General features: G+C 65.0%; 46 protein-coding genes (2 of these 46 running past the window's edge). 24 read left to right on the forward strand and 22 right to left on the reverse strand.

Annotated elements, in window-relative coordinates:
* Positions 1-1,837: the 5' portion of a monovalent cation:proton antiporter-2 (CPA2) family protein gene (locus tag GHT07_RS06390; RefSeq protein WP_153584227.1), read on the reverse strand. 149 nt of this gene lie to the left of the window's left edge; the window shows 1,837 of its 1,986 coding nt (coding positions 1-1,837); it begins with the start codon at positions 1,835-1,837; its stop codon lies beyond the left edge, outside the window.
* Between the two features lie 48 nt (positions 1,838-1,885).
* Between GHT07_RS06390 and GHT07_RS06395 the strand changes: the two genes are divergently transcribed.
* The 4 genes from GHT07_RS06395 to GHT07_RS06410 are packed head-to-tail and all read left to right on the forward strand — an operon-like array spanning position 1,886 to position 4,840.
* Entirely contained in the window at positions 1,886-2,884 is a 999-nt protein-coding gene (locus GHT07_RS06395) for a KpsF/GutQ family sugar-phosphate isomerase (RefSeq protein WP_153584228.1), read from the forward strand.
* Entirely contained in the window at positions 2,884-3,423 is a 540-nt protein-coding gene (locus tag GHT07_RS06400) for a KdsC family phosphatase (RefSeq protein ID WP_153584229.1), read from the forward strand. The genes GHT07_RS06395 and GHT07_RS06400 overlap by 1 nt, the downstream gene beginning before the upstream one ends.
* Positions 3,420-4,061 carry an LPS export ABC transporter periplasmic protein LptC gene (gene lptC / locus GHT07_RS06405; RefSeq protein ID WP_228488205.1) on the forward strand — a complete coding sequence of 214 codons (642 nt, stop codon included), beginning with the start codon at positions 3,420-3,422 and terminating at the stop codon, positions 4,059-4,061. Before GHT07_RS06400 ends, lptC begins: the two co-directional genes overlap by 4 nt.
* Positions 4,062-4,066: 5 nt before the next feature.
* Positions 4,067-4,840 (forward strand): SDR family oxidoreductase, encoded by a 774-nt coding sequence (locus tag GHT07_RS06410; RefSeq protein ID WP_153584318.1) that lies wholly within the window; start codon positions 4,067-4,069, stop codon positions 4,838-4,840.
* A gap of 43 nt (positions 4,841-4,883) precedes the next feature.
* Here the strand turns inward: GHT07_RS06410 and GHT07_RS06415 are convergent, their stop codons facing one another.
* The 4 genes from GHT07_RS06415 to GHT07_RS06430 all read right to left on the reverse strand — a co-directional run bounded on the left by GHT07_RS06415 (position 4,884) and on the right by GHT07_RS06430 (position 6,999).
* On the reverse strand, positions 4,884-5,402 hold the full coding sequence (locus tag GHT07_RS06415; RefSeq protein WP_153584230.1) for an RNA recognition motif domain-containing protein: 519 nt from the start codon (positions 5,400-5,402) through the stop codon (positions 4,884-4,886).
* Between the two features lie 265 nt (positions 5,403-5,667).
* The gene (locus tag GHT07_RS06420; protein WP_153584231.1) at positions 5,668-6,069 is read right to left on the reverse strand and encodes an RNA recognition motif domain-containing protein; all 402 of its coding nucleotides are present in this window, start codon (positions 6,067-6,069) and stop codon (positions 5,668-5,670) included.
* 169 nt (positions 6,070-6,238) lie between these two features.
* Entirely contained in the window at positions 6,239-6,436 is a 198-nt protein-coding gene (locus tag GHT07_RS06425) for a zf-HC2 domain-containing protein (RefSeq protein WP_153584232.1), read from the reverse strand.
* Positions 6,433-6,999, reverse strand: a complete 567-nt coding sequence (locus tag GHT07_RS06430; protein ID WP_153584233.1) for a sigma-70 family RNA polymerase sigma factor — start codon at positions 6,997-6,999, stop codon at positions 6,433-6,435. The genes GHT07_RS06425 and GHT07_RS06430 overlap by 4 nt, the downstream gene beginning before the upstream one ends.
* A 176-nt stretch (positions 7,000-7,175) precedes the next feature.
* Between GHT07_RS06430 and metX the strand changes: the two genes are divergently transcribed.
* The 6 genes from metX to GHT07_RS06460 are packed head-to-tail and all read left to right on the forward strand — an operon-like array spanning position 7,176 to position 12,713.
* Positions 7,176-8,306, forward strand: a complete 1,131-nt coding sequence (gene metX, locus GHT07_RS06435) for a homoserine O-succinyltransferase MetX (RefSeq protein WP_153584234.1) — start codon at positions 7,176-7,178, stop codon at positions 8,304-8,306.
* The gene (gene metW / locus GHT07_RS06440) at positions 8,303-8,887 is read left to right on the forward strand and encodes a methionine biosynthesis protein MetW (RefSeq protein WP_153584235.1); all 585 of its coding nucleotides are present in this window, start codon (positions 8,303-8,305) and stop codon (positions 8,885-8,887) included. The genes metX and metW overlap by 4 nt, the downstream gene beginning before the upstream one ends.
* Before the next feature lie 3 nt (positions 8,888-8,890).
* Positions 8,891-10,234: a chromate efflux transporter gene (chrA, locus tag GHT07_RS06445; RefSeq protein WP_153584236.1), complete on the forward strand. Its 1,344-nt coding sequence runs from the start codon at positions 8,891-8,893 to the stop codon at positions 10,232-10,234.
* A 39-nt stretch (positions 10,235-10,273) separates the two neighbouring features.
* Complete coding sequence (gene denD, locus GHT07_RS06450; RefSeq protein WP_194792854.1) at positions 10,274-11,290, forward strand: D-erythronate dehydrogenase; 1,017 nt, start codon at positions 10,274-10,276, stop codon at positions 11,288-11,290.
* A 4-nt stretch (positions 11,291-11,294) separates the two neighbouring features.
* The gene (otnI, locus tag GHT07_RS06455) at positions 11,295-12,104 is read left to right on the forward strand and encodes a 2-oxo-tetronate isomerase (RefSeq protein WP_153584238.1); all 810 of its coding nucleotides are present in this window, start codon (positions 11,295-11,297) and stop codon (positions 12,102-12,104) included.
* Positions 12,105-12,116: 12 nt separating this feature from the next.
* Entirely contained in the window at positions 12,117-12,713 is a 597-nt protein-coding gene (locus GHT07_RS06460) for an IMPACT family protein (RefSeq protein WP_323740821.1), read from the forward strand.
* On the opposite strand, the gene GHT07_RS06465 is transcribed toward GHT07_RS06460, so the two are convergent.
* A complete protein-coding gene (locus GHT07_RS06465) occupies positions 12,706-13,455 on the reverse strand; it encodes a DUF72 domain-containing protein (RefSeq protein ID WP_153584239.1) in 750 nt (249 codons plus the stop codon). The genes GHT07_RS06460 and GHT07_RS06465 overlap by 8 nt on opposite strands.
* Before the next feature lie 123 nt (positions 13,456-13,578).
* Between GHT07_RS06465 and GHT07_RS06470 the strand changes: the two genes are divergently transcribed.
* Positions 13,579-15,051, forward strand: coding sequence for a M20 family metallopeptidase (locus tag GHT07_RS06470; protein WP_153584240.1), 1,473 nt, complete (start codon positions 13,579-13,581; stop codon positions 15,049-15,051).
* A 134-nt stretch (positions 15,052-15,185) separates the two neighbouring features.
* The gene (locus GHT07_RS06475) at positions 15,186-16,040 is read left to right on the forward strand and encodes an alpha/beta hydrolase (RefSeq protein WP_153584241.1); all 855 of its coding nucleotides are present in this window, start codon (positions 15,186-15,188) and stop codon (positions 16,038-16,040) included.
* Here GHT07_RS06475 and GHT07_RS06480 read toward each other — a convergent pair.
* The 3 genes from GHT07_RS06480 to GHT07_RS06490 are packed head-to-tail and all read right to left on the reverse strand — an operon-like array spanning position 16,012 to position 19,006.
* A complete protein-coding gene (locus GHT07_RS06480; RefSeq protein WP_153584242.1) occupies positions 16,012-17,181 on the reverse strand; it encodes an MFS transporter in 1,170 nt (389 codons plus the stop codon). The genes GHT07_RS06475 and GHT07_RS06480 overlap by 29 nt on opposite strands.
* Positions 17,178-17,897 (reverse strand): 16S rRNA (uracil(1498)-N(3))-methyltransferase, encoded by a 720-nt coding sequence (locus GHT07_RS06485; protein ID WP_153584243.1) that lies wholly within the window; start codon positions 17,895-17,897, stop codon positions 17,178-17,180. The genes GHT07_RS06480 and GHT07_RS06485 overlap by 4 nt, the downstream gene beginning before the upstream one ends.
* 8 nt (positions 17,898-17,905) lie before the next feature.
* Positions 17,906-19,006 (reverse strand): aminoglycoside phosphotransferase family protein, encoded by a 1,101-nt coding sequence (locus GHT07_RS06490; RefSeq protein ID WP_153584244.1) that lies wholly within the window; start codon positions 19,004-19,006, stop codon positions 17,906-17,908.
* 145 nt (positions 19,007-19,151) lie between these two features.
* Here GHT07_RS06490 and GHT07_RS06495 point away from each other — a divergent pair, with 145 nt between their 5' ends.
* The 3 genes from GHT07_RS06495 to rsmA are packed head-to-tail and all read left to right on the forward strand — an operon-like array spanning position 19,152 to position 23,625.
* Positions 19,152-21,455 (forward strand): LPS-assembly protein LptD, encoded by a 2,304-nt coding sequence (locus tag GHT07_RS06495; RefSeq protein ID WP_153584320.1) that lies wholly within the window; start codon positions 19,152-19,154, stop codon positions 21,453-21,455.
* Between the two features lie 8 nt (positions 21,456-21,463).
* Positions 21,464-22,837 carry a peptidylprolyl isomerase gene (locus GHT07_RS06500; RefSeq protein ID WP_153584245.1) on the forward strand — a complete coding sequence of 458 codons (1,374 nt, stop codon included), beginning with the start codon at positions 21,464-21,466 and terminating at the stop codon, positions 22,835-22,837.
* A complete protein-coding gene (gene rsmA, locus GHT07_RS06505) occupies positions 22,834-23,625 on the forward strand; it encodes a 16S rRNA (adenine(1518)-N(6)/adenine(1519)-N(6))-dimethyltransferase RsmA (RefSeq protein ID WP_323740822.1) in 792 nt (263 codons plus the stop codon). The genes GHT07_RS06500 and rsmA overlap by 4 nt, the downstream gene beginning before the upstream one ends.
* A 286-nt stretch (positions 23,626-23,911) precedes the next feature.
* Here the strand turns inward: rsmA and GHT07_RS06510 are convergent, their stop codons facing one another.
* The 5 genes from GHT07_RS06510 to GHT07_RS06530 all read right to left on the reverse strand — a co-directional run bounded on the left by GHT07_RS06510 (position 23,912) and on the right by GHT07_RS06530 (position 30,436).
* Entirely contained in the window at positions 23,912-24,340 is a 429-nt protein-coding gene (locus tag GHT07_RS06510; protein ID WP_153584246.1) for a barstar family protein, read from the reverse strand.
* 47 nt (positions 24,341-24,387) lie between these two features.
* A complete protein-coding gene (locus tag GHT07_RS06515) occupies positions 24,388-24,789 on the reverse strand; it encodes a ribonuclease domain-containing protein (protein ID WP_153584247.1) in 402 nt (133 codons plus the stop codon).
* A gap of 208 nt (positions 24,790-24,997) precedes the next feature.
* A complete protein-coding gene (locus tag GHT07_RS06520; protein WP_153584248.1) occupies positions 24,998-27,310 on the reverse strand; it encodes an NADP-dependent malic enzyme in 2,313 nt (770 codons plus the stop codon).
* Between the two features lie 104 nt (positions 27,311-27,414).
* Positions 27,415-29,991, reverse strand: a complete 2,577-nt coding sequence (locus GHT07_RS06525) for a tetratricopeptide repeat protein (RefSeq protein WP_153584249.1) — start codon at positions 29,989-29,991, stop codon at positions 27,415-27,417.
* A 7-nt stretch (positions 29,992-29,998) separates the two neighbouring features.
* A complete protein-coding gene (locus GHT07_RS06530; RefSeq protein ID WP_194792856.1) occupies positions 29,999-30,436 on the reverse strand; it encodes a hypothetical protein in 438 nt (145 codons plus the stop codon).
* Between GHT07_RS06530 and GHT07_RS06535 the strand changes: the two genes are divergently transcribed.
* Genes GHT07_RS06535 through GHT07_RS06555 form a run of 5 tightly spaced genes read left to right on the forward strand, consistent with a single transcriptional unit; the run spans position 30,435 to position 36,372 of the window.
* Positions 30,435-31,472, forward strand: a complete 1,038-nt coding sequence (locus tag GHT07_RS06535) for an SPFH domain-containing protein (protein WP_153584251.1) — start codon at positions 30,435-30,437, stop codon at positions 31,470-31,472. The genes GHT07_RS06530 and GHT07_RS06535 overlap by 2 nt on opposite strands.
* Positions 31,473-31,481: 9 nt before the next feature.
* Complete coding sequence (locus GHT07_RS06540) at positions 31,482-32,984, forward strand: DUF4178 domain-containing protein (RefSeq protein ID WP_323740823.1); 1,503 nt, start codon at positions 31,482-31,484, stop codon at positions 32,982-32,984.
* Positions 32,985-33,021: 37 nt separating this feature from the next.
* On the forward strand, positions 33,022-33,240 hold the full coding sequence (locus GHT07_RS06545) for a DUF350 domain-containing protein (RefSeq protein WP_153584252.1): 219 nt from the start codon (positions 33,022-33,024) through the stop codon (positions 33,238-33,240).
* Positions 33,241-33,253: 13 nt separating this feature from the next.
* Positions 33,254-34,795 (forward strand): polyamine aminopropyltransferase, encoded by a 1,542-nt coding sequence (locus GHT07_RS06550; RefSeq protein WP_153584253.1) that lies wholly within the window; start codon positions 33,254-33,256, stop codon positions 34,793-34,795.
* 17 nt (positions 34,796-34,812) lie between these two features.
* A complete protein-coding gene (locus GHT07_RS06555; protein ID WP_323740826.1) occupies positions 34,813-36,372 on the forward strand; it encodes an FAD-dependent oxidoreductase in 1,560 nt (519 codons plus the stop codon).
* Positions 36,373-36,382: 10 nt separating this feature from the next.
* Here GHT07_RS06555 and GHT07_RS06560 read toward each other — a convergent pair whose 3' ends face one another.
* The 4 genes from GHT07_RS06560 to speD all read right to left on the reverse strand — a co-directional run bounded on the left by GHT07_RS06560 (position 36,383) and on the right by speD (position 45,802).
* Entirely contained in the window at positions 36,383-43,072 is a 6,690-nt protein-coding gene (locus tag GHT07_RS06560) for a two-partner secretion domain-containing protein (RefSeq protein WP_194792857.1), read from the reverse strand.
* A gap of 243 nt (positions 43,073-43,315) precedes the next feature.
* Entirely contained in the window at positions 43,316-44,704 is a 1,389-nt protein-coding gene (locus GHT07_RS06565) for an aminopeptidase P N-terminal domain-containing protein (RefSeq protein WP_153584255.1), read from the reverse strand.
* A 10-nt stretch (positions 44,705-44,714) separates the two neighbouring features.
* Positions 44,715-45,425, reverse strand: a complete 711-nt coding sequence (gene murU / locus GHT07_RS06570) for an N-acetylmuramate alpha-1-phosphate uridylyltransferase MurU (protein WP_153584256.1) — start codon at positions 45,423-45,425, stop codon at positions 44,715-44,717.
* Complete coding sequence (gene speD, locus GHT07_RS06575) at positions 45,422-45,802, reverse strand: adenosylmethionine decarboxylase (protein WP_153584322.1); 381 nt, start codon at positions 45,800-45,802, stop codon at positions 45,422-45,424. Before speD ends, murU begins: the two co-directional genes overlap by 4 nt.
* Positions 45,803-45,881: 79 nt before the next feature.
* Here speD and tkt point away from each other — a divergent pair, with 79 nt between their 5' ends.
* From tkt to gap, 3 genes are read left to right on the forward strand one after another with little or no spacing between them, the layout of a single operon-like run.
* The gene (gene tkt, locus GHT07_RS06580; RefSeq protein WP_228488206.1) at positions 45,882-47,981 is read left to right on the forward strand and encodes a transketolase; all 2,100 of its coding nucleotides are present in this window, start codon (positions 45,882-45,884) and stop codon (positions 47,979-47,981) included.
* Entirely contained in the window at positions 47,978-48,958 is a 981-nt protein-coding gene (locus GHT07_RS06585) for a hypothetical protein (protein ID WP_153584257.1), read from the forward strand. Before tkt ends, GHT07_RS06585 begins: the two co-directional genes overlap by 4 nt.
* Positions 48,959-48,984: 26 nt before the next feature.
* Positions 48,985-49,986 (forward strand): type I glyceraldehyde-3-phosphate dehydrogenase, encoded by a 1,002-nt coding sequence (gene gap, locus GHT07_RS06590; protein WP_153584258.1) that lies wholly within the window; start codon positions 48,985-48,987, stop codon positions 49,984-49,986.
* Positions 49,987-50,071: 85 nt separating this feature from the next.
* Here gap and GHT07_RS06595 read toward each other — a convergent pair whose 3' ends face one another.
* The 4 genes from GHT07_RS06595 to GHT07_RS06610 form a co-directional block, all read right to left on the reverse strand.
* Entirely contained in the window at positions 50,072-51,073 is a 1,002-nt protein-coding gene (locus GHT07_RS06595) for a hypothetical protein (RefSeq protein ID WP_153584259.1), read from the reverse strand.
* A gap of 14 nt (positions 51,074-51,087) precedes the next feature.
* Entirely contained in the window at positions 51,088-51,573 is a 486-nt protein-coding gene (locus GHT07_RS06600) for a hypothetical protein (protein ID WP_153584260.1), read from the reverse strand.
* A complete protein-coding gene (locus GHT07_RS06605; RefSeq protein ID WP_153584261.1) occupies positions 51,570-52,160 on the reverse strand; it encodes an RNA polymerase sigma factor in 591 nt (196 codons plus the stop codon). The genes GHT07_RS06600 and GHT07_RS06605 overlap by 4 nt, the downstream gene beginning before the upstream one ends.
* A gap of 85 nt (positions 52,161-52,245) precedes the next feature.
* Entirely contained in the window at positions 52,246-53,289 is a 1,044-nt protein-coding gene (locus GHT07_RS06610; protein WP_153584262.1) for a pirin family protein, read from the reverse strand.
* Positions 53,290-53,496: 207 nt separating this feature from the next.
* Here GHT07_RS06610 and GHT07_RS06615 point away from each other — a divergent pair, with 207 nt between their 5' ends.
* Positions 53,497-57,671, forward strand: partial view of an AAA family ATPase gene (locus tag GHT07_RS06615; protein ID WP_194792858.1) — the 5' portion only. Its footprint extends 1,084 nt past the window's final position; the window shows 4,175 of its 5,259 coding nt (coding positions 1-4,175); it begins with the start codon at positions 53,497-53,499; its stop codon lies beyond the right edge, outside the window.

Raw genomic sequence — 57,671 nt, forward strand, 5'->3', positions numbered from 1 at the left:
TGGCGTGCAGGGCGAAGTGGCTGATCGCGTGGCCCAGCGACCCGGCGCCGAGCGGCAGCGTCACCGTGGCCAGGCGCTCGGTGTCCCGCTCGTCAACCGAGTCATCGTCGGCGCCGTGGAAGTATCCGCGCAAGAGGCTGTAACGCTCGTCGCGCTGGTCTTGCACGATGCGGATCACGCGGCGCATCGGCACGCCCACCAGGGCGAGGGCATGGCTTGCCAGCATGAGCGAGCCCTCCAGCGCCTCTGGCACCACTTCGGTAGCGCCGGCAGCCTGGAGTTTCTCCAGGTCGCGGTCGTCCTGGGTGCGCACGATCACCGGCACCTGCGGCGCATGAGATCGCGTGTTGGCCAGCACTTTCATGGCACCCGGAATGTCGAGGTAAGTCACGACAACGGCGCTCGCACGCGCCATACCGGCGGCCATCAGCGCCTGCAGCCGGGCGGCGTCGCCGAACACCACCGAGTCGCCTGCAGCTGCAGCCTGGCGCACCCGATCGGGGTCGAGATCGAGTGCCATGTAAGGAATGCCCTCTCGCTCAAGCACGCGCGCCAGATTCTGGCCGCAGCGCCCGTAGCCGCAGATGATCACGTGCTTGTTCGAGTTGATCGACTTGCGCGCAATCGTCGTCATCTGCAGCGACTGCTGCAGCCACTCGCTGGCGACCAGCTTCATCACGATGCGGTTGGAATACATGATGATGAAAGGCGTCGCCAGCATGGACAGCACCATGCTCGCCAGGATCGGGTTGAGCAGCGTGGGTGGCACCAGGCTGTTTTGCTGCGCCAGCGTCAGCAGCACGAAGCCGAACTCACCCGCCTGCGCCAGGTAGAGGCCCGTGCGCAGTGAGACACCCGTTGACGCGCCGAGCGCGCGCGCCAGGCCAGTGACCAGCACCAGTTTGAAGAACACAGGCACTGTGGTGAGGAACAGCACAAGCGCCCAGTTTTGTGCCACCAGGCGCCAGTCGAGCAGCATGCCGATGGTGATGAAGAACAGACCCAGCAAGACATCATGGAAAGGGCGGATGTCGGTTTCGACCTGATGCTTGTATTCCGTCTCGGAGATCAGCATGCCCGCAATGAAGGCTCCCAGCGCAAGTGACAGGCCCGCCAGCTCGGTGAGCCACGCCAGGCCCAGCGTCACCATCAACAGGTTCAGCACGAAGAGCTCCTGGCTCTTGCGGCGCGCGACCAGCGTCAGCCACCACCGCATCACGCGCTGGCCGCCAACGAGCAGCACCGTGATCAGGGCGACCGCCTTGACACTCGCGATGGCCAGTGCGGTGAACAGCAAATCAGGCGACGAGCCCAGCGCGGGCACAAGCACCAGCAGTGGCACCACCGCCAAGTCCTGAAACAGCAAGACGCCCATCACACGTTTGCCGTGCTCGGTCTCCAGCTCCAGACGCTCGGACAACAGCTTGACCACGATGGCTGTGCTGCTCATGGCGAGCGCACCTGACAGCGCCACGGCGATGCGCCAGTCGATCTGCCACACCGACGGCGCGATCGAAGCGAGAACCAGCGAGCCGAGCGTGATCAGGATGATCGTCAGCGCTACCTGGAACAAGCCGAGCCCGAACACGTGCTTTCGCATCGCGCGCAACTTCGACAGGTTGAATTCCAGCCCGATCACGAACATCAGGAACACAACGCCGAATTCACCCAGGTGAGTCAGGGCCTCAGGGTGGTCGCCCAGGGCCAGCGCGTTCGGCCCGACGATGACGCCCACCACGAGGTAGCCCAGCATCGGAGGCAGGCGCAGCGTGCGGCACGCAACCACGCCAAGCACGGCGGCGACCAGATAGAGCAGCGTCAGCTCGAGCGAGGACATTCCTGCATGCTACCAAGCGGGCGCTGCGCGCCTCGATAGAATCCGCGAATGAATCCTTCCGCAGCCGAGGGCGCGTTCGATCCGCAACGGGCGCTGCAGCTCGCCCTGGAGACCTTTGACATCGAGGCTGCTGCGGTGCTGGGCCTGAAGCAGCGCATCAACGCGTCGTTTCCCAAAGCCGTGGAGCTCATGCTCCATGTGCGCGGCCGCGTGGTCGTGATGGGCATGGGCAAGAGCGGGCATGTGGGCCGCAAGATTGCCGCAACGCTCGCCTCGACGGGCACACCTGCGATGTTCGTCCATCCGGCCGAGGCCAGCCATGGCGACCTCGGGATGATCAAGCCGATCGATCTCGTGCTTGCCGTTTCGAACAGCGGAGAGGTCGATGAAGTCACCACACTGCTGCCCGTGATCAAGCGCATGGGCACGCCGATCGTTGCCATGACGGGCAATGCTGCATCCACACTGGCGCGTCACGCCGACGTCGTGCTTGATAGCAGCGTCGAGAAAGAAGCCTGCCCCCTGCAACTTGCACCGACAGCCAGCACGACGGCGCAGCTCGCACTCGGCGACGCCCTGGCAGTGGCGCTGCTGGACGCGCGTGGCTTTCGCACGGAAGACTTCGCCCGCTCGCACCCGGGTGGCGCGCTCGGGCGAAAATTGCTCACCCACCTGTCGGATGTCATGCGCACCGGCGACGCCGTTCCCAGCGTCGCGCACGACGCAACGTTCACGGCGCTGATGCGCGAGATGAGCGCAAAAGGGCTGGGCGCGGCGGCTGTGGTCGATGCGCAGAACCAGGTGCTTGGCATCTTCACCGACGGCGACCTGCGCCGGTTGATCGAGCAGGGGCTCGACCTTCGAGCCATGAGCGCACGCGAGGTGATGCACCCGAACCCCCGCACCATCCGGCACGACGCACTGGCAGTCGAGGCAGCAGAGCTGATGGAGCTGAACCGGATCACGAGCGTGCTGGTCGTGGACGCACAAGGGCGCCTTTGTGGCGCCGTGAACAGCAACGACTTGATGCGGGCCAAGGTGATCTGATGCCTGCGCTGCACTTCGAACCTGAGCTCTTGCTGCGCGCACAAGGCGTTCGCGTGGCGTTCTTCGATGTCGATGGCGTCTTGACCGACGGTGGCCTCTATATGTCCGAACAGGGCGAGACGCTCAAGCGATTCAACATCCTCGACGGATTGGGCTTGAAGCTGCTGCAGCGCGCCGGAATCACCCCGGCAGTCATTACGGGGCGCGACTCGCCGCCGTTGCGCGCACGCCTGGCGGCGCTCGGGGTGACTCACGTGCACTACGGCACGGAAGATAAGGCGCCAGCTGCACTCAAGACGCTGCATGAGCTGGGCCTGGACTGGACGCAAGCGGCCGCCATGGGTGACGACTGGCCCGACCTGCCCGTGTTGTCGCGCTGTGCCTTCGCCGGCGCCCCTGCCAATGCACATGCGGAAGTGAAGGCGATCGCCCACTACGTCACCACCGCGCGCGGCGGCGAAGGCGCGGCGCGTGAGTTCTCGGACGTGTTGCTGGTCGCTTCTGGCCGCTATGCAGACTTGCTGGAAAGCTACGCTTGAGCACACTGGCAGCGCGCATCCCGACGTGGCGCATCGTGCGGTCCGGCTGGGAACGCGCGTCTGTTTACCTGCCGATCATCCTCATGGGAGTCATGGCGCTGGGTACTTACTGGCTTGCCCGAAGCACGCCGACAGCGGGCCCACTGCAAGCGCAAAAGGCAGCGCGGCACGAGCCGGATTCGATCATGCGCGGCTTCTCCGTGAAGACCTTCGATGCCCAGGGGCGCCTGAAGAGCGAAGTGTTCGGCAAGGAGGCGCGGCACTACCCCGACACCGACACGTTCGAGATCGACGAGCCACGAGTGCGCTCGTTCAACCAGCGCGATGAGCTCACCGTGGCGACGGCCAAGTCAGGCATCAGCAACGCCGACGGCTCCGAGGTGCAACTCATCGGCAATGCCATCGTCACGCGTGACGCCACCGTCGACAAGGAGGGCCGTGGTCGCCCTCGCCTGGTGTTTCGCGGCGAATTCCTGCACGTGTTCGTCGAGACAGAGCATGTGAGGTCGCACAAGCCCGTGGAGCTCACCCGTGGCAACGACACCTTCAACGCCGACAGCATGGAATTCGACAATATCGAGCAGGTCATGGAACTCAAGGGCCGGGTGCGCGGCGTGTTGCAGCCTGGCAAGAAATGAGCGCGATGGGCAACCTGGCTTTCATTACAGGCGCATCCAGCGGCATTGGCCAGGCGCTGGCGTTGCGCTACCACCAGGCAGGCTGGCGCCTGGCGCTTTCTGCGCGGCGCACCGCTGAGATCGAAACCTGGGCGAGCAGTATGGGCCTGCCGCGCGAGTGCTACGAAGTCTATGGCGCGGATGTTGCCGACACTGACAGCATCGTGGCGGCGGGCGCTGCGTGTATCGCGAAACAAGGTGTGCCCAACGCCGTCATCGCGAATGCCGGCATCAGCGTCGGTATGGACACTGCCGATCGGCGCGACATCGACATGATGGCGCGCCTCTATGCGACCAACAACATCGGGCTGGCCGCCACCTTTCATCCGTTCGTCATGCCGATGATCCAGCAAGGGTCCGGGGTGCTTGTCGGCATTGGGAGCGTTGCCGGCATTCGTGGCCTGCCCGGTCATGCGGCTTACTGCTCGAGCAAGGCCGCCGTGATCAGTTACTGCGAGAGCTTGCGCGGCGAGCTGCGCTCCAGCGGCGTGAAGGTCGTGACGATCTGCCCTGGCTACATCGACACACCGCTTACGCGGCAGAACAAGTACTCGATGCCGTTCCTCATGAAACCCGCTGATTTCGCCGAGAGTGCTTTTCGAACCATAGAAGCAGGCGTGAGTTATCGGGTCATTCCGTGGCAGATGGGCGTGGTCGCCAAACTGATGCGCTTGCTGCCCAATGCGTTGTATGACAAGGCGCTGGCCGGGCGACCGCGCAAGCAGCGGCAGGCGCAATAAAAAAGACCCTGATCAGAGGGCCTTTCTTCGCACTTCAGGAAATTCAGTAGCCGCCGCGATTGCCGCCACCGCCGCCGCGCGGGCCGTTGCCATAGGGGCTGCGGAAACCGCCGTCGCCATCGCCACCGCCCCGGCCGCCTTCACGGCCGCCGTCCCGGCCTCCGTATCCGCCGCCGCCCTCGCGTCGGCCGCCGCCACCACCGCCGTAGCCGCCACCGCCGCCACCATATCCGCCGCCGCCGCCACCGCCGTAGCCACCACCACCGCCGTAGCCACCACCACCGCCGCCGAAACCACCGGAGCGCGGGCGCGCTTCCATCGGGCGTGCTTCATTGACGACGATGCTGCGGCCACCCAGGGACTGGCCGTTCATGCCGCTGATGGCGGCTTGCGCCTCGGGGTCAGACCCCATTTCCACGAAACCGAACCCCTTGGAGCGACCCGTGTCGCGATCCATCATCACTTTGGCGCTCGTGACAGCACCGAATTGGCCGAATGCCTGTTCCAGGTCGCTGTCGCGCACGGAATACGGCAGATTGCCCACATAAAGTTTATTGCCCATCGAAGGGAGCTCCTGGCAAAGAAAGACGGTTAACCCAAGCGATGGAGGAGTCCCGATAACGCAAACAACATGACGTGAGCGACGCGAAAACTGACCTGATCACCGCAAACCCAGCGTGAGTACTGCATGCCACGCCGGGTAATTATGAACAGATATTTTGTAGTCGTGCACAGGGGCCGGGTGGCGGACGGGTCGAGAAAACCCTTAACAAAGGGCCAAAGAAAAAGGGCCCGTAGGCCCTTTTGTTGCATTTGGTGCTGTTGGCTTAGTAGCCGCCGCGGCCACCGCCGCCGCCGTCACGACGGCCACCGCCGCCGCCACCACCATAACCACCGCCGCCACCACCGTAGCCGCCGCCGCCACCACCGCCGTAACCACCACCACCGCCGCCGCCGAAGCCGCCGGTGCGCGGACGCGCTTCCATCGGGCGGGCTTCATTGACCACGAGGCCGCGGCCACCGATTTGCTGGCCATTCATGCCTTCAATTGCTGCGCGAGCTTCTTGTTCGCTGGACATTTCGACAAAGCCGAAGCCCTTCGAGCGGCCCGTGTCACGTTCCATCATGACCTTGGCGCTGGCGACGGTGCCGTACTGGCCGAAAGCCTGTTCGAGATCGCTGTCGCGGTAGGAATAGGGCAGATTGCCCACGTAAAGTTTGTTGCCCATGTGCTGGGACTCCTGAAAAATAAAAATGCCGAAGCGGGGTGGAGTCCGAACAACAAAACGCTCAAAACCGACCAGACACCGCAAACCTGTGACGAGCGCAAGCGCACGTCACTGGCGGATTATGACGCCTAAATGGCTTTTGCGGTCAACGTGTTGTTCTGTCCAGTGCTCACGCTTCATCGCTGTAGTGCCGCCACTGCGACATCGCGTTGCGCATGATGCGCAGCTGGCGCGCGAAAACCGGGCACGCGCGGCAGGCGAAAAGATGCATGCGCAGCGCCAGCCTGTCGGCCAATGGCAGCTCGCGGTCCTCCCTGGCGACCAACAGGGCTGCTGCTTCTTTGCAGGTGCGGCGAAGGGGCGTCATGTGGTGGCGGGCTTGTTTCCAAACCAGTTCAGTTCCAGGCATTCGCGCAGCCGCAGCCGGGCGCGATGAAGTTGCACATACAAGTTCGTCTGGGTCAGGCGCAGTTCCTTACAGATTTCCTCGCTCGGCATTTCCAGCCATTCCCGCATCAGGAAGATGCGGCCCATCGCGGGGGGCAGTTTCTCCGCGCATGCCTCCAGGATGGTGAGGAACTGGCGCGAATTGAGGTCCTGTTCCGGATTACCCCAGTCGGCCGGCTGGGCGGCAAAGTGGCCGTCGCTCCTGAAGACCAGGCTATCGAGCTCTTGCGAGCCGTCACTTCCGTCATCACTCAGCGCGACCTCGCGTTGGCGCTGGCGCAGGATGTCGATGACCTTGTGCTTGAGGATGCCCACCAGCCACGTCTTGAGCTGGCTGCGGTTGGCAAAGGACTGTGGCTTGGACAGCGCGGCCAGCAAGGTCTCGGAGACCGCGTCTTCTGCCCAGGCGTCATTGCGCAGCTGCAGGCGCGCAAAGCGCAGCAGGTACAGGCGGTGTTCGGCGAGTTGGTTTTCGATGCTCATGGATGGGCTCGCGTGAGCGCGATGATGGCACAGCGCACACGTTGTGCCGTTGCTATACTCAGCCGCAGCGCCGATTTGCCCCAGCTTGCGGGCGCTCAATAAATTCAGCTAAAGACAGTCATGGCGCACCCGGCCTCGCTTCTTTAGCGACGCCGGGTTTTCTTTTTGTCACTGCCATGACTCTGGTTGCCGTTGCCCAGTCGATGACGTTCGAGGCGCCCCTTGCCTTGCGAAGTGGCGCGTCGATTCGCGGCTATTCGCTTGCGTTCGAGACGTACGGCACGCTCAATGCCGACAAGACCAACGCGGTGCTGATCTGCCATGCACTGAACGCGTCCCACCACGTCGCTGGCGTGTATGCCGACCAGCCCGGCAGTACGGGTTGGTGGGACACAATGATCGGGCCCGGCAAGCCCGTCGACACCAACCGCTTCTTCGTGATCGGCGTGAACAATCTCGGCTCGTGCTTTGGCTCCACCGGGCCAATGCATGTCAATCCGGACACGGGCAAGGTCTACGGTGCCGACTTCCCGGTGGTTACTGTAGAAGACTGGGTCAATGCCCAGGCGAAGTTGCTCGACCAGCTCGGCATCCAGACGCTGGCAGCAGTGATGGGCGGCAGCCTCGGCGGGATGCAGGCGTTGTCGTGGACGCTGCAGTATCCGCAGCGCGTCAAACACGCAGTCGTCGTTGCGAGCGCGCCCAACCTCACGGCGGAAAACATTGCCTTCAATGAAGTGGCTCGCCGCGCCATCGTGACCGACCCGGACTTTCACGGCGGCCATTTCTACGAGCACGGCGCCATACCCAAGCGCGGCCTGCGCATCGCGCGAATGATTGGCCACATCACTTACCTGTCTGACGACGTCATGAACGAGAAGTTCGGACGCCAGCTGCGCGACGGCCTGGACATCCGCTACACGACGCAGGATGTCGAGTTCCAGATCGAAAGCTATTTGCGCTATCAGGGCGACAAGTTCAGCGACTACTTCGACGCGAACACCTATCTGCTGATCACCCGCGCGCTCGACTACTTCGATCCGGCGCTGCACCAGGGCGGCAGCCTTGCCAAAGCCTTTGCACAGGTGCAGGCGAAATTCCTGCTGGTGAGCTTCACGACCGACTGGCGTTTCGCGCCCGCGCGCAGCCGTGAAATGGTCAAGGCGTTGCTCGATAACCGCCGCGACGTCAGCTACGCCGAGATCGACGCCCCGCATGGCCACGACGCATTCCTGCTCGAAGACGAGCGCTACATGGCCGTGGTGCGTGCGTATTTCGAACGCATCGCGCTGGAGGTGGCTGTATGAGCGAGCGCCTCGTCATGCAGGCTATTGCTGCACTTGTGCCGCGCGGCTCGCGCGTGCTCGACCTCGGCTGCGGGGACGGCCAGCTGCTCGACTACCTGCGGCGCGAGCGAGCCTGCTCGGGCTACGGCATCGAGATCGACGATGCCAACGTGCTTGCGTGCGTCAAACGCGGCGTGAACGTGATCCAGCTCAATCTGGACGAAGGCCTGTCGATCTTTGACGACTCGTCCTTTGATGTCGTGCTGCAGATCGACACGCTGCAGCACCTTCGCAATACCGAGAACATGCTCGTGGAGACCGCGCGGGTCGGCCGCACTGGCATCGTCGCGTTCCCGAATTTCGCGCATTTGCCCAACCGGCTTGCGGTCGCCCGTGGCCGCATGCCCGTCACCAAACGCTTGCCCTACCAGTGGTACGACACGCCGAATATTCGCGTCGGCACGTTCAAGGACTTTGAGGTGCTCGCCACCCGAAATCGCCTGCAGATCCTCGATGCGTTCGGCCTGCAGGAAGGCCGCACCGTCAAATTTATGCCGAACGCCCGCGCGGGCACTGCGGTGTTCAAGTTCGAACGCGGATAGCGAATGCGCGGCGCTGCGACGGTTCCCTTCGGCGACGCATTCAAATTCTGGCTGCGCCTGGGCTTCATCAGCTTTGGCGGTCCGGCCGGGCAGATTGCCATCATGCATCGCGAGCTTGTCGAGCAAAGGCGGTGGATCTCCGAGCAGCGCTTTTTGCACGCGTTGAACTACTGCATGTTGTTGCCGGGCCCCGAGGCGCAGCAACTCGCCACCTATATTGGCTGGTTGATGCATCGGACGTGGGGCGGCATCGTCGCAGGTGCACTGTTCGTGTTGCCGTCGCTTTTCATCCTGATCGGCCTGAGCTGGATTTACGCGGCGTATGGCCACGTGACATGGATAGCTGGCCTGTTCTATGGCATCAAGCCTGCCGTTGCGGCGCTGGTGCTGCAGGCCGTATGGCGTATCGGCAGCCGCACCTTGAAGGATCCGCGGCGCGTACCGTTGTTGTGGCTGATCGCGCTCGTGAGCTTCATGGCGATTGCCTGGCTGAACGTCCCGTTCCCGTGGGTGGTGCTGGGCGCCGCGATCGCCGGCGCGGCAGGTGGCCGATGGCTGCCCGCTCAGTTCAACGCAGGCGCGGGCCACGCTGCAGCGAAGACGAAGACAGCCGGCGAGCGATTCATCATTGACGACGACACGCCCACGCCCGGCCACGCGACGTTCAGTGCCCGCCGTCTGGCTGCGGTCATTGCGGCGGGCGCCTTGCTATGGGCGCTGCCACTGGGCGCCATCGTCGCCACACGCGGATGGGACGACACGCTCGCGCAGATGGGCTGGTTCTTCACCAAAGCCGCATTGCTCACGTTTGGTGGCGCTTACGCGGTGCTGCCGTACGTGTATCAAGGTGCCGTCGAGCACTTCCAGTGGCTGACGGCCGCGCAGATGATCGACGGCCTCGCATTGGGTGAAACCACGCCCGGCCCGCTGATCATGGTGGTCGCGTTCGTCGGGTTCATCGGTGGCTGGACGCAGCAAGTGCTCGGCCCGGACATGTTGTTTGCCGGCGCCGCCTTTGCTGCCGCGCTGGTCACCTGGTTCACGTTCCTGCCGTCGTTCCTGTTCATCCTGGCCGGCGGACCGCTGGTCGAGGCGACGCACGGCAACCTGAAATTCACGGCGCCGCTCACGGCGATCACGGCTGTAGTGGTCGGCGTGATTGCGAGTCTGGCGCTGTTTTTCTTCGTGCACATCACCTGGCGCGCCAACGGCTCGATCGACGCCATCGCGCTGGTCATTGCCGCGGCCGCCGCTGTCGCGCTACTGCGCTGGAAGGCAGGCGTGATTCCCGTCATCGTCGCGTGTGCCGTGGCCGGGCTGCTTGTACGTCTGGCCGGCTTCGGATGAGCCTGTATGCTGGTGCCCGCATCACACGGGGATCAGCCCATGAACGTTCTCATCACCGGCGGCTGTGGCTTTCTTGGCGCCCGCCTCGCTCGCACATTGCTCCAGCGCGGCACGCTCGCGCCGGGCGCAGGTCCTGCGCAGAACATCTCGACCATCACGCTTGCCGACCGGGCGCCGCCTCCTAGCGATCTCGCGGCTGATGCCCGAGTCCGCTACGTGGCCGGCGACCTCAATGCGCAGATCGCATCCGGCGCGGTGCCAGCGCGAGACACCGACGTGGTGTTCCATCTGAGCGCCGCAGTGAGCGGCGAATGCGAGGCCGATTTCGATCTCGGCATGCACAGCAACTTCGAGGCAACACACGCGCTTCTGCAGGCGTGCCGCAAGCTTGGCACCAGGCCGACATTCATCTTCGCAAGTTCACTGGCCGTGTTCGGAAAAATGCCCGGCGAACCCATGCCGGCGCTGATCGAAGATCGCACGCTGCCCACGCCGCAGTCGAGCTACGGCATCCAGAAATACATCGGCGAGCAACTGGTCGCGGATTTCGCCCGCAAGGGCTTCATTCGCGGGCGCAGCGTCCGCCTCATGACCGTCAGCGTGCGCCCCGGCAAGCCCAATGGCGCCGCGTCGGGCTTTCTCTCCGGCATGATTCGCGAGCCGCTCGCCGGGCTGAAAGCGCCCTGCCCCGTTCCGCCGGAAACGCTCGTTGCGTTGTCGTCGCCCGCGCGCACCGTCGAAGGCATCATCCGCGCTGCGGAGGTCAGCGACGCCCAATGGGGGCCTTTGCTCGGCATGAACCTGCCTTCGTTGCGCGTCACCGTCGGCGAAATGGCGCAATCGCTGGAGCGCGTTGCAGGCAAGCAGGCCGCCGGGCTGCTCGACTGGACGCCCGACGAGGCGATCCTCAAGCTCGTGCGCACCTGGCCCGGCAATGTGGCCGCCGCCCGCGCGAACGCCATGGGCCTGCAGGCCGATACCAACTTTGACGACGTGGTGCGTGACTACATCCGCGAGAACCCGCAAGCCGTGAAGCTTGCCGCCGTGAAAGCCTGAGCCGATGCCGCGCTTTGCAGCGAATCTGTCCATGCTCTATCCGGAGCTCGACTTCCTGGACCGTTTTGAAGCCGCTGCACGTGATGGCTTTCGTGGTGTCGAGTTCCTCTTTCCGTATGACTGCGCCGCGAACGAGCTCGCCGCGCGCCTGCGGGCTAACGGCCTGCAGCAGGTGCTCTTCAACGGCCCGCCCGGCGATTGGGGCAAGGGCGAGAAAGGCCTTGCCTGCCTGCCGGGCCGCGAGCGCGAATTTCGCGACGGCATTGCCCGCGCGCTGGCTTATGCCGCCGCGCTCGATTGCCCGCGCATTCACGTGATGGCGGGGTTGGTTCCAGCAGGCACCGAGCCTCGTGAGGTGCGCGGCACCTACGTCGCCAACCTTCGCGCGGCCGCCGCTGACGCAGCGAAGCAGGGCGTTGATTTGATGATCGAGCCGATCAACCCACGCGACATCCCGGGCTTTTTCCTGAATCGACAGGATGATGCTCACGCACTCATCGCGGAAATCGGCGCGGGCAACGTGAAGGTGCAGATGGATCTCTACCACTGCCAGATCGTGGAGGGCGACGTCGCCACCAGGATCCGCCGTTACCTGCCGACGGGGCGCGTGGGGCACTTCCAGATCGCGGGCGTGCCGCAGCGGCACGAGCCTGACGTCGGTGAGCTGAACTACCCGTACCTGTTCGACGTGATCGACGACGTGTCGGCGCAGTGCGGCTGGGACGGCTGGATTGGCTGCGAGTACCGGCCGGCGCGTGGCTCCCGGCCTGGTGGCACGACCGCGGGCCTTGGTTGGCTTGCGCCGTGGCGCTGAAGCGGCGTTGGCGTGGCATTCACACTCGCACAGGCCGTTCACAGCGACCTCACCATCAAGAAGAGCCGGTTCATCGGCGCAGTGCAGCCCGCCGGCGATCGGGCAGCGGCATTGCAGCTGGTTGCTCAGTTGCGTGCCGACCATCCGGCCGCAACGCACGTTTGCTGGGCGTTGCTGGCGGGCGGCCACTCAGCTGCCAACGACGACGGCGAGCCGGGCGGCACGGCTGGCAGGCCGATGCTCGAGGTGCTTCGGCGGCAGGAGCTCGACGGCGTGCTGGCCACAGTGGTGCGTTACTACGGCGGCGTCAAACTCGGCGCGGGCGGACTGGTGCGGGCGTACACAGACGCCGTGGCGCAGGCGTTGCTGGGTGCCAGCAAGGTGCCGCTGGAGAGGATGGTCGAGCTGGTATTCGACGTGCCGTATGCGCTCGAAGGAGGCGTGCGGCGCGAGCTGCAAAGCTCAGGCGCGCAACTGCTGGGTGTGGCTCATGGAGACACGGTGCAGTTCGCCATCAGCGCAAAAGAAGGAGCCGCTGACGCGCTGCGGGTGCGGCTCGGTGAAATCGCGCACGGGCTCATACGCTGGGGCCACTTGCCCGTCAGCTGAGCTGGCGGATGAACTCGGCAGCGGCCGCCGGCGCTCGTTCCTTGGCGCCGCTGATGAAAAAGGCAAATACCTCCCGCGTGGGACCCTTGCCGGCCCACGCCCGCGCACCCTGGACCCACTTGCCGATCTCAGTGGGCGCGTAGCCCGTGGGGCATCCGGCCGCTGTGCGCATGAGGCGCAGGTACGCCAGCTCACTGCCGGTATCGGTGATCGCGGGGAACTTGTCGCTGTCAGTGTGCACGGCTGTGCATCCGTAGCGGCGAGCGAGCGGCAGGAAAGCGGGATCGAGAAAACTTTCATGGCGCACGTCCAGCACATGGCGCAGCTTCATGCCCTGCGCCGCCGCCGGCAGCAACTGCAGGAAGGCTTCGAAGTCATCGCGCTCGAATCGCTTCGTCGGCATGAACTGCCACACGACAGGGCCGAGCTTGTCCCCGAGTTCGGCAATGCCGCTGTTGACGAACCGCTCGATGGATTCGCCTGCCGTTGCCAGCACTTTGCGCGTGGTCGCGAATCGATTGGCCTTGAGCGCGAACACAAATCCGTCCGGCGCTTCATTGCGCCACTTCGCAAAGGTCGAGGGTTTGAAGGTGCTGTAGTACGTGCCGTTCACCTCGATCGCCGTCAGCTGGCGGCTGGCGTAGTGCAGCTCCTTGCTGTGCGGCAGACCCTTGGGATAGAAGTTGTCGCGCCAGGGCTCGAAAGTCCAGCCGCCGATCCCGGCGCGGATGCGCGAGGCCATCCCTGCATGTGTCAGACTCATCTGCAACCGCCCACCCTTTGTGACTCGCGAAATAGGCGCACTCTAGCGCGAGCAGGCGGCTTGCGCGTAAAGTGACAGCTTCTCTCCTGACGGATTCGACAAATGAACGCTCCTGTCCACCGCGAAATGCCCGCTTGCGTGCTCGACGCCGCCGCCGCGCTCGCCCAGATCAGCCAGAAGTGGGACACCGACATCGTGCGGCAACTCACCGACTACATTGCCATCCCGGCAAAGTCGCCTGGCTTCGACAAAGACTGGGTCGCGCATGGCTATATTGAAACCGTCATGCGCAACGCGGCCACATGGGTGGAAGCGCAAAAAGTCGAAGGCCTGAAACTGGAAGTCGTCCGCCTCGAAGGCCGCACCCCGGTACTTTTTTTCGAAGTGGATGCAACGCGCACAGACAGCCGCGAAACCGTGCTGATGTACGGCCACCTCGACAAGCAGCCCGAGTTCACGGGCTGGCGCAACGACTTGGGGCCGTGGACCCCGAAATACGAAGACGGCAAGCTCTATGGCCGCGGTGGCGCCGATGATGGCTACGCGGTCTACGCGAGCATTGCCGCGATCCAGGCGCTGAAGGCGCAGAAGGTGGCGCATCCGCGAATCGTCGGCCTCGTCGAGACGTGCGAGGAATCCGGCTCGTTCGACCTGCTGCCGTACGTCGATGCATTGCGCACGCGCCTGGGCGACGTGGGCCTGGTGATCTGCCTGGATTCAGGTGCGGGCAACTACGACCAGTTGTGGCTCACCACGTCGCTGCGCGGCATGGCGAGCGGCACGCTGAAGGTGGAGATCCTCACCGAAGGCGTGCACTCGGGCGACGCGTCGGGCCTGGTGCCGTCGAGCTTCCGGATCATGCGGCAAGTGCTGGACAGGCTGGAAGACAGCAAGACCGGGCGCCTGCTGCCCGCGAGCTTTCACTGCGAAATTCCGGGCGAGCGCATGGCGCAGGCCAGGGCAACGGCCGCGATCCTCGGCGAAGAGGTCTACAAGCGCTTCCCGTGGGCGCATTACGACTGCGGCGGCTCGACGACTTTCGCGTTGCCGACCACCACCGACCCGGTCCAGGCGCTCCTGAATCGCACATGGAACCCGACCCTTTCTGTCACCGGCGCTGAAGGCTTTCCGTCGCTGCAGGACGCAGGCAATGTGCTGCGGCCCTACACGGCGTTCAAGCTGTCGCTGCGGCTGCCGCCGCTGGTGGATGCGGGCCAGGCCGTGCAGGAGCTCAAGACGCTCCTTGAAGACAACGCGCCCTATCAGGCGAAGGTGACGTTCGAAAACGGCGGAGGCGCCACGGGCTGGAATGCGCCCTCCACCGCGCCGTGGTTCCAGGGTGCGCTCGACGCTGCGTCGCAGGCACATTTCGGCGCTCCGTGCGGGTTCATTGGCCAGGGCGGCACGATCCCGCTGATGAACATGTTGAGCCAGGGTTTTCCCAAGGCGCAGATGATGGTGTGCGGTGTGCTGGGACCCAAGAGCAATGCGCACGGCCCCAACGAGTTCCTGCATGTGCCGTACGCCAAGAAGTTGACGGCAGCAGTGGCCGAAGTGATCGCCAAAATGCCCTGAGCCCGCAAATCCTGTCAAGGATTTCACAGGAATGCGGTGCCGTTCAAAGGCTCGCATTCTCTGGTCGGACAAGCTGTACCGCTGGTCAAGGTCATCGTTGCAGGCATGGCGAAGCCGGGCCATGATCGCCCGCTATGAGCAACGCCGAACCCAGCGATTCCACGCTCTCCACATTCACCGCGAGCGATGGCGACAACCTCGCCATGCAGGACTGGCCTTTGCCCGAAGGCGTGAAGATGCGCGGCGTGATCGTGCTGGTGCACGGATTGGGCGAGCATGCAGGACGCTATGACCACGTAGCCCGCCGCCTGAACGACTGGGGCTTTGCCGTACGCGGCTACGACCACTACGGCCACGGCGAATCGGGTGGCGTTCGCGGCGCCATTTCAACCGATACGCGCCTGGTTGACGACCTGGCCGATGTCATCGACAGCACGCGGCTGCGCATGGAAGATGGCACGCCGATCATCGTTCTGGGCCACAGCATGGGGGGCCTCGTGGCGGCCTGTTTTGCTGCCTCCCCCCAGGCCAGGATCAATGCCCTGGTGCTCTCATCGCCGGTCTTCGATGCCGGCCTCTCGCGCTTCCAGAGGTTTCTGGTCTCGGTGCTGCCGCGTATCGCGCCGAACCTCACGGTAGGCAATGGGCTGGACGCCAACTACATTTCGCACGATCGCTCAGTGGTCGAGGCGTACAAGGCCGATCCGCGTGTTCATGCGCGCATCTCTGCGCGGCTGGCCGAATTCATTGCGACCGGCGGGCCGAAGGTCATTGCGCGCGCTGGCGAGTGGAAGGTGCCCACGCTGCTGATGTACGCAGGGCAGGACAAACTGGTCAACCCGGCTGGAAGCCGGGCATTTGTCGAGCGCGCGCCGCCCGGCGTGGTGACAACGCGCTGCTTTGACCAGCTCTTTCACGAAATCTTCAACGAGCCGGACAACGAGCAGGTGTTCGCCACGCTCAAGCACTGGCTGGACGAGCGGTTCTGAAGTGCAGCCACACCAGGCCCGCAGCCGTCAGGGCCACGGGAGCCAGCGAGCCGTAGTTCAGCAAAGTCCAGCCTTGTGTCGTCACCAGCACGCCTGATGCGAGCGAGCTGACAGCCAGGGTCGCGAAGACAGCGAAGTTGAGCGCACCCTGAGCCCTGTCCTTTTCTTGCGGACCATACGCCGAGAGCGACAGCGTCGTGGCACCGGTAAACAGGAAATTCCAGCCGACACCCAACAGGAAGAGGGCGATGGTGAACTGGTGCAGCTCCACACCCGACAGGGCGACGACGATACAGCCCAGGTTGAGCAGCACGCCGGTGAACATCACCGGCAAGGGCCCGAATCGCTTGATCAGATGGCCGGTGAAAAAGCCCGGCGCGAACATGCCGATGGCATGCCACTGCAACACGAACGCAGCGTCAGAGAACGGCAGTGAACACTGCTGCATGGCAATGGGAGTTGCGGCCATCAGCAAATTCATGACGCCGAAGCCGAGCGCACCCGCACCCGCTGCAACGATGAAGACCGGCTGCCGCATGATTTCAGACAACGGGCGACCCGATGCGGTCACGCTGCGTGGGGCGGGCGGCGGAAACTCGATGAAGGCAATGAGGGCCAGCGAAACGAGCGCGACGAGGGCAAGCGCGAGATACGCGCCAGCAAAGGGCGCAGGCAATATGTCGCGTGTGCGTGCCGCGAGGTTCGGGCCGATCACCGCGCCGAGCAAGCCGCCTGCCATCACAAGTGAGACTGCCTTTTCGCGCGCCTGCGGCGACGCGAGCTCAGCGGCCGCGAAGCGATACAGGCTGGCATTGGCGTTGTAGTAGCCGGCCACCACGGTGGACAGGCACAGCAGCCAGAACTGGTGACTCAGGGCCGACCACGCGCACACGAGCGTGGACACCAGCGCCAGGACGAGCCCGAGCTGAAAGGAGCGCTTGCGACCCCATCGCGCTTGCGTGCGCGCCACCATGTTCGTTGAAAGCGCGCCGCCGACCACATAGCCCATGACTGGCAGCGTCGCCATCCAGCCCAGCGGCGCGAGCGACAGGCCCACAAGGCCGTTGATCGCAATGAACACGACGTTGTTGGTGAGAAACAGGCCTTGGCAAATGGCCAGCAGCCACAGGTTGCGGTTCATCGGAATTCCACAGTGAGCGCGGCGAGCAAGGCCAGCGAAGCGGTCTCTGCGCGCAATACGCGAGACCCGAGTGTGATGGCTGCGAAGCCGTTGGCAAGTGCCTCGCTTTCCTCGGCTGCGGACAGGCCGCCTTCAGGCCCTGAGAGCGCAAGTACGGCATCCGCGCCGCGCGCGTGGGCCCCCAGGGGTGTACTACCAGGCGCCAGCGACATCACCACATTGACCGGCAAGTCGCGAGGCGCGATGACCCAGCGCGAGAACTCGGCAACCGGATGCACGATCGGGACACGGTTGCGCCCGCATTGCTCGCATGCTGCCACGGCAATAGCCTGCCAGTGCGCCTGCTTCTTCGCGGCCCTGTCGCCCGCCAGGCGCAGCACGGTGCGCTGCGTGAGCAGCGGCTGAATACTCGCGACACCCAGCTCGGTAGCCTTTTCGACCAGCCAGTCCATGCGCTCGTTCGCCGGCATCCCGGCTGCCAGGTGCACGGCGCGCGGGGCCTCGCGCTCGATAGCATGGTGTGCACCCACCTGCACGCGCACGTCGCTGCGGCCCATGCGCTCGACGACGGCGTCGTACTCGCCGCCTTCGCCATCGAAGAGGGTGATGGCTGCACCCGGCTGGAGCCTGAGCACCTGCACATGGCGCGCCGCGCCGTCGGGCAAGTCGATCAGGTCGCCTTCGCGCAGGGGGTGAAGGCAATGAAAGCGCGGCATGCCGTGCTTCAGACGCGGCCGAATGAGTAGGCGGACTGTGCTTCGATGCCTTCGACCTTGTCGATCAGTCGCAGCAGCTCGGTGAGTTCGCGATAGCGTGAACACGTCGATCGGATGTAGCCGATAAAGCGCGGCGCATCGGCCAGATAGCGCGGCTTGCCATCGCGCAGGGTCAGGCGCGCGAAGATGCCCGCCACCTTCAGGTGCCGCTGCAGCCCCATCCATTCCACCGCACGATAGAACTCGCCGAAGTCGCGGTCGACGGGCAGGCCGGCCTTGAGCGCACGCTGCCAGTAACGTACGGTGATGTCGAGAACGAACTCCTCATCCCAGCTGATGAATGCGTCGCGCATCAGGCAGGCAATGTCGTAAGTGATGGGGCCATACACCGCGTCCTGGAAGTCAAGCACGCCCAGGCGCAGCTGCGATGCGTCGGCGGGGATCATCAGGTTGCGCGGCATGAAGTCGCGATGCACATAAACGCTGGGGGCAGCCAGGTTGTTACGGATGATTTGCGCGAACGCGTTGTCCAGCACTTCCCGCTCGGCACGCTCGAGCTGCAGGCCCCGGTGCTTCGCGAGGTACCAGTCGGGAAACAGGGCCAGCTCCCGCGACAGCAGCGCCTCGTCGTATGGCGGCAGCATGCCGGGCCGGGAGGCGAGTTGCCAGTCAACCAGGGCATCGGTCGCACGCAGGTACAGACTCTGGTTTGCCTGTGCGTTGTGCCTGTCGAGCACCTCGATCATCGTCTGCGTGCCCAGGTCGTCGAGCAGCAGGAAGCCCAGCGCCTCGTCCCACTCGAGGACGCGCGGCACGTAAAGCCCGGCATCGAGCATGAGTTTCGCCACATGGGCGAAGGGGCGGCAGTCTTCCTTGTCGGGGGGAGCGTCCATGATGATGAACGTCTGGCCGCCGCCGTTGACGCGCAAGTAGCGCCGGAAGCTGGCGTCGGCTGATGCGAGTCGTACGCTTGTGGTGTCCAGGCGGTGAGTCGGCGCAATGCGGTTGAGCCAGGCGTGGAATGCGGTTTCGCGTGCAGGCAGGGGCCAGGTCAATGGCTCGCCGGAATTCACCGGCATGCCAACAGGTTCGTGGACAGGTTCGCTCATGGATAATCCATTCTACAAATGCCCCCTGCCGCCTCTTTGCGACAGGCCGAACTCCACAGCCGACTGAAGAGCCGCCTTCCTGGCCGTAGACCACGACTTGAACTCCAAGGCTTGCCGCACTCGTTTCGCCCTGACGCCGATCGCGATGGTCGCGGTCGCGCTTTTGCATGGACCGTCGGCCCGTGCTCAGGACGAGCCCGCCCTGTCACTCAAGCCCGCGCCAGCACTGCGTGAAGATATTCCCGCCGCAGAGCGCAGCCAGCTGCCCACTTTCCTGTCGGGCGACAAGGTGCGTGGCACGACGGATATCGAGACAGTGATCGAGGGCCAGGCCCAGCTGCGGCGTGGCAGCACCGTGATCCACGCCGACAAGCTGGAATATCGCCAGCCCGAAGACCTGGCCAAAGCAAAGGGCAACGTGCGCATCAATCGTGCGGGCGATGTGTTCGAAGGCCCCGAGCTCGAACTCAAGGTGGACTCGTTCGAAGGCTCTTTCACCGCGCCGAGCTACCGGTTCCTTCGCAATGACGCCTACGGCGACGCCGAGCGAGTTGACTTCATCGACAACAAGCGCGCTGTCATCCGTAACGCCACTTACACGACCTGCCAGCGCAAGCCTGGCCCCAGCTGGCTGCCCGACTGGATCATCAGTGCCGCGAGCATCAAGATCGACGACGAGGAAGAAGTCGGCCAGGCGACCGACGCGTCCCTGCGGTTCATGGGCGTGCCGATTCTGCCAGTGCCGTCGCTTAGCTTTCCCTTGTCCGACAAGCGCAAGTCGGGGCTGCTGCCACCCACCATCGGGCTGGACAACATCAATGGTGTCGAGCTCACGATTCCGTACTACTGGAACATTGCGCCCAATCGCGACGCAACGTTCTTCCCGGCGGTGATGTCCAAGCGCGGTATCGACTTCGGCGGCGAGTTCCGCTACCTCGAGAAAGACTACGAGGGCAAGCTGCGCGCGAACTACATGCCCAGCGACAAGCTGCGCGACCGCGACCGGTGGGGCTACGCGCTGCTGCACAACGGCGCGTTTTCCACGCCAGTCGGCCCCGTCGGCGTGAACCTCAACCTCAACCGGGTGAGCGATGACGACTACTGGCGTGATTTTTCGCGCTCCGGCAGTTCGCTGACGCAGCGCCTGCTGGCCAACGATGGCGTGCTGTCGTGGGGCTATGGCGACTTTTCGGTGATGGCTCGCGCGCTCAAGTGGCAGACGCTGCAAGACGTCACCGCGCCGATCACGCCACCCTATGACCGCCTTCCCCAGATCCTGGGCAAGTATTCAAAGACCAACCTCTGGGGTGGTCTCGAAGTGGCCGTCGACGCCGACTACACCAAGTTCCAGTCGGACCGTGTCCTGAATAACCAGCCCAATGCGCAGCGCTCCTATGTGCAGGCGCAGCTCAGCCGTCCATGGATCGCGCCCGGATGGTTCATCACGCCCAAGCTGCAGCTCAACACCACGCAATACCGGTTTGATGCGCCGCTGCTTGCCAATGGCGCGACATCGGCCAGCCGCACCGTGCCGACGTTCAGCTTGGACAGCGGCCTGATCTTCGAGCGCGACGCCGAGTACTTCGGGCGCAAATTCCGCCAGACGCTTGAGCCGCGCGCGTTCTATGTCTACACGCCGTTTCGCGACCAGAGCTTCCTGCCGAACTACGACTCAGGCTACAACGACTTCAACTTCGCGACGATCTACACCGAAAACGCGTTTGGCGGCAATGACCGAATTGCCGACAACAACCTGCTGACGCTGGGTGCGAGCACGCGCCTGCTTGACCCGGATACGGGTGCCGAGGCCGCTCGGTTTTCCGTTGCGCAGCGCCTGCGTTTCGAAGACCAGAAGGTCACGCTGCCCGGCACGCCGGCGGTCAGCGAGCGCCTGTCCGATGTGCTGTTCGGCGCCACCATCAACTGGGTGCCGCAGTGGAGCACCGACGCGACAGTGCAATACAACCCGAAGACGGGCCGCTCCATCCGTTCGACGATCGGCGGGCGCTACAGCCCCGGCAACTATCGCGTCATCAGCGCGGCCTACCGCCTGCAACGCGGCTCCAGCGAGCAGATCGACATCGGCTGGCAATGGCCGCTCAATGACCTGTGGGGCGACAAGGGCGTGAACATGGGCGCCGGCCGCGGCGAAGGCGAGGGCCGTTGGTACAGCGTCGGTCGCCTGAACTGGAGCCTGAAGGACAAGCGGCTGGTCGATTCAGTGATCGGGCTCGAATACGACGCAGGTTGCTGGCTCGGCCGCATCGTGTTCGAGCGACTGTCCACGAACACCACGTCAGCGAACAAGCGCGTGCTGTTCCAGCTGGAGTTTGTTGGCTTCAGCCGGCTCGGCTCCAACGCCTTGCAGTCGCTGAAGGAGAATATCCCCCGTTACCAGTTCCTGCGCGAGCAGGTCACCGCGCCCAGCCGTTTCAGCAACTACGAGTGATGAACACCATGAATTCCCGCGCCCCGCTTCTGGCGCTTGCCTGCGCCACCCTGATCTCAGGGCTGCACGCGCCCGCAGCAGCCCAGAGCTTGCGCCTGCCGTTTGCCGCCGCCCCCGCCCCCGCCCGGGCTGTCCCGGCGGGTCCCCGCGCAGCCGATTACATCGTGGCGGTCGTCAATTCCGAGCCGATCACCAACAACGAAGTGCGCATGCGCATGGCGCGCTTCGAGCAGCAGCTGGCCGCAGCCGGCCAGGAAATACCGCCGCGGCCTGTGTTCATGCAGCAAGTGCTCGAGCGCCTGATTGCCGAGAAGGCCCAGTTGCAGCTGGCCCGCGAAAACAACCTGCGCATTGAAGAGTCGGCCATCGACCAGGCAGAGCAGAACATTGCGCGCTCCAACCAGATGGACGTGACCGAGCTGCGGCGACAAATTGTGCTCGAGGGCATGACGGTCGCCGGCTACCGCGAAGACTTGCGCAACCAGCTGCTGCTCACGCGCCTGCGCGAGCGCGAGGTCGAGCCGCGCATCCGCATCAGCGACCTGGAGCTGGACCAGTTCCTGCGCGAGCAGCAGGGGCGCACCGACATCAGTGCATTCGACCTCAATCTCGGTCACATCCTGGTTGCCGTGCCGGAAACGGCGACGCCCGCGCAGGTGGCCACCGCACGCGAAAAGGCGCTGCGCGTGATGCAGCGTGCGCGGGCCGGCGAAGACTACGCCAAGCTCGCACGCGAGAATTCCGACGCATCAGGAGCGGCTACGAGCGGCGGGCTCACAGGGCGCAGGCCGGCTGACTCACTGCCGCCAATCTTCCTGCAGGCCGTTCAGGCCCTGCCAGAAGGCGGCGTTGCCGACCCGATTCGCACCACGGCAGGTTTCCACATCCTGAAGGTGGTTGAGAAAAAGCGAAACATCGCGTTGCCGGGTGCTACCGTCGAGCAAAGCCGCGCCCGCCATATATTGCTGCGCCCGGGGCCGCAGCTGACCGAAGCGCAAGCGGTCGCACGGCTTGCCGATTTCAAGAAGCGGGTCGAGGCTGGCCAGGCTGACTTTGCACAGCTGGCGCGTGACTTCTCGCAGGACGCCAGCGCTCGCGCTGGTGGTGAACTCGGCTGGACCAGCCCTGGCTCTTTTGTGCCCGAATTCGAAGAAGCGCTGAATCAGCTGAAGCCCGGGCAGATCTCCAGCCCCTTGATCTCGCGCTTCGGTGTGCACCTGGTGCAGTTGATGGAGCGGCGCCAGGCCACTTTGACGCAACGCGAGCAACGCGACATGGTCCGCAGCGCCCTTCGCGAAAAGAAGCTGGACGAGGCTTATGCGCAGTGGACGCAGGAGGTGCGCGGCCGCGCTTTCGTGGAGATGCGCGACGCGCCGCAGTGAAGCACATTCCCCGCAAACGGTTTGGCCAGCACTTCCTGGCCGACGTCGCGATCATCGATGCGATCGTGCGGGAGATCGACCCGAAGCCGGGCGACGCCATGGTCGAAATCGGCCCTGGCCTGGCAGCGCTGACCCAGCCGCTGGTGGAGCGCCTTGGCAAGCTCACGGTCATCGAACTCGACCGTGACCTTGCGGCGCGGCTTCGAAGCCATCCGCAACTGGCGGTTGTCGAATCGGATGTCCTGAAGGTCGATTTCCAGCAGCTCGCGCAAACGCTGCAGACGCGGCAGCTGCGCGTGGTCGGCAACTTGCCGTACAACATCTCCACGCCCATCCTGTTTCATCTGCTGGCCTTCGCGCCCGTGATCAAGGACCAGCACTTCATGCTGCAAAAGGAAGTGATCGATCGAATGGTCGCGCGCCCTTCGACCGGCGACTACGGCCGGCTCTCCGTCATGCTCCAGTGGCGCTACGAGATGGAAGATGTGCTGTTCGTGCCGCCTGGCTCATTTGATCCGCCGCCGCGCGTGGATAGCGCCGTTGTGCGCATGGTGCCGCACGCGGCACCTGCGGCAGTCGATGAACAGTTGCTGTCGCAGATCGTGCAGGTGGCGTTCAGCCAGCGCCGCAAGCTGCTGCGTCACACGTTGGGAAAGTGGTTGGAGTCGCGTGCATTCAACGGCCATTTCGATGTGCAGCGGCGTGCCGAGGAAGTGTCGGTACAGGAATATCTTGATCTGGCGTTACTGGTGCACAGCACAACCGGCAATTCCGCGCAGGTGCAGTAACGCGCAGCCAGTGCCTGCAGGCACCAACGAAAAAGCCGGGTCGAACCCGGCTTTTTCACTCTGGCGAAACCACTTCAAGTCGCCGCGCGTTCCTGAAATCAAGCGGCTGCCAACCAATACCCTGCGTTGAAGGGGCTGCTCATTCGCAGCGCCAGGGGCGATACGTCGACGAGCTTGTCGGTTGGCATCTTTTCGCCGGACTCGGTCGTTGCTGCCACGGGGGCGGGCACTTCAGTGCCGCAAGCCTCGTTCGCCCGTTCTGCTTGGCTGTTTTGCGCAGAACGGGCTACAGAAAAGAATAGAAGCACCTGAACGGTATCTTCCGCTCTCCCCAGTAGTCAGCGGTGTCGCGGAAGATGTCGAGCAGCTGCTCGCGGGCTTCCTTGTCGAACTTGGCGTTCGCCGGGATCTGCTCGAGCACCACGATGAAACCGGGCTGCGGGCCCGACTTGTGCACCGGGTCGGTCATGCAATCGTAGAGCGCGTCGAAGTTCTTGCCGAAGTGGGCCGGCAGCATGAACTGCTGCGCAATCATGTCCAGCACGTCCTGCTTGCTCTGGGCATTGGCCAGGTTCGCGTAGAGGAAGTGCTGGCCCAGCGACTGGGCCGCATCCTGCAGGGTCTGCACGCGGAAAGCGCGAATCGACTGCACGATGTTGGTCCGCACGCCTTTGAGGGCCGCTTCGGGGGTCTCTCGACGAAGTGGGGTTTCCATCTCCGTGTCTCTTTCCGTAGTCACAAAATCATCCCGCTTCATTGGGTTCACTCCACGATCATTCGAAAACTTGCGTAATGGTCCGCGGTGTAATAACAGGCCTGCGGCGTCCTGGGTGGACCGCCGCACACGATGCGCCGGGCCCCCCGGTCGCGAGATCCTGGTGTGGCTACCGTGTACTCGCGGTAAAAACCGCGCTTCTCGGCCGGAAGCAGTCGCTCCCGGTTGCCGAACACAGAGCCATCCTTTCCGTTTGGAAACGGCCCACCACGCCGGATCAGTTCATAGGTTTCACGGCCTTGCCTTGGCAGCTCAGCGACAGCAATCACAGCTGAGGAGCGCGGGGCAGTACCGTCGGTCCGGGCTCTGGCTTGCACCAGCGGACCTGACATCGCGAAAGCCAAGAAAAGGCTAGTAAGCACAAACTTGACGGCCGCGATGCGTGCCATGAACGGACCTTCTTTGGAGACCTTGGGGGACGCTTTCCGGGCATCTTCAGGGCTCGAAACCCTTCGGGAAAACCCGGAAAAATTCAGGCGTTAGTGTGACTGATACCAACCCAAAAGGCAAGAGCCTGCCCAATTTTTGGGCAGGCTCAAGGGCTATTTCTCATCAGGAAGGAGTCAGCTAAGTTAGCGCCAGCTGTCCAGATAGACCTTACCGCGCCGCATTTGCATCGGCCACCGTCAATGCCGTCATATTGACGATGCGGCGCACCGTGGTGCTGGCCGTGAGAATATGCACCGGCTTGGCCGCCCCGAGCAGGACCGGGCCAATCGCGATGTTTCCGCCCGCCGCCGTCTTGAGCAGGTTGTAAGAAATATTGGCTGCATCGATATTCGGCAGTACCAGCAAGTTGGCGTCGCCGGCAAGCGTGCTGTGGGGCATGAGAAGGTCACGTGCCGCGCCGTCCAGAGCTATGTCGCCGTGCATCTCGCCATCGACTTCCAGCCACGGCGCCTGCACGCGCAGCAAGTCCAGCGTATCGCGCATCTTCACCGCGCTGGGCTGGTTGCTGGAGCCGAAATTCGAATGCGACAGCAAAGCGGCTTTTGGCTTGAGGCCGAACCGCATCATTTCCTCGGCGGCCATCACGGTGATCTCGGCGAGCTGCACCGCAGTCGGGTCATAGTTGACGTGCGTGTCCACCAGGAAGATCTGGCGGTTCGGCAACAGCAGGCCGTTCATGCAGGCATAGGTGCACACGCCTTCGCGCTTGCCGATCACCTGGTCGATGTATTGCAGGTGCATCGCCGTGGTGCCCCAGGTGCCGACAATCATGCCGTCGACCTCATCCTTGTGGAGCAGCATGGCTCCGATCAGCGAGAGGCGCCTGCGCATCTCGATCTTGGCCATCTGTACCGTGACGCCCTTGCGTGCCGTCATGCGGTGATAGGTTTGCCAGAAGTCGCGATAGCGGTGGTCCTGCTCGACGTTGACGATGTCGTAGTCGAGCTCTTCTTTCAGGCGCAGCCCGAACTTCGCGATGCGCTGCGCGATGATCGCCGGGCGGCCGATGAACGTGGGCCGCGCAATGCCTTCGTCGACGATGATCTGCGCGGCGCGCAGCACGCGCTCTTCCTCGCCTTCGCAAAACGCCACGCGCTTTTTCAGTGCCGACTTCGCCATCTGGAAGATCGGCTTCATCGTTGTGCCCGACGCGTACACAAAGCTCTGGAGCTTCTCGCGATACGCGTCCATGTCCTGCACCGGGCGCAGCGCGACACCGCTGTCTTGCGCGGCCTTGGCAACAGCCGGCGCGATCTTCATCATCAAGCGCGGATCGAATGGCTTCGGGATGAGGTATTCGGGGCCGAACGCCAGTTGTTCGCCGGCATACGCGGCCGCCACCACTTCGCTTTGCTCGGCCTGTGCGAGTTCGGCAATCGCATGCACCGCCGCGATCTCCATCTCTGCCGTGATGGTCGTGGCGCCGCTGTCCAGTGCGCCGCGAAAGATGTACGGAAAGCACAAGACGTTGTTGACCTGGTTCGGGTAGTCGGTGCGGCCCGTTGCCATGATCGCGTCGTCGCGCACTTCCTTGACTTCCTCCGGCGTGATCTCGGGGTTGGGATTGGCCAGCGCCAGGATGATCGGCCGGGCCGCCATCTTGCGGACCATGTCCTTCTTGAGCACACCGCTCGCCGACAGGCCCAAAAAGATGTCCGCGTCCTCGATCACTTCACTGAGGGTGCGCGCTGATGTCTTTTGCGCGAACGGCAACTTGTCTTCGTCCATCAGCTCCTTGCGGCCTTCGTACACCACGCCGGCCAGGTCCGTCGCGTAGATGTTCTTCATCGGCAGGCCGAGCTTGACCAGCAGGTTCAGGCACGCGAGCGCTGCAGCGCCCGCGCCGGAGGTCACGAGCTTGACGTTGTTGATGTCCTTGCCGACGACCTTCAGCCCGTTGATGATCGCAGCGCCGACGCAGATGGCCGTGCCATGCTGGTCGTCGTGGAACACCGGGATCTTCATGCGGTCGCGCAGCTTTCGCTCCACGTAGAAGCAGTCCGGCGCCTTGATGTCTTCGAGGTTGATGCCGCCAAATGTCGGCTCAAGCGACGCAATGATGTCGACGAGTTTGTCGAGGTCGTGCTTTTCGTTGATCTCGATGTCGAAAACATCGATGCCCGCGAATTTCTTGAACAGGACACCCTTGCCCTCCATCACAGGCTTGGACGCCAGCGGGCCAATGTCGCCGAGCCCGAGCACGGCGGTGCCGTTCGTGATCACGGCGACCAGGTTGCCGCGGCTGGTGTACTTGAAGGCGTTGTTCGGGTCTTTGACGATCTCTTCGCACGGGGCCGCAACGCCGGGCGAATAGGCCAGTGCGAGGTCGTGCTGGTTCAGCAGCTGCTTGGTCGCGTGGATCGCCACTTTGCCGGGCGTGGGGAACTCGTGATATTCGAGGGCGGCCAGGCGCAGTTCTGCGCGCTTGTCGTCGGCGTTGGCCGCGTCATTTGAAGGCATGGGTTGGAGTCTCCTGGGGCACAGCTTAATGCCTTGTCTGGCATGCCGTGTCGCTTCGTGGGGATGCGATTGTAGACGGCGCGCGGGAAAACCCTAGTACGCAATTACGCGTAACGGCCCAGCAGCAAGGTCGCAAGCGCATCGACGGGCGCCTTAGTGCCAAACAACGCAGGGCCGTGTTTGCGCAAATGCGATGCGACCGCGCTGCGCTGGGCGCTGTCACTTGCCAGTGCGACGGCTATGTCCGCATAGTGCGCGGTGTCGGTGGCAACGCACTCGTCCAGCCCCGCTTCGCGCAGGATGCCTGCGGCGAACCGGCCGCGCATCGCGTCGCCTTCAAGTGCGACGACAGGCAGGCCGCATTCAATCGCCTGCATCGCAGTGTTGAAGCCCGAGAATCCGACGCTGTCGAGAAACAGCGTGGCTTCCTGCATAAGGCCGAAGAACTGCGGCCGTGACAGATGCGCCAGCCACACTACGTGGTCGTCGATATTGAGTCCGTGCCGGTCGAATGCGCCCCTCATGCGCCTGGCGAGGCGCTCCTGCAGCACGGGCGCACCGCTGCGGAAGAACACCAGCCGGGCGGCTGGCAGGCGCCTGGCGATATCGGCCCAGAGCCCATCGTCTTCTGGCGCGTATTTCTGTGCGAGGCCGGGGCATAGCAGCAGTGGCGCATCCGCGGGCAGTCCCAAAGAGCGCCGATCAATGCGTTCTGGCGTGACGCCAAGCGGTTCGTAGCAAACGCCGAGCCCGGGCAAGGCGATGAGCTGTTCGCTGTAATGATCCTGTGCGTGCGAAGGCTCCAGCGCCTGCGCCGAAATGAATGCGTCGATCGTTGGCAGGCCCGTGGTGAGCGGGTGGCCCCAAGAGGCCGCTTGCCATGGCGCGAGGCGGCGGCTCGCGAGCTTGGCCGTCATCGCGTCCATTCCGACTTCCGGGAAGACCAGTGCGTGCGGCGCGAAGGCCTCGATGCGGCGCTGCCACTCTTGCGCGCTGGCGCCACGGCCGTCGAAGTGCGGCACAAGCTGCCTTGCAGCATCGGTCTGTGTATCGCTGATCGCCCCCACATGAAAGACGCTGACTTCGATGCGCGAGCGATCCACGTTCGCCACCCAGCCGCGCACGATCGCGGTCCACACCGAGTGATCACGGATATGCGCTGAAACAATGCCAACGCGCACGGGCCGGCCCGTGTGCACGGCAGGCGAAGGCGGTGCTGCCTGCGCCGGCGATGCCTGCGCCAGGCCTGACAGGCGCGCGCATAGCTGTCCGTACGGCACGAGCAGGTCGCGGTGATTGCCACGCTGGTAGGCCAGGTAGAACGGCTGCGTGGATCCCACCACTGCACGCCCGGCGCCCAGGCGAGGCCCCTGGAAAAAAGCGTCGAGCTGCGAAACCCCTTGCGCAAACGATGCCCGCGATGTCAAAGCCTCGGCCTCTTCGTCGCGTGTGGCAGGCAGCCTCGCCATCACCGAAGCCCATCGTGCCGCCGCATGTTCGGGGTCGAGCCGCAGCGCTTGTTCATGCGAAGCTTGCGCGAGCTTTGCGTCGCCCATCGCCATCCAGATCAGCCCGCGCAGGTGATGCGCCTGGGCGAGCTGCGGGTCGAACTCGATCGCGCGGTCGATCGCCAGGCTGGCGTCACGCACGAGGGATTGCGCCAGTAACACCTGCGCACGCAACGCGTGAACTTCAGCCGAACGCGGCTCGTCTGCCAGCAGCCGGTCGAGCTGGGCCTGCGCGCTTGGCGTGTCTCCCGCAGCCAGCGCGAGTTGGGCAAGGTTGAACCGCGCCTCGAACAGCCGGGGATCCAGATGCAAGGCCTCCAACAGATGGGTGCGCGCGGTGTCGAGCTCGCCCAGCTCGCGCAGCAGCGCGCCGAGATTCGCGTGGGCCTGCGCCGAGCGCGGGTCGCGGCTGACGGCATCTTCAAAGCCCATGCGGGCTTCCTCGTGCTGACCGCGTCTGGCTAGCAACGCAGCGCGGTTGCCCGTCGCCGCCAGCGAGCCATCAAGCGCGATCGCGCGCTCGTACTGCCTGATCGCTTCGTCGAACTTCCCGCTGCGCTCCAGTGCCAGCGCCAGGTTGTTGTGCGCGTTGGCATGCGCCGGGTGCTTGCGCAAGACGGCTTCAAATTCTTTCGCGGCGCCGGCAGCATCGCCCGCTTCCAGCAGCGCAGCGCCCAGTTCATTGCGCAGCTCGATCGCGCCGCCAGCCGCCAGCGCTGCGCGAAGGCGCACGGCAGCCGCCGCCGGGTCGCCCAGCCGCCGCAACACGAGCGACAGATTCACGGCGGCGTCGAGATTCTTCGGGTTGAACGCCAGCGCAGTCTCGTAGCTCGCGCGCGCCTCGTTCAGCCGCCCTGCATGCAGGTGAACCGTGCCGAGATTGCCGTATGCCGTGGCGTCGCGCGGGCTGGAGCGCAGCGCCTGGGTGATCTGGTCGCGCGCTTCGTCAAGCCGGCCTTGCTGCAGCGCAATCACGCCCAGCAGGTGCCGCGCATCGAAGTGGCCGGGGGCTGTGGCGAGCACTTCGCGGTAGGCTGCGGCCGCGTCGGCCAGCCGCCCTGCCTGGTGATGCTGGAATCCACCGGTAAACAATTTCTGCAGATCGGGTGTCAGCGCCACGGGCGCCACCGGGGCAGCCGATGGCACGGCCGGTGGGCTCTTTCTGCCGAACATGAAAACTTCAGGCCCGCACGGCCGTCATGGCCGCGAGCTCATAGGCGAGCTCGTCGATGAACGCGTCCGGGTAAGCGGCATCCTTGAGCGCCCATTTGAAGCGGTTGGCCAAGCGTGCCTTTTGATAGATGTTCAGCGAGTGCGTCTTGCGAAAGTCCTGCATCTCGCGGGCGAGCGCCGCATGCACCTTGCGAAAACGCTCCTGCTGTTTCTTGCCCGCCGTGGTGAATTCCGAGGGCGGAAAGCGCTCCATGAACATCTTCACGGTTTTATCCGCGAAGGCGTCGACTTCCAGCGTATCGAACCACTTGAACACCATCGGCGCATCCCCTGCCGCGCAAGTGCCGGCCGAGGGAATTTTGACACACGCATTGACATGATCTGCGTGTGGCCCGCGAGTATCATCCGCCCCACCAGCTTTTCTACTGCGAGAGGAACGTGCCATGGCCCTGATGGACTTCATCAAGAAACAGTTCATAGACATCATCACGTGGACCGAAGACACGGATGGCGTTCTTTCGTGGCGGTTTCCCATGCGCGACATGGAAATCCAGTACGGCGCATCGTTGACCGTGCGCGAATCGCAAATGGCGGTGTTCGTCAATGAAGGCAAGATCGCGGACGTCTTCGGCCCGGGCATGTACAAGCTCACGACGCAGACGATTCCCGTCCTCACCTACCTGAAGAACTGGGACAAGCTCTTCGAGTCGCCTTTCAAGAGCGATCTGTATTTCTTCAGCACCCGCCAGCAGATCGACCAGCGCTGGGGCACGCCGCAGCCCATCACGATCCGCGACAAGGACTTCGGCGCCGTGCGTCTGCGCGCTTTCGGCAACTACGCTTACAGCGTGGCAGACCCGAAGTTGCTGCACCAGAAAATCACCGGCACGCGCGACGTGTACACCGCTGCCGAACTCGAGCCGCAACTGCGCGGCATGATCTTGCAGCACATCTCTGACGGTATTGCGCAAAGCGGCGTTCCGTTCCTCGACCTCGCAGCCAGCCAGGTCGAGTTCGCCGAAGCCTTGCAAAAGGCCGTGACGCCCGCGTTCGAGGCGATCGGCCTGAAGCTCGAAGCCATGACCGTGCAGAACGTGTCCCTGCCCGAGGAGCTGCAAAAGATCCTCGACCAGAAAATCGGCATGGGCATGGTCGGCAACGACATGGGCAAGTTCATGCAGTACCAGACGGGCCAGGCCATCCCCGAGATGGCCAAGGGCATCGGCCAGGGTGGCGGCAGCATTGCCGGCGACGCGATGGGCATGGGCGCAGGCCTGGCGATGGGCCAGGTGCTCGCGCAGAACCTTCAACAGGGCCTGCAGCAGCGCCCTGCCGCACCGATGGAGTTGGCACCGGCGGCCATCAAGCCCGATGACGTGATGGCCACGCTCGAAAAGCTGGGCGAGCTCAAGGCCAAAGGCATCCTCACGCAGGAAGAGTTCGACGCCAAGAAGGCCGAACTGCTCAAGAAGCTCGTCTAGCCACCGGGCGTGGCGACGGGCTCACCCCAACGCATCTACCGGGCGCCCTGCCCGGGCTGCGGCGCGCCCGTCGAATTTCGCAGCGCGCAGTCGGTCTATGCCGTCTGCAGCTTCTGCAGCAGCACCGTGGCACGCCAGGGCGAAATACTCTCGCGCCTGGGCAAGATGGCCGAGGTCTTCGACGACCACAGCCCCTTGCAGCTCATGGCGTCGGGCCGCTTCCAGAACCGCACGTTCACGCTCGTGGGCCGGCTGCAATACAAGAGTGCCGACGGCCCCTGGACTGAGTGGATCGCGATGTTCGACGACGGCACCACAGGCGTGCTGGGCGAGGACAACGGCTCCTATGTCTTTTCCCTTCCTGTCAATCTGAGGCGTGACGTTCCGCAAGCGGCGCAGTTGCGCGTCGGCGCCACCACGGCAATCGACGGTGTGCCTTTCAGCATTGCGTCGAACGTGTCCGTGGCGCTGGTGTCGGCGCAAGGCGAATTGCCGAAGTTGCCGCCGCTGAACCAGACGTTCGCGATGGTCGAGCTGCGCAGCGCCGCCGGCGACGTGATCAGCATCGACTACGGCACGCAGCCACCGGTCGTCAGCCGGGGCAAGGAAGTGCAGCTCGACGCGCTCGCCATGAGCGGCCTGCGCAGCGAGTCGGCGAAAGAAGAAAAAGGCCGCCAGTTCTCGTGCCCCAATTGCGGCGCCCAGGTCGCGGTCACACTCGACACGTCGAAGTCGATCACCTGCCGCTCGTGCAACAGCATCATCGACCTGACGCAGGGCATCGGCAATGAAATGCGTCATGCCATGCAGGACGAGCCGGTGCAGCCGCTCATTCCGCTGGGCACACTCGGGCAACTGCAGGGTGTCGAGTGGCAAGTCGTGGGCTTCCAGCATCGCATGGGGCAAGAGCCCGGCGACGATGACGAACAGTTCGGCTGGAGCGAATACCTGCTCTATAACTTCAAGCGCGGCTTCACCTTCCTCGTCGACTCGGAAGACGGCTGGAGCGTCGTCAAGCCCGCCACGGGTGCGCCATCGCTGTCACCCAATGCCGAATCGGCCACGTACCTGGGCACGAGCTACAAGCTGCTCTACGCCTACAACGCCGAGACCAACTACGTCGCCGGCGAGTTCTACTGGCCCGTCGAGCGCGGCATGAAAACCTTCAACCGCGACTTCGCCAAGGGCAACAGCCTGCTGTCGATGGAGCAGACGCCGCGCGAGATCACATGGTCCAGCGGCAGCAAGATCGACAGCGACACTGTCGCCAAGGCGTTCAAGCTCGAAGGCAAGAAGGATCTGCTCGCGCGCGCCGATGCGTCGCCCGCCAGCGCGGCCAAAGGCATGGGCTGCATGACGATCATCGTGCTGTTCATCATCATCGTGATCCTGCTGGTCATCATCAAGGCCTGCGTGGACGACACCTCCGATGGGTCCGGCTACACCTCCGGTTCAAGCCGCACCGGAGGCGGCTCGTTTGGCGGCTATTCCGGTGGCGGCGGCCACAAATGAGGCACCGCCATGCAACACGAATTTTCTGGAGAGCAACATGCTTGAATGGTTGAAACCCGCAGCCTTCCTCGGCTCCATCGTCTACGCGCTGATCGGCGTCATCATCTTCTGGGTGAGCTTCCTGATCATCGACAAGGTCACGCCGTACGACCTGTGGGGCGAAATTGTCGAAAAGCAGAACGTCGCGCTGGGCATCGTTGTCGGCGCGATGTCGCTGGGCATCTGCATCATCGTCGCCGCCGCCGTCCACGGCTAGCGTGGTGCCTGTGATGGAAGCGCAGCCGCGCACAGCGGCGCTTGCGCCTGCACCGGTCGAAGTTGCGCTGCTCGCCTCGGTGTTCGTCGTGGCCGCGTGCGGCCTCGTGTACGAGCTCGCCGCCGGCGCACTCGCCTCGTACATCCTGGGCGACTCGGTGCTGCAGTTCTCCACCATCATCGGCACGTACCTCTTCGCCATGGGCATCGGCTCGTGGCTCTCGCGGTTTTTCGAGCGGCAGCTGCCCGCGCACTTCCTGCGCATCGAGTTGCTCGTTGCACTCGTCGGAGGCTCGTTGCCCGCAGTGCTGTTCCTGGCGAACGCCTATGTGCCGGGCAGCTTTCGCGGCCTGCTCTATCTGCTGGTTCTCGCCGTAGGCGTGCTCGTGGGGCTGGAGATTCCGCTGGTCATGCGCATCCTCAAGCGCAACGTGGCGCTCAAGGACCTGGTGTCGCAAGTCCTCACGTTCGACTATCTGGGCGCGCTGGCGGTCTCGATTGCTTTCCCGCTCGTGCTTGTGCCGCACCTGGGCCTGATTCGCACGGGCCTGTTGTTCGGCTTGATGAACGCCGCCGTCGCGCTCTGGGCGTTGTGGATGTTCCGCTTCGAGCTGCGGCAGTTTCGCGCGCATGCCGCAGCTTGTGTCGCCACGCTGGGTGTGCTGCTGGCGGGTTTTGCGCTCGCCCAGCAGATCACGACACTCACCGAAGAAAAGCTCTACCAGGACCCCGTGGTGTTCGCGGCGACTTCGCCCTACCAGCGCATCATCGTCACGCACGGACGCATGGGCCATCGCCTCTTTCTCAATGGCAACCTGCAGTTTGCCGAGCGCGACGAGTATCGGTACCACGAAGCGCTGGTTCATCCCGCGATGGCCGCGCACGGCGGCGCGCGCAAAGTTGCAGTGCTGGGCGGCGGCGATGGCATGGCCGTGCGCGAAATACTGCGCTACCCCAGCGTCGAAAGCGTCACGCTCGTCGAGCTTGACCCGAACATGACGCAGCTGTTCTCCACACATGAAGCATTGACGAGACTCAACGCCGGCGCCCTCACCTCGCCCAAGGTGCATATCGTCAACACCGACGCATTCCGCTGGCTGCAGGACAGCACCGACATGTTCGACGTGATCGTGGTCGACTTTCCTGATCCGACGAACTTCTCCATCGGCAAGCTGTACACCAGCTCGTTTTACGCCGCGCTTGAGCAGCGGCTGTCGGCCAGCGGCTATGCCGTCGTGCAGACCACTTCGCCGCTGGTTGCGCGCCAGAGCTTCTGGACGGTCGCGGCCACGATCGAATCGGCTGGCCTTTCCGTCGCGCCGTATCACGCGAATGTGCCGAGCTTTGGCGAATGGGGCTTTGTCATCGCGGGGCGCAGGCCTTACCGTATGCCCGCCGAGCTGCCCGCAGGGCTTCGCTTTCTGGATCGGGCAAGCTTGCCGCAGCTGTTTGACTTCCCGCGCGACATGGCCCGCGTGCCCGCCGAGGTGAACCGCCTGTCGAACCAGGTGCTGGTGACGACCTACGAACGCGAGTGGGGCAAGGTGGGCCAGTGAGGTCAGGCCCTTGCGGCATTCGCCGCCGCGAATGGCTGGCCGGCGCTTGCGCGTTGCCGCTGGCAGGGTGCGCTGGCAGCGACAGCGAAGTCACTGGCACGCTGCTTGGCGCGAGCGCAGAGCGCGGCCACCTGCTGCGCGACCCACGCGCAGCACAGGCACCTTCCGCCACCCGGCGCGTGCGTGTGGTGATCGCAGGCGGCGGCATTGCAGGCCTGGCAGCCGCGCGGGCATTGCGTTTGCGCGGCATCGACGACTTTGTGATTCTTGAACTCGAAGACACCGCTGGCGGCAACAGCCGCGCCGGATCGATAGGTGGTATCGCCTGCCCGCTGGGCGCGCACTACTTGCCGGTGCCTGGCGACGCGGCGCGGGACGTGCAGGATTTTCTCGAGGAGACCGGCGTGCGCCAGCGCGTGGCGGGGCGTTGGGTCTACGACGAGCGGCATTTGTGCCATTCGCCGCAGGAGCGGCTGTTCTTTCGCGGCCACTGGCAGGAAGGGTTGCTGCCGGTGCAGGGCGTGGGAGCCTCCACGCTCGCTCAGTACGTGCGGTTTGCACGCCTGGTGGACGGTGTGCGCAAGCAAGCCGCATTCAGCATCCCGGCGCCGTCCGTCGCACCGGCTGCGCACCTGGCGCTCGACAGCATCACGATGGCGGCCTTCCTGTCTCGCGAAGGGCTCGATGACCCGCACTTGCGCTGGTACCTCGACTACAGCTGCCGCGACGACTATGGCGCCGGCACCGGCGCCGTATCGGCGTGGGCGGGCCTGCATTACTTCGCCAGTCGCCATGGCTTCCAGCCGCCGGGTGCAGACAATGGCGAGCGCGAGAGCGTGCTGACCTGGCCGCAGGGCAACGCGTGGCTCACGCAGCGGCTGGCAGCGCCATTGGGCGAGCGTGTGAAGGCGGCCCGCGTCGTCTCGCGCATTGAAGAAGGGCGCAGCGGCGTGGAAGTCGATGGGTGGAATGCGCTCACGCAGCAAACCGAGCGCTGGCAGGCCGAGCATTGCATTGTCGCGATGCCGGTGTTCATCGCCGCGCGCGTCGTGCGCAATGCGCCCGCTGCGCTGGCCCAGCGTGCATCGCAACTGCACTACGCGCCATGGATCGTGGCCAACATGCATGTGCGTGAACCCCTGCGCGATCGCCCGGGCGCGCCGCCTTCATGGGACAACGTCGTCTACGCCGCAAAGGGACTGGGCTACGTCGATGCGCGCCACCAGAGCCTTGATCCGCGGCCCGCGGCGACGGTCCTGAGCTGGTATTGCGCGCCCGGCGAGGCCAGCCGCGCGCAGGTGCTCTCGCGAGGCTGGCGCGACTGGCTGGGCGACGCGCAAGCCGAGCTGGCGCCGGCACATCCGGACCTGATGAGCAAGCTCACCCGCGTCGAAGTCGCGCGGTACGGCCACGCGATGGCGATTCCCGTTCCCGGCACGCTGGCGTCGTTGCAAGCGACGGCACGGGGCCAGTCGGCGACCAAGCGCCTGTCGTTCGCGCATGCTGACTGGGCAGGCTATTCCATCTTTGAAGAAGCGTTCACCGCAGGCCACCGGGCGGGCCTGCGGGTCGCATGACAGCGCAAGCCTAGCGCGGGCAGGTCAGGTTCTGGACGACGGCGTCCTGGCCCTTCTTCTGTTTTTCGTCTTCCGTCACCAGCAGGTTCAGGAACGTGCTGACCTGGCTTTCGTCCAGCTCGGCCAACGCAGCGGAAATGTCGCCGCGCCGCCCGCTTTCGAGCGCGTCGAGCACGTTGTCCAGACGCGATGTCGCCGGAGCGGGTGTGGGCGCGGGTGTGGGCGCAGGCGCGGGTGTCGGAGTCGGCGTTGGCGCTGGTGTCGGAGCCGGTGTCGGTGGCGGCGTGGGCGCTGGAGTCGGTGCCGGAGTAGGCGAAGGCGTGGGGGCCGGCGTCGGTGACGGCGTCGGCGCTGGCGAGGGCGACGGCGTTGGAGCCGGCGTTGGTGATGGCGTCGGCGCTGGAGTCGGCGACGGTGTGGGAGCCGGTGTCGGTGTGGGAGCCGGTGTCGGTGACGGAGTCGGTGCCGGCGTGGGCGCTGGAGTCGGTGCCGGAGTAGGCGAAGGCGTGGGAGCCGGTGTCGGCGACGGTGTCGGTGCCGGAGTAGGCGAAGGCGTGGGGGCCGGCGTCGGTGACGGCGTCGGCGCTGGCGTGGGCGACGGTGTAGGCGCCGGCGTTGGCGAGGGAGTCGGTGCGGGAGTCGGCGACGGTGTAGGGGCCGGCGTCGGTGACGGAGTCGGTGCCGGCGTGGGCGATGGCGTAGGCGCCGGCGTTGGTGAGGGCGTCGGCGCTGGCGTGGGCGACGGTGTAGGTGCCGGTGTCGGTGTCGGTGACGGCGATGGGGTGGGCGACGGTGAGGGAGTCGGCGACGGTGAAGGAGTCGGCGATGGCGTGGGCGTCGGCGTGGGGGCCGGCGTCGGCACTGCAAGCCGCAGCGAGCCAGCAGCCGGGCTCGTCGCGAACGACACGTCGTAGCCCGCCACAGGCGGCGCTGAACCGCCCATCGCAAGATTGCTTTGGATCACATCGAACTGGTCGCCGGGATTCAACCCTGGTGCCGCAGTGACGTTGACCGACGCGCTCGCCGAAATATTGACCTGGCCCGTCACGCTCAGCACGTCATAGCTCGTGGTGCTGTCGATGTCGACATACAGCCCGGTGCCCGCATTGAGATTGACTGCGGCTGCCTCGACAAACAGCGTGCCCACCGTACCCAGCCCGCCCGGCTTGATGTGGCCGCTGTTGTCCAGCGTGCCCGAGCCGAGCTTGAGCGTGCCGCTGCCTTCGATGAGGCCCGACGAGTCGAGCGACGTGTTGCTGTTGTCCAGCGTTGCGCCGGAGGCGATCGAAATCGTCCCGGGGTTGCTCGTGAACGGGCTGGTGCCCGGGGGGCTGCCGAACTGCAGGGTGCCCGCCTGCACATCGACCACGCCGGTGCTCGTGTTGGTGAACGTCCCGACATCGATCACGCTGGTGCCCGACCCCAGCAGCGCCGGCTGACTGTTGGTGCCGGCAACTCTGTTCCCAGGCTGCGACGCACCGACGATCTGGGTTTCAACTTTCCTGAAGATGCCCGAATTGGTGATGGTCCCGGCCGCGCCCGAGAGGCCGTTGTCGTTCGATATCTCGTAAGTGCCCGCATTGGAGAGCGAGCCGCCGCTCTGGAAGCTGACCTGGCCGTTGCCAAACTGGAAGATCGAGCCCTTGTTGACCCACAGCCGCGAGACATTCAGGTTGCCCCACAAGTCGGCGGTTGCTGTGCTGTCCAGTGTCAGCTTGCCCGTGCCGGACAGCGTGCCGCCGTTGGTGTCGAAGTAGTTCGTGACCGTGATGTCACCCGCGCCCTTGATCGTGCTTGCGCTGCCGTACATCGCGAGATCGGGAACGGTGATCGACGTCGTTGCCTCCAGCGTGCCGCCATCAGCGGACAGGCGCGTGGCGTTTGTGGACGTGACGTTGGTGCTCCAGCCGACAGTGCCCGCAGTAATGGATGCAGAGCCCGACCCGCTGGCGGTCAGCGACGTCGGCAGGCCGCCGGCCACATTGAACGTGCCCGCGAACTCGATGCCGCCCGTAGCGCTGATCGTGTTGGCGCCGGTGCCTGCGTCCAGTCCTGCGGCGACCAGGACGTTGCCATTGCCGCCGTTGCTGGTGAGCTTGATGCTGTTGGACGTGATCGGCTCGTTCACGGTCAGGTCGCCGGCCGCGCTGATCGACACATCGGTGGACGTCTTGATGCCGTTGCCGCCGTAACCCACAGCAAGGTCGGCGGCGTTCTGGAACTTGAAGAAGTTGAGCGTCGAGCCGCTGGTGCCGACCGTGGCGACCTCGTTGCTCGCGTTGTTCAGGGCCACGCCCCCTGCAGGGCCGACATTGAGCATGAGCGCCGTGCTGGCGACGGCAGGCGCGTCATTGTCCTGGCCGATCATCGGCGCGGTCAGCGTGATGGCGACGGGGTCGCTGACGTCGGTGGCAGCGATGCCCGAGAAGGTCGCCGCGCCGCCGCCGTTCATGGTGGCTGTGCTGACGGGTACGGTCGTCAGGTGGATGCCGTTCGTGCTCTTGTAGGCGAACGATTCGCCCGCCGAAGAACCGGTGGCCCGGCCGGCGAGCATGCCCGTCGGGTTGTTGGCCGTGAGCTGGACGCTGCTGCCTTCGGCATACACGGCCTTGCCGCCGAGCAGGCCCGCGGTGGTTTGCGTGAGCGAGCCTGCCGACGTCAGCGAGATCACGCCGTCCGGCGTGGCCGGCACGTAGCCCGATGCATCGCCGTTCACACTGATGCCCGACTGGCCGTCTACCGTGCCCACAAGCAGGTTGCCGCTGCTGTACAGCTTGAAGTTGTGGTTGGAGGTCGCACCGTTGCCGACGACAGCTGCCACTTCGCCAATCAGGTTGCCGCTGGCCACGCTCAAGTCCACGTTCGCGAGCGAGCGAACGAAGAGCTTGGGCGCCGTGATCGAGCCGGGGTCGTACTGCTCGATCTCGCCGCCCGCCTGAAGCGACAGCGTGCCGCTGGTGCCCAGGTTCGGCTTGATCGGCTCGCCGATGTAGATGTCGCCCACGATGGCCGTGGTGCCCACCTGCACGGTGCCGGCCTTGAGCGTCAGCACCTCGGAGGATTTCAGCTGCAAAGCGGTGCCGGGCGCGAAGAAGAACTCTTCGGAGCCCAGTTCGACGTTGCGCCCGACGGTCGTCGGCTGAATGGTGATGCGCCCGGCGCCCGCATCGATCGAATCGGCAGCGCCGCTCAAGTCCATGTTGTCGGCCGTGAGCGAAATGTTGCTGCCGCTGACCGCGCCGCTCACGTTCAGCTGCCCGTTGCTGGGTGTCTTGGCCTCGAGATAGATATTGCCGCCCGAGATATTGCCCGGCACGGAGATCACGTTGCCACTGAGCACCGACACATTCGTCGCGCCCGCGTTGATCGTGCCTGTGACATCGACGTTGTAGCCCGAGACCAGGCTCAGCGTGCCGATGTTGCCGGGCGTGAGGGTGAGCGGACCGGACTGCGTGATCCCGCCCGTGTTGCCCGGCGCGCCGATCACCAGCACGCCCGCCTTCACGTTGTTGATTTCGCTGTTGTTGAGCGTCAGGTTGCTCGCCTCCGAGCCGGAGCCCACCAAGATCGCGCGGCTCGCCGTGAACGGCTTGATCGTCGTCGTTCCGGCGCCGGAATCGACCAGCGACAGGATGCTCATGCGGTCGCCGATCAGCGTGATCTGGTCGCCGCCGCTGCGCATCGTCAGGCCGGCGATATAGACGTCGTAGTTGCTCGCTGGTGCGGGGGCTGGAACGCCCGAGCCGGTGACGGTGATCGTGCCTGAGCCCGTGGTGGTGACACTGCCGCCATTGACCCACACCCCCATGGAATTGCTCGCGCTTGGTGCCGCGATGGTGCCCGTGATGGCGACAGGCCCCGGTGCCTTGACCGCGCCGTTGACAGACGTGGCAATCAGCGCGGTGGCCGTGGTCGATGACGACGTGCTGCCGATCACCGAAACGCCGGTGTTGCCGCCGAAGATATCGGCGGTCGAATCGAGCACCACGCCGTTGCCCGAGCTGTTGCCCACCGTGGCCGAGCCGTTGAGGCTGACCTGGCCGTTCGGGCCGGAATGAACCTTGCCGCCCACGAACAGGCCAATGCCATCCGGACTGGAAGCATTGTTGTAGGCACCAATCACGGTGGCGTTGCCGCCCGTGCTCTTGACCGTCGAGCCGCTGATGATCGAGGTGCCGGTGCTGCTGGTGCCGGCGGCGGTATTCACGCGCCCCTCGACTCGCACGTCGCCCGTCGCCTGCACTGTGGCGTTGCCCGAGATGCGCGTGCCATTCGTGGTCCACGGGACCTCCGAGCGGCCGGTGACAGTGATGCCGCCTGTGCCTGCGGACACCGTCGAGCCGTCAATCAAGACCCCGGCTGAATACAGCGAGCCGCCGCTTGCGAGGACGCCGTTCAAGGTGACCGAGCCGCTGCCGTTCGTCAACACCTCGCCTGGCGTTGCGCCGTAGCCAACAACCTCAATGGCGTTGGTGGACCCCGGGCCTGAAGCGTCGAGCACGATGTTGCCGCCGTTGGCGTTGATCGTCGCGCCGGAAATGGAGATGCCACCGGCGTTGTTTGTCAGGCTGATATTGCCGCCGCTGGCCATGACCGGCGCTATGACGGTGACCGACGCGTTGGGCGCGTCCAGCGAAATGTTGCCGCCGGTCGCGCTGTTGCGCAAACCGTAGCCCAGGGCGGAAGGGTCGGCCACGATCGTGCCGTTCGCGCCCGTACCGGTGTAGCTGAGCAGCACATGACCGGAGGAGCTGTTGTTCGCGTTCACGCGTTCCGCATCGAAAGCCAGCGGGCCAGTGGCGCCATCGCCAATGCCGTTTTTGGCCTCGAGCTCCAGTTCCCTGGCGTAGATGGTCTTGCCCGACTGCATGGCGATCGTGTCGCCCTTGAGCGTGACGTTGCCGGTATTGCTGGCCGTGTAGCCGCGCGCATCGATATTGCCGCCACCCAGCGACATGTAGCCCGCCGAAGTGAGCTTGATGTTGCCGCCGGCGCCCGCGCTTTGCGTCGAGACAATTTCACGCACGACCAGCGTATCGCCGGCGTCCATCGTGACTTTGCCGCCATTGGACCTGACACCGCCGATATTGATGCTGCCCGTGGTGGCCGTCAGTGCCACATCAGCGCCGTTGGTCACGATGCGGTCGTTCACGTCGGCCATGCGGATGTCGCGGCCTGCGATCAGCGTGAACGTGTTGCCCATGAACTCGCCGGACAGATTCAGCGTGTCGCTGGTCAGGTCGTTGATCTTGATGTCGCGCGAGGCCTGTAGCGTGACGCTGCCGTTGAACGACTGCAGCGCTGCCTGCGAGATCGTCGCGTCCGGAGGCGTCACAGGTGTGTACGCACCGCCGACATTGGCGCCAGCAAGCGTGTCATTGCCCAGCGCCGCATCGTCTGCGCCGCCACCGCCGTTGGTGATGATGATGTCCTGCGGATCGAGCAACAGCGAGCCTGCCTTGCCATGGGGAGCGCCCACATCCACCGAAGCGCGGAACACCAGGTCTTCCTTGCCCGACGTTTCGACCTTGCCGCCATCGCCGCCCTGCGCGCCGCCGCGCGCCTCGATGCGCGAGCCAACGCGCGTGTCCTTGTCTGACCAGACGACGACCGTGCCGCCGTTGCCGCTTTGCGTGGCGTTCGCGAGGATGGTGGAGCCGGTTTCGGCCGTCGTTGTCTGTGCGTTGGCAACGCGCGCGTCGTGGCCCTGCCAACCGCCGCCGATCAATGCTTCACCGCCACCGGCCGCGCCGCTCACGTCGATCACTGCACCGCTGCGCAGCATCACCTTGTTCGCGCTCGCCTGCACTGACCCGCCCAAAGCACCATGGGTGGCAACGATGCGGCCTGAGATGTCGGCCGTGTCCGCGCCCTTGAGCACGACCTTGCCGCCTTCGGTGCTGACGCCAGATGCCTGGATCAGACCGCTGTGTTTGAGCTGCCCGGCGAAGATCGCGACGGCGTCGCCCTTGAGCGTGCCGAGATTCACCGCCTGGTCAGCCGGCGCCTGCAGCTCCATGCGGATGCCTTCAAGGCCGCGGCCCGTCATCTCGACCTTCTGGCCTGCCGCCAGCACGGTGGCACCGTTGGGCGCCTGCACAAGCGCGCTCGCGCCCGTGGAGAGTGTGGGCGCAATCAGCACGACATCACCGCTGCGCGCAATGATCTGGCCGGCCACCGCGAGTGCGCCACCACCAAAGCCGTCGCCAAACATCAGCCTGCCGGCCAGCGCATCGGCTTCGCTCATGCGCAAGGTCGATGCAGTGAACCCGGCTGTGTCCACCACGGCACCCGCGCCAACGGTGATGCCCGAGGGGTTGACCAGCACGAGCTTGCCGTTGGAGCTCAGCGTGCCGAAGATCGCTGACGGGTTATTGCCGACGACGCGGTTGATCGAGGTGCTGGAGGCAGACGGCTGGTTGAACTGCGTCAGCGTGCCGGCCGGCACCGAGAAGCTCTGCCAGTTGATCACGGAGCGGTTCGTGCCCGCTGCGTTCTGTGTGTTGATGAAAAGCGAGGTGCCCTGCTGCTGGATCGTTGCCTGCCCGGCAATCACCTGTGCGCCTGTGGGTTGCGCGTGCGCCCTGCTCGCGGCCATGAAGACGGCAGCAATGGCCAGTGCCAGCGCTGCGGGCCTGAAACCCGCCACCGCGGGGCTCGCGGCGGGGGTGAATGAGGAGAATGCGGCAGGCTTTTTCACGAACGGTCTCTTCCGGGGGAAAACGTCCCGCAGCACGCTCTTTTTGCCGTGCCGTGACGATGTATACGAAGGGGCTATTTCGACCCTATCACAGCAATACGACGGCTCGCAAGGCGTGGATGCGTCAAAACTCGCCGACCCGGACATACGACGCACTTGCACGACGCACTTGCGCCGCACTGCGTTCGCCCGCTGCGTGCCGGCGAGCGAAATTCAGGCCGGCATAGCTCAGGCCCGCATAGCTCAGGCCCGCATGAGGGCTTCGATCTCGTCTGCCTTGACCGGCACGCCGCGAGACATCAGCTCGCAACCATCGCTTGTCACCGCTGCGTCATCCTCGATGCGAATGCCGATGTTGTGGAACTGCTGCGGCACACCTTGCGCAGGCCGCACGTAGATGCCCGGCTCGATGGTGAGCACCATGCCCGCGCGCAGGATGCGGCTCGGCCGGTTCTTGATCACCTCACCCGACAGGGGGTCCTTGCGTTCGCTCACCGAACCGAGTTCAGACGGCTCGACGTAGCTGCCGCAATCGTGCACGTCCATGCCGAGCCAGTGGCCCGTGCGGTGCATGTAGAACTGGAAGTACGCGCGCTTTTCGATCACGTCGTCAAGCGTGCCCACCTTGTTTTTATCAAGCAGGCCCACATCGAGCATGCCCTGCGCGAGCACTTTCACCGTGGCGTCATGCGGGTCGTTGAAGCGTGCGCCGGCCTTCGTCGCATCAATGGCTGCCTGCTGCGAAGCAAGCACCAGGTCGTACAGCGTGCGTTGCGGGCCTGTGAACTTGCCGTTGGCCGGAAAGGTGCGAGTAATGTCGCTCGCGTAGCCGTCGAGTTCGCAGCCGGCGTCGATCAGCACCAGCTCGCCGTCGCGCACCGGCGCCGCGTCGGCGCGGTAGTGCAGCACGCACGCATTGGCGCCCGCCGCGACGATCGCGCCGTACGCCGAATACTGTGAGCCGCCTTCGCGGAATTCATGCAGCAGCTCCGCATCGAGGTGATATTCGCGCACCTCTTTGCCCGCACGCAGCATGCGAGCGGACTGCTTCATCGCGCGGATGTGGCCGCGTGCGCTGATCTGCGCGGCGCGCCGCATGATGTCGAGCTCGCTCGCGTCCTTGACGAGGCGCATTTCATCGAGCACGGCGCACAGGTCGCGTTGCTGCTCCGGGCACAGCGCGCCGTAGCGAACGCGTGCACGCACCTTGTTCAGCCAGCCGCCCACGCGCGCTTCCAGGCCCTCGTGAATCGCGAACGGGTACCAGACGGCGTCGCGGTTTTCCAGCAGCTGCGGCATCAGCGCGTCGAGCTCGTCGATCGAATGCGCGGCATCGACACCGAGCGTGGCAGGCGCGGCCTGTGGCCCCAGTCGAAAGCCGTCCCAGATCTCGCGCTCCAGGTCCTTCGGTGCGCAAAACAGCGTGCTCTTGCCGTCGCCCGTGATCACCAGCGTGGTGTGCGGCTCGGTGAAGCCCGTGAGGTAGTAGAAGTAACTGTCGTGCCGGTAGATGTAGTCGCTGTCGCGGTTGCGCGGGCGCTCCGGCGCGGTGGGGATGATGGCGATGCCGTTCTTGCCGATTTGTCCAGCGACGCGGGCGCGGCGCTGCGCGTAGTTGCTTTGCGATGTCATGGTCGTCTTTTCAGGTTCTGCTCGTGGGTGACAAGCTTTCCAGTTGTTGCGGCGTGCCAAGGTTGTGCCATTCGCCGCGCCAGGGCTCGACGCTGATGCGCCGGTCCCGCATTCTCTCAAACAGCAACGGCCCGAGCGCCGCGCGCTGGCCGTACGGAATATGCGCACACAGCTCGCGGCGCATCAGCGCGAAGTTGGCGTACGTCCATGTGTTGCCATCGGGGCCGGCCGAGTCCGCCAGGCCAAGACCATCAGCGCCGATGCCGAAGTCGCCCTTGGTGTGAAACGGCGGATTGGGCACCAGCCACAAGTGCGCGAGCCGCCCGCTCTCGTCGAATCGCGCCTTGGCCTTCGCGTCGAAGACAAAGCCCGGCGCGTAGATGTCGGCTGAGACGATCCAGAACGACTCCGCCAGCAGCGGCAGCGCCTTCGCAATGCCGCCCGCAGTCTCGAGTGCGCCGCCGTGGTCGCGCCCTTCCATCGAATAGAGCAGCTCCACGCCCCAGCGCGAGCCATCGCCGAGCGCGGCGGGAATCTGCTCTTCCAGCCACGCCGTGTTGATCACGATCTGCTTCACGCCACTGGCCGCAAGTGCTTCGATATGCCACACGATGAGCGGTTTGCCGCGCACTTGCAGCAGCGGTTTGGGGCAGGTGTCCGTCAAGGGGCGCATCCGCTCGCCGCGCCCTGCCGCGAGGATCATGGCCTGTGCTGCGCTCATGCCTGGCCGTCGCCCCGGTCGAGCGAGCGCTGCTCCGTCCATTCAGGCTGGAAGCGCTCGATCATCGTTGCCATCAGTGTGCGTGCTTTCAAAGAATGGTCACCGCCGAAATTGCAGACGTACACATCGACGGTGACGGCGCGCTGCTCGGGCCAGGTGTGCAGGCACACGTGCGACTCAGCGAGCAGCACCGTGGCCGTCACGCCGCCGGGGCCGCGCGGTGTGGCGGGAAATGTGTGGAAAAGCTGATTTACCGCCTGCAGGCCCGACGCCTCCACAGCTTTGACGCACCACTCGCCCAGGCGCGACGCGTCGGTCAGCCAAGCGGCTTCGCAGTGGCACTGGTAGAGGTCGGCGGTGAGGTGCAGCCCTTGCATGGCGCCACTGTAGACGATCACTGTTGCGCGCAAAGTAAAATCCATGGTTCCCCCCGATCACCCCTGGAGCGCAGCCTCGATGGCCAAAGACACTTCCATGGCGCATGCCGCCACCAACATGGCCAACGCGATTCGCGCGCTTTCAATGGATGCGGTGCAAGCCGCCAATTCCGGCCACCCGGGCGCACCCATGGGCATGGCGGACATCGCTGTGGCTCTATGGGGCCGGCACCTGCGCCACAACCCCCGCAACCCGCACTGGGCTGACCGCGACCGCTTCGTGCTGTCGAACGGCCATGGCTCGATGCTGATTTACGCGCTGCTGCACCTCACCGGCTACGACTTGCCGATGAGCGAGCTGCGCAACTTCCGCCAGCTGCACAGCAAGACGGCGGGCCACCCGGAAGTCGGCGTCACGCCCGGCGTTGAAACCACCACCGGCCCGCTCGGCCAGGGCATCACGAACGCCGTCGGCATGGCGCTGGCCGAAAAGCTCCTCGCCGCCGAATTCAATCGCGACGGCCACACGGTGGTTGATCACCGCACGTATGTTTTCCTGGGCGACGGTTGCCTGATGGAAGGCATCAGCCACGAAGCCTGCGCATTGGCTGGCGCGTGGAAGCTCGGCAAGCTGATCGCCGTGTACGACGACAACGGCATCTCCATCGACGGGCAAGTCGCGCCCTGGTTCATCGATGACACGCCCGCCCGCTTCCGCGCCTATGGCTGGAACGTGATCGGCCCCATCGACGGCCACGATGTAGACGCACTCGACCGCGCAATTGCCGATGCGCGCATGGGCACCGAGAAGCCAACGCTGATCGTCGCCAAGACACAGATCGGCAAGGGCAGCCCGAACCGCGCCAACACCTCCAAGGCACACGGCGAAGCGCTGGGCCTGGAAGAAGTCAAGCTCACGCGTGAAGCGATTGGCTGGCCGCACGAGCCGTTCGTGGTGCCGGCTGAGGTCTATCGCGAATGGGACGCGAAGGACAAGGGCGCTGCGGTCGAAGCCGAATGGAACAAGCGCTTTGCCGCCTACCGCAAGGCGCATCCTGAGCTCGCCGCTGAATTCGAGCGCCGCATGAAGGGCGAGTTGCCCAAGAACTTCGCGCAAGTCGCGTTCGATGCCGCCGTGAGCGCACAGGCCAAGGCTGAGACAGTCGCGTCGCGCAAGGCGTCGCAAATTGCGCTGGAGGCATTCACCGCAGCGCTGCCCGAAATGCTCGGCGGCTCGGCTGACCTCACGGGCTCGAACCTCACGAATACGAAATCGACAGCGCCCTTGCGCTTCGACCTGGCAGGAGAGGTTGTGCGTTCAGCGATGAGCGTTGAGCGTAAAGACAACGCCCAACCCTCAACGCCCAACGCCCAACCTTCAATAGGCCGCCACATCAACTACGGCGTGCGTGAATTCGGCATGGCGGCTGTGATGAACGGCGTTGCGCTGCATGGCGGCTACATCCCGTACGGCGGCACCTTCCTCACGTTCAGCGACTACAGCCGCAACGCGATCCGCATGGCGGCGCTGATGAAAAAGCGCGTGATCCACGTCTTCACGCACGACTCGATTGGCCTGGGCGAAGACGGCCCCACGCACCAGTCGATCGAACATGCGGCCAGCCTGCGCCTGATTCCAAACCTGGATGTGTGGCGTCCGTGCGATACGGCAGAGACAGCGGTTGCATGGGCTGTCGCGCTGCAAAACGCCAACCGCCCCACAGCGCTGCTGCTCTCGCGCCAGAACCTGCCCTACGCGCCGAAGTCTGGCCTTGATGAAATCACCAAGGGCGCCTACGTGCTCGCCGAGCCCAGCGAAGTCGGCGTGAAGAAGAAGCTGCAAGCCGTGATCATCGCGACCGGCTCTGAAGTGCAGCTCGCGTTGAAGGCGCAAGAGCAACTCGCAGCGGACGGTATCGCTGTGCGCGTGGTGTCGATGCCGAGCACGACGGCGTTTGATCGCCAGAGCGCGGCATACAAGTCGAGCGTGCTGCCGCAAGGCGTGCCGCGCATCGCCGTTGAAATGGGCGTGACCGACGGCTGGTGGAAGTACGGCTGCGCCGCAGTCGTTGGCATCGACACGTATGGCGAGTCGGCACCGGCGAATGTGCTGTTCAAGCTGTTCGGGTTCACGCCGGAGAATGTGGCGGATACGGTGCGGGTGGTGCTCGCGAAATGAAGTTTGTCACCGGCGCCTTTGTGCTGCTTGGCTTAGCGCTATGCGCCACTGCCGCGAATGCACAGACCGGGCTGGTTGCCGATGTCGAGCCGTATGCGCAGTGCCTGACTTCCACTGAGGGACCCGGCGCGCGACCTGTCTATCCTGAGGGCCTCTATGCCCGCAAGGAAGGGGGGCGTGTGGTTGTCGAGATGGAGTTTTCGGCGCCAGGCCAAGCTCCGCGAGTCAAGGTTCTGGGCGACGCTGCCGACGCCGACTTCGTCGACGCGGTCAAGCGCCATGCTGGGCAGTTGCGCGTTCCTTGCATGCAGCCAGGCGTCCTCGTCAAGCTCCAGCAGGAATTCGTGTTCGTGCCCAATGATGGTCGCAAGGTGAGCTGGACGACACCTGAGGCGGGGCCTTCGGCAGGTTACCGGCGAGAGTGCATCACGCGCATAGATTCGGCGTCGAAGCCGGAAATGCCGCGTAGGGCGGCGCGTGAAGGCCACACGGGAGCAGTGATCGCCCGCATCGCGTTCGATGGCCTCAACACCGAGCCGACAGTGACACTGGCCTACGCCGGGCCCCATCGGGAGCTGGCGGAGACAGTAGTCGACTACGCAAAGGGCTATCGCCTGACGTGCGGCGGCCCGAAGCTTTCCGCCATGCAATCGTTCGTCTTCAGGTTTTCCGATAGCGCGACGACCGTCTTGCGCGATACGACGCTCGTAAATTTTCTGCGCGGTGTGCGCAATGCCGCGGCCACGCCCGTGTTCTTCGATCTGAACACCATGTCCTGCCCCTTCGAGGTCCGCCTCAACTACTGGCAGCCCGCATCGCCGAATCGAGTTGGCGAAATCGGTGCCTCCGTGCAGGCCCGGCGGCCCTTTCTCGACTGGTTGGCCACGCTTCGGATCAAGGCGGATACCGATATCGAAGCTGGCGTGATCGGTGACTCCCTCACCATCTCCGTCCCCTGCGGAAAGATTGACCTGTAGATTTACCTTCCCCTGGAGCAAACACCATGACCATCAAAATCGGCATCAACGGCTTTGGCCGCATCGGACGCAACGTGTTGCGCTCGGCTGTGCAGAATTTTTCCGACATCGAGATCGTCGGCATCAACGACCTGCTGGAGCCGCAGTACCTCGCGTACATGCTGCAGTACGACAGCGTGCATGGCCGCTTCAAGGGCGAGGTTTCGGTCGAGGGCAACACGCTCACCGTCAACGGCAAGAAGATTCGCCTGACGCAAGAGCGTGACCCGGCCAACCTGAAGTGGAACGAAGTCGGCGCTGAAGTCGTCATCGAATCAACGGGCCTGTTCCTCGACAAGGAAGGCGCGGGCAAGCACATCACCGCTGGCGCCAAGAAGGTCATCATCTCCGCACCGTCGAAGGACGACACGCCGATGTTCGTCTTCGGCGTGAACGACAAGACCTACAAGGGCGAGGCGATCATCTCCAACGCGTCGTGCACGACGAACTGCCTCGCGCCGCTGGCCAAGGTGTTGCACGACAAGTGGGGCATCAAGCGCGGCCTGATGACCACCGTGCATGCCGCTACGGCAACGCAGAAGACAGTGGATGGTCCTTCCAACAAAGACTGGCGCGGTGGCCGCGGCATCCTGGAAAACATCATTCCGTCGTCGACGGGCGCAGCCAAGGCCGTGGGCGTCGTGATCCCCGAGCTGAACAAGAAGCTCACCGGCATGAGCTTTCGCGTGCCCACGTCCGATGTGTCGGTCGTTGACCTGACCGTCGAGCTCGTGAAGGAAGCCAGCTACAAGGAAATCTGCGCCGAGTTCAAGGCGCAATCCGAAGGCGCCCTGAAGGGCGTGCTGGGCTACACCGAAGACAAGGTCGTCGCCACGGATTTCCGCGGCGACACGCGCACGTCGATCTTCGATGCCGACGCAGGCATTGCGCTCGACGGCACGTTCGTCAAGCTGGTGAGCTGGTACGACAACGAGTGGGGCTACTCGAACAAGTGCCTGGACATGGTCCGCGTCGTCACCGCGAAATAAAGCTCGAAAAAATCCCCGCGGCTCCCTGGGGGATGCCGCGGGGCGAAAGATCCCCTGCAACAGGGGGTCTGGAGAGCGGTGGCGTTCAGCGCTTGCCGGCTGACGACGGCGGCAACGGTATGGTGAACGTCGGTGGCGACACTTTCGTGAAATCGGCCGGCACGCGAAAAAGCTGCGCATCGGGCTCACCCCGCGTGACGTTCTGCACGCGGTAGTTTTCTTCACCGGCCAGCGGGTCGGCATCGCGCGAGCGCAGCGTGATGCCCAGCTCCGGCGAGTTCCACGTTTCATTGACGATCACGATCGGCCGCTCATTGCCGATGCGGCCCGCCTCGATCGTCCATGTGGTGCGCTTGCCGTCGGCGCGCAGGCCCTCCACGGCGTCTGCGGGCAAGATCGTCACCACGCCCACGCCACGCGGGCCGGGCAGCCGCATCGGGAACGGCATGGGCGGCGGCGCAAACATGCGTGGCGGCGGCGGCCCATCGCCCATCGCGCCGGGGATGGCGATGCGCACCGGCTCCGGCTGCGAGGAGGCGGGGTCAGGCGGTGGCGCAGCGGCCGGCGCCTTGCCCGGGCGCAGGCGCTCGCGCAGGTCCCGCCCCAGGCCGAGCAGGCGCTCGAGCATCGTCGCTGACGGCTCGGTGTCGGCGCCGCCGCCCGTGCGGCGCGGCGCATCGAGGCGAACGGCGCGCTTGCCCTCCAGGTCGAGCATCCAGCTCTCGTGGGCGACCGGGTCGCGCACAAAGACATTGCGGCGCCCACCCGGGCCCATCACCTCCTGGCGCGTGCGGCCCTGACCATCGCGGCACTGGCGCGACGCCTGCCGCTGCACGATGCGGTTGCCGTCCACGAGCGACTGCACGCTTTCATGCACTGCGTCCGCGCAGTACGGCGCGTTCTGCACGACGCGCTCGCGCTCGAGCTGTGCGCCGGCCATGAAGAGCATGTCGTGGCGCATCGGCCCGCCCAGCATTTGTACCTGCGAATCGACAGGAGTCTGCGCCTGCGTGGCAGCGGCGCAGAGCAGCGTGACGGCCGCTGCGGTGCCGCGCCAGAGGGTGTGGTGGGGGTGTGTCTTTGTCATGGCGGTCTCCTTCATCACTGCATCACGCGCACGGCCAGCACGGCGCCGCCGTCCTGCACCAGCACCTGAGCGGGTGTACGCTCACCGGCGCGCGTGGGGTCATAGGGCAGGCCCAGGCCGACCAGCCGGGCTTGCGACATCTCGGTGGGCACCAGCCAGGCGGCGCCGGGCTGCGAAGCGTCGGCCGCGACAGCGACGAAGCTGCCTTCAGCAGCAGCTGGCACGCCCTGCACCGGATCGAGTGAATTCACCAGCAGCATCACGCACAGTGCGGCGCACGCCGTGCCCGCGAACGCCTTGCCAAAGACCGACCAGCCGAGCCAGGCGCCCAGACGTGAGGCAGGCCTCGCGGGTTTGCGCTGGCGGCTGTCCAGGGCGCGTTCGATGGCGGGCAGCAACGTCGCCGGTGGCGTATGCGCGTTCAGCTCGGCAGCGGCCAGCCTCATGGCATGGGCAAGCTGTGCAGGGGCAAATGGTGCCGGGGCAGGTGTGTCGTTCATGTCAGTGCCTTCATGGCGGGGGCGAGCGCTTGCGCGAGGCGTTGCCGGCCGCGGTGCACGCGGGTGCGCAAGGTGTTCAGTTCGACGCCGGCGATTTGCGCGGCTTCGGCATAGGGGCGCTCCTGCAGGTCCACGAGCACGATGGCTTCGCGAAACCCGAGCGGCAATTCGCGGATCGCCCGCCACAGTGCAGCCGTGTCCTGCGAGCGGGCGAGTTCGACTTCGGGCGCCGGCACATGCGTGTCGCCGTTGCGCTCGTGTGCCTCGTCGTCGTCTGCCACGTCGAACTCGAGTGAGGGCACTGATTCGCGCCAGCGGGCAAGCAGCCGGTGCCGTGCGATGCCGCACAGCCACGCGCGCAGCGGCCCGCGTGCCGGGTCGTAGGCGCCCGCACCCTCGGCGAGTTCAATGAATGCATCCTGCGTGGCGTCGGCCGACCACGCCGGGTTGCCGCACATGGCGAGCGCAAAGCGGTAGATCTCGCCCGCCTCGGCGCGGTAGACGAGGCCCAGCGCGTCGCGGTCCCCCGCTGCCACGCGGGCAACGAGTTCGGCACAGGGAGATAACGGGCGGGGGCCCCAGGGCATCAGCTTGACTTCCAGACGGGTCGCCGGCGGCGCCCTTCCTTCTTATTGCGCCGGGACGCAGGAAAAGTTCCCGCCACGCGAAAAATCAGGCAGGCACTTCCTCACGCCCATCCGGATGCACTGCAAACCGCTTCGGGTCGCGCCCGTGGTTGGGCGCGCTGTCACCAAATGGCCAGCCGCCAAACTGCGTGCGCCGATAGTCCTGCATCGCCTGCATGATCTCGGCCTGCGTGTTCATCACGAACGGGCCGTACTGCGCGACCGGCTCGGCAATCGGCTTGCCTTGCAGCAGCAAAAATTCGCCTTCCACGTCGCCGTTCACCAATTCGGCAGCAACATCCCCGCGCAGCTCGATCGCGTTTGACGACTGCACTGCTGTGCCGCCTATGGTCACGCTCGCACCCTTGAAGAAGTACAGCGTGCGCCGCGTGCCATGGCCCTTGGCGGCAGGCAGCGTCCAGCGCGCACCCGGCGCCATGCGAATGGTCCAGATCGCCACGTCGGCTTCAGGCTGCGCGGCCCATGAGTCGGGCGGCGGCGGCAGCGGTGCATCAGCGCCTTCGAGTTGACCTGCAACTGTCAGCACATCCGTCTGGCGGCCCGCTTCGTCATGCGTGACCAGCCGCGGCATGTCCGCTGACCACAGCATCGTGAAATGCGGCGGCACCATCTTGTTCTTCGCGGGCAGGTTCAGCCAGATCTGGAAGAGCTCCAGCGGGTTCTCGCGCTCGCTGTCGAGCAGGGGGAACATCTCTGAATGGACGATGCCTTGCCCGGCCGTGACCCACTGCGCATCGCCCTGGCCGAAGCGCGCCTTCGCGCCCAGTGAATCGCTGTGGTCGATCAGCCCCTTGCGCACCACCGTCACGGTCTCAAAACCGCGATGCGGATGCGCCGGAAAGCCCGGCACTGTCTCGCCGTGGTACATGCTCCAGCCGTCCTTGCGGCTGAAGTCCTGGCCAATGTCGCGCCCCGCCAGCGAGTCCTGCGGGCCCATGTCGGCATTGCCCTTCGGGTACGCATCATCGTGATACGCGCAAAACAGGAACGGGTCCTGCGTCGCCCAGGGAAAGCCCAAGGGCAGAACGCCCAGCACGGGCGAGGGGGTGGTCGTCATGGGGGTCGTCATGGTGGTCATTGAGTCAAGATGGGGGCGGCGTAGCGATCTTGAAGTGTGCGCCAGCGTGACGCAATGTTGTCCGCAGCGCAACAGTCTCGCTCGCGAGCGGCTCAATGTGCCGCATTGCGCAGGCGCGGGCACCGGAGGCAGGGCTAAACTCATATTTACCTCCATTCCGAGCATTGAATGTTTCCAATCAGGCCAGCGGCTTCCCGAGTGGAAATTGATTTTGACGCTGGGGTGCAGCCCATTCACGCCAGCGCGACGACACGCATCGTTCGCGTTCGTCATGCCGCTTCGTCGCAGGACCTCGTTGGCAAGCTGTACCTCGGCCCGGCTGCTGCCCAGCGCTGGAAGATTGAAGCCGCGATGCTGGCGCGCCTGGTGGGCATTGCCGGCATCGTGCAATTGGCCGCACAGCCGCCAGCCCAGGGCTCGCTGCTGCTGCAAGACTGCGGCTCGCAATCGCTGGCGCAGGCGATGGCCCGGCGGCGGCTCGACGTGACGCGCGTGCTCGCGATCGGTGCGCGCCTGGCGCAAATCCTCAGCGATGTTCACAGGGCGGGCGTCATTCATCGCGACATCAACCCCGCGAACATCATGCTGTCGCCCGGCGGCGAGCCCGTGCTCATTGATTTCGATCTCGCCGTGCCTTTCGATGCCGAGGCGCCGCCAGCGCAAGAGAACTTGCTGGTCGGCACGCTGGCCTATATCGCACCGGAACAAACGGGCCGCACCGGCCGCGTCGTGGATTACCGTGCGGACTTGTACGCGCTGGGCGTCACGCTCTACGAAATGGCCACCGGCGTGTTGCCTTTTGAGGGTGACGATGCACTGCAGCTGATTCAGGGCCACCTCGTGGGCCAGCCGGCAGCGCCGACTGAGCGAGAACCAACGGTGCCGCGCATGTTGTCGGACATCGTGATGCGGCTGCTCGCGAAGTCACCGAACGAGCGCTACCAGAGCGCCAGCGGCCTGTTGCACGATTTGCTTCGCCTGCAGGCGCAAGCAGGCCATGAGCTGCAAGTTTTTGATCTGGGCGAGCGCGACTTTCCCGCGCGCTTGCTGGCACCGCCGCAACTCGTTGGCCGCAGCAGCGAGCTGGCCCGGCTGCATGAGGTGCTCGCCGGCTCTATCGAGGGGCGGGTGCATGGGCTTCTCATTGAAGGTGCTGCAGGCACCGGCAAGACCGCATTGATCCAGGCGCTGCGCCGGATGGCCGGCGCAGCAGGCGGGCTTTATATATCCGGCAAATTCGACCAGCACCGCGCGCAGAGCGCGGGCGCTGATGCGCTGAACCACGCGCTGCGCCAGCTTGGCAGCCTTCTTCTGGCGCGGGCCGGTGACGAGGGTGCTGCACTGCGCGAGCGCGTTCTGCAGTCCGTGGGCCATGCGGCAGGCATGTTGACGCGCCTGTTGCCCGAGTTTGAACTGCTGCTGGGGCCGCAGCCCGAGTCCGGCGGCGCGGAGCCGCACCAGCTGTCCACAAGGCTCGTGCAAGCCCATGTGGACTTGCTGGCGGCCATCGTCTCGGCGACGCAGCCGCTCGTCATGGTGTTCGAGGATATGCAGTGGGCAGACGCGCTGTCGCTGCGCGTGTTCGACAGGCTGGTGAACGAGCCCTCGTTACGCGGCCTGCTCATGGTGGGTACCTATCGCGGTGAGGACGTCGTTGCGCCGCACCCGCTGGCAGAAATGCTGAAGCTGCAAGCAAGCGATGGCGCGCGGCTTGAGCTCATCCGCTTGCACCCCCTGGCCAACGCCGAAGTCGGCGAGATGCTCCAGGCCATGCTGCGGCTTGCGCCCGAGCCCGCCCTTGCGCTGGCCGGTGAGGTTTGCGAACTGAGCGCCGGCAACCCCTTCGACACGGTAGAAATTGTCAACGCGCTACGCGGCGAAGGGCTGCTGCGGCTCGAGTCGAACGGATGGACCTGGCAGGGTGAGTCGATCAGGCGCTTTGCAGGCCGCAGCAGCGTTATTGACTTGCTCGCAGTTCGCATCGCGCGCTTGCCGCCACAGTCGATAGCGCTGCTCGAGTGCATGAGCTGCATTGGCGCGACCGTGTCGCTTGAAGTGCTGGCAGCCGCGCTGGACGCCACGGCGCACGAGCTGCGCGAGTGCCTGCAGGCGCCCCTGGACGATGGGCTGCTGTCACTCGACATGAGCGAGCAGCCGTTCGTGCAGTTCCGGCATGACCGCGTGCAGCAAGCCGTTTGGGAGCGACTCGATGCCGCACGGCAGTCTTCGTTGCAGCTGACCCTGGCGCGCAGGCTGGCTGCTAATGCGTCGACGCGTTCACAAGCGGCGCAGCAGTACCTCGCCTGTGCAGGCGCGTTGAGCGATGCCGGTGAAATGACTGCCGCGGCAAACCTGCTGCTTCACAGCGGCAGGCAGCTGCTGCGCAATGCCGTGCCTGACCACGCGGGGCGGTATCTGGCCGCGGCCGCAGCGCTGCTCGATGCGCAGCCGCATGCCGACGTTGCCTTGCGCTGCGAGATCGACATTGCCTGGCATGCGGCCTTCTACGCGCAGGGCCAGCTCGCAGATGCCGACAGCCTTCATGATCGCCTCTGGCGCGAGATGCTCACAGAGCGGATCGAGCCTGCGGCGCTGGTTGAGCCCACCTGCCTGCAGATGCGCAGTGTGTATATGCGCGGGCGCATCCGCGAGGCCATCGACATGGGCTTCGAGCTGTTGAGGCGCCTGCGCGGGCCGGTGTTCATTGGCGCTGACGACGCCGGATCACGACAGGGCCTGGACGAGCTGAGCAACTGGGTCGCGCGGGAGCGCGCAGCCGCGAACGCGCCGCGTTCGCCGACCACAGACCGGCGGGTGCTGGGCCTGGCAAATATCCTGAGCCGGCTGTTCCCGCCGGCGTGCTTTCTCATGGAAGAGAAAACGCTGGTGTGGCTGCTGCTCGAGGCGCAGCGCCTGTGGAGCGCCCACGGGCCGAGCCCCGCGCTCATGGTCGCGCTCAGCCGCGCCAGCATGGTGTTGATCCCCCTGCGCGGCGACTGGCGCTGCGGCTTTGATATTGCGCGCTACGTGCTCGAGGTCGGGCAGGCGCACGGCTTCGAGCCGGAGACCTCTGAAGCGCGCCACGCATTCGCGATCAGCGCCAGCCACTGGTTTGAGCCGCTCGCCATCACGGCGCAGCATGCGCTGCAAACACGCGACGGATTCGCGCGCTTTGGCGATATCTCCTTTTGCTGCTTTACCTACGGCGTGACCAACGAAGTCGCGCGCGAATGCGCGCCATCGCTGGCCAGCTACGCCGCCGACATCGAGGCCGGGCTGGCGCTGTGCGCGCGCGCGGCCAATCACCTGGCGGCCACGCTGATCGGCGTTGAGCGGCAGCTGCTGCGTTGCCTGCGCGGCGAAACCACCAGCCCCGGCACTTTCAACGACGCAGGCTTTTCAGAGGCTGCGTTCCTCGAAGACGCGGCCTCCATGCCGGTCATGCGGATCACCTTCCTCTTGCGGCGCGCCATCGCCGCGGCGATCTGGGGCGACACAGACAAGCTTGACGAGTGCACGGCCGCAGCCATGCCCCTGCTGGACAGCGTGCCCGGCTTCTACATCACCGTGCATGCGCACTTCCTGCGCGCGCTGGCACTTGCGTGGCGCCTGCAGCGCTCGCTGGCAGCGCCTGATGCACCAGCGCAGTTGGCGCAATGCCGCGAGTGGCTCGCCGCGCGCGCGCAAGACCAGCCGGACAACTACCAGCACCTGCTTGCACTGGTGCAGGCCGAAGAGGCGTGGGCCCACGGGGACATGCTCGCAGCCGTCGCCGGGTTCGAGTCAGCGCTCTCGCAAGTGCGATCGCAGCGCAGGCCCTGGCACGAGGCGTTGATCACTGAACGCATGGGGCGCTTCCACCTGGCGCAGGCGTGGCGGCAGACAGGCACGCATTGGCTCGTGCAAGCGCGCGACCTGTACGGCGCATGGGGTGCTTCGGCCAAGGTGTTGCAGATGCAGGGCGAGCCGGGCGCGCCGGCATCTGCTGGCAGACCCATCGCGCAAGACGCGCTGCCCGCGCGAGCGTCTTTGCGTAGCGGCAGTCTGTCCACGCCGTCGATGGCGCTCGACCTGCTGGGTGTGCTGCGCGCCTCCCAGGCGCTCAGCTATGAAACAAGCCTGGGCGGGCTGAGTGCGCGCGTTCATGAAGTCCTGGCCGCGTTGACCGGGGCGACGCACGTGCAGCTGCTGTCATGGAACGAAGACCGTTGGGAACTGCTCTCGCCCGGTCATGCGCCAATGGCAGCCAGCGATGCGGCGCGCGACGGCTTGCTGGCGCGCTCGGTGATTGACTACGCACGTCGCACCGGCCAGCCGCTGTTGGTGGAAGACGCACTGGCTGACGACCGCTTTGCGCGCGACCCCTATTTCGC

The sequence above is a fragment of the Caenimonas koreensis DSM 17982 genome (assembly GCF_009646335.1).
Taxonomy (GTDB): domain Bacteria; phylum Pseudomonadota; class Gammaproteobacteria; order Burkholderiales; family Burkholderiaceae_C; genus Ramlibacter; species Ramlibacter koreensis.

Bases quoted from the DNA above. Each gene is read 5' to 3' on its own strand.
- chrA (WP_153584236.1), top strand. From the start codon at position 8,891: ATGCGCGGCGCTGCGACGGTTCCCTTCGGCGACGCATTCAAATTCTGG.
- GHT07_RS06510 (WP_153584246.1), bottom strand. From the start codon at position 24,340: ATGGAAACCCCACTTCGTCGAGAGACCCCCGAAGCGGCCCTCAAAGGC.
- GHT07_RS06470 (WP_153584240.1), top strand. From the start codon at position 13,579: ATGAACGCTCCTGTCCACCGCGAAATGCCCGCTTGCGTGCTCGACGCC.
- GHT07_RS06475 (WP_153584241.1), top strand. From the start codon at position 15,186: ATGAGCAACGCCGAACCCAGCGATTCCACGCTCTCCACATTCACCGCG.
- metX (WP_153584234.1), top strand. From the start codon at position 7,176: ATGACTCTGGTTGCCGTTGCCCAGTCGATGACGTTCGAGGCGCCCCTT.
- GHT07_RS06595 (WP_153584259.1), bottom strand. From the start codon at position 51,073: ATGACAAAGACACACCCCCACCACACCCTCTGGCGCGGCACCGCAGCG.
- metW (WP_153584235.1), top strand. From the start codon at position 8,303: ATGAGCGAGCGCCTCGTCATGCAGGCTATTGCTGCACTTGTGCCGCGC.
- GHT07_RS06530 (WP_194792856.1), bottom strand. From the start codon at position 30,436: ATGGCACGTTCCTCTCGCAGTAGAAAAGCTGGTGGGGCGGATGATACT.
- GHT07_RS06395 (WP_153584228.1), top strand. From the start codon at position 1,886: ATGAATCCTTCCGCAGCCGAGGGCGCGTTCGATCCGCAACGGGCGCTG.
- GHT07_RS06465 (WP_153584239.1), bottom strand. From the start codon at position 13,455: ATGGCCTCGCGCATCCGCGCCGGGATCGGCGGCTGGACTTTCGAGCCC.
- denD (WP_194792854.1), top strand. From the start codon at position 10,274: ATGAACGTTCTCATCACCGGCGGCTGTGGCTTTCTTGGCGCCCGCCTC.
- GHT07_RS06605 (WP_153584261.1), bottom strand. From the start codon at position 52,160: ATGCCCTGGGGCCCCCGCCCGTTATCTCCCTGTGCCGAACTCGTTGCC.
- tkt (WP_228488206.1), top strand. From the start codon at position 45,882: ATGGCCAAAGACACTTCCATGGCGCATGCCGCCACCAACATGGCCAAC.
- GHT07_RS06600 (WP_153584260.1), bottom strand. From the start codon at position 51,573: ATGAACGACACACCTGCCCCGGCACCATTTGCCCCTGCACAGCTTGCC.
- speD (WP_153584322.1), bottom strand. From the start codon at position 45,802: ATGCAAGGGCTGCACCTCACCGCCGACCTCTACCAGTGCCACTGCGAA.
- GHT07_RS06550 (WP_153584253.1), top strand. From the start codon at position 33,254: ATGGAAGCGCAGCCGCGCACAGCGGCGCTTGCGCCTGCACCGGTCGAA.
- otnI (WP_153584238.1), top strand. From the start codon at position 11,295: ATGCCGCGCTTTGCAGCGAATCTGTCCATGCTCTATCCGGAGCTCGAC.
- GHT07_RS06490 (WP_153584244.1), bottom strand. From the start codon at position 19,006: ATGAGCGAACCTGTCCACGAACCTGTTGGCATGCCGGTGAATTCCGGC.
- GHT07_RS06480 (WP_153584242.1), bottom strand. From the start codon at position 17,181: ATGAACCGCAACCTGTGGCTGCTGGCCATTTGCCAAGGCCTGTTTCTC.
- GHT07_RS06515 (WP_153584247.1), bottom strand. From the start codon at position 24,789: ATGGCACGCATCGCGGCCGTCAAGTTTGTGCTTACTAGCCTTTTCTTG.
- GHT07_RS06415 (WP_153584230.1), bottom strand. From the start codon at position 5,402: ATGGGCAATAAACTTTATGTGGGCAATCTGCCGTATTCCGTGCGCGAC.
- GHT07_RS06610 (WP_153584262.1), bottom strand. From the start codon at position 53,289: ATGACGACCCCCATGACGACCACCCCCTCGCCCGTGCTGGGCGTTCTG.
- gap (WP_153584258.1), top strand. From the start codon at position 48,985: ATGACCATCAAAATCGGCATCAACGGCTTTGGCCGCATCGGACGCAAC.
- GHT07_RS06495 (WP_153584320.1), top strand. From the start codon at position 19,152: ATGGTCGCGGTCGCGCTTTTGCATGGACCGTCGGCCCGTGCTCAGGAC.
- GHT07_RS06535 (WP_153584251.1), top strand. From the start codon at position 30,435: ATGGCCCTGATGGACTTCATCAAGAAACAGTTCATAGACATCATCACG.
- GHT07_RS06485 (WP_153584243.1), bottom strand. From the start codon at position 17,897: ATGCCGCGCTTTCATTGCCTTCACCCCCTGCGCGAAGGCGACCTGATC.
- GHT07_RS06410 (WP_153584318.1), top strand. From the start codon at position 4,067: ATGGGCAACCTGGCTTTCATTACAGGCGCATCCAGCGGCATTGGCCAG.
- GHT07_RS06545 (WP_153584252.1), top strand. From the start codon at position 33,022: ATGCTTGAATGGTTGAAACCCGCAGCCTTCCTCGGCTCCATCGTCTAC.
- GHT07_RS06425 (WP_153584232.1), bottom strand. From the start codon at position 6,436: ATGACGCCCCTTCGCCGCACCTGCAAAGAAGCAGCAGCCCTGTTGGTC.
- GHT07_RS06565 (WP_153584255.1), bottom strand. From the start codon at position 44,704: ATGACATCGCAAAGCAACTACGCGCAGCGCCGCGCCCGCGTCGCTGGA.
- GHT07_RS06420 (WP_153584231.1), bottom strand. From the start codon at position 6,069: ATGGGCAACAAACTTTACGTGGGCAATCTGCCCTATTCCTACCGCGAC.
- GHT07_RS06585 (WP_153584257.1), top strand. From the start codon at position 47,978: ATGAAGTTTGTCACCGGCGCCTTTGTGCTGCTTGGCTTAGCGCTATGC.
- GHT07_RS06520 (WP_153584248.1), bottom strand. From the start codon at position 27,310: ATGCCTTCAAATGACGCGGCCAACGCCGACGACAAGCGCGCAGAACTG.
- GHT07_RS06500 (WP_153584245.1), top strand. From the start codon at position 21,464: ATGAATTCCCGCGCCCCGCTTCTGGCGCTTGCCTGCGCCACCCTGATC.
- murU (WP_153584256.1), bottom strand. From the start codon at position 45,425: ATGAGCGCAGCACAGGCCATGATCCTCGCGGCAGGGCGCGGCGAGCGG.
- GHT07_RS06400 (WP_153584229.1), top strand. From the start codon at position 2,884: ATGCCTGCGCTGCACTTCGAACCTGAGCTCTTGCTGCGCGCACAAGGC.
- GHT07_RS06430 (WP_153584233.1), bottom strand. From the start codon at position 6,999: ATGAGCATCGAAAACCAACTCGCCGAACACCGCCTGTACCTGCTGCGC.
- GHT07_RS06525 (WP_153584249.1), bottom strand. From the start codon at position 29,991: ATGTTCGGCAGAAAGAGCCCACCGGCCGTGCCATCGGCTGCCCCGGTG.